At 49.0% G+C, this 57,671-nt stretch carries 52 protein-coding genes, 1 tRNA gene and 2 pseudogenes (2 of these 55 cut by a window edge); 38 read left to right on the forward strand and 17 right to left on the reverse strand.

Going from position 1 to position 57,671, the window contains the following annotated elements:
* Positions 1 to 682, reverse strand: partial view of a cation:proton antiporter gene (locus tag EH243_RS10430; protein WP_126158605.1) — the 5' portion only. 488 nt of this gene lie to the left of the window's left edge; 682 of the gene's 1,170 nt are visible here — the first part of the coding sequence; the start codon lies at positions 680 to 682; its stop codon lies beyond the left edge, outside the window.
* 465 nt (positions 683 to 1,147) lie between these two features.
* Here EH243_RS10430 and nfuA point away from each other — a divergent pair, with 465 nt between their 5' ends.
* The 5 genes from nfuA (at position 1,148) to EH243_RS10455 (ending at position 6,983) form a co-directional block, all read left to right on the forward strand.
* On the forward strand, positions 1,148 to 1,741 hold the full coding sequence (gene nfuA, locus EH243_RS10435) for a Fe-S biogenesis protein NfuA (RefSeq protein WP_126158606.1): 594 nt from the start codon (positions 1,148 to 1,150) through the stop codon (positions 1,739 to 1,741).
* A gap of 259 nt (positions 1,742 to 2,000) precedes the next feature.
* Complete coding sequence (lon, locus tag EH243_RS10440) at positions 2,001 to 4,430, forward strand: endopeptidase La (protein WP_126158607.1); 2,430 nt, start codon at positions 2,001 to 2,003, stop codon at positions 4,428 to 4,430.
* A 127-nt stretch (positions 4,431 to 4,557) separates the two neighbouring features.
* On the forward strand, positions 4,558 to 4,833 hold the full coding sequence (locus EH243_RS10445) for an HU family DNA-binding protein (RefSeq protein WP_126158608.1): 276 nt from the start codon (positions 4,558 to 4,560) through the stop codon (positions 4,831 to 4,833).
* A gap of 39 nt (positions 4,834 to 4,872) precedes the next feature.
* A tRNA-Asp gene (locus EH243_RS10450) sits at positions 4,873 to 4,949 on the forward strand.
* Between the two features lie 153 nt (positions 4,950 to 5,102).
* Positions 5,103 to 6,983: a SurA N-terminal domain-containing protein gene (locus tag EH243_RS10455; RefSeq protein WP_126158609.1), complete on the forward strand. Its 1,881-nt coding sequence runs from the start codon at positions 5,103 to 5,105 to the stop codon at positions 6,981 to 6,983.
* 125 nt (positions 6,984 to 7,108) lie between these two features.
* Here the strand turns inward: EH243_RS10455 and EH243_RS10460 are convergent, their stop codons facing one another.
* From EH243_RS10460 to gloB, 7 genes are all read right to left on the reverse strand, one after another.
* Entirely contained in the window at positions 7,109 to 8,707 is a 1,599-nt protein-coding gene (locus EH243_RS10460; RefSeq protein ID WP_126158610.1) for an ABC transporter ATP-binding protein, read from the reverse strand.
* The gene (locus EH243_RS10465) at positions 8,700 to 9,725 is read right to left on the reverse strand and encodes an ABC transporter permease (RefSeq protein ID WP_164549099.1); all 1,026 of its coding nucleotides are present in this window, start codon (positions 9,723 to 9,725) and stop codon (positions 8,700 to 8,702) included. Before EH243_RS10465 ends, EH243_RS10460 begins: the two co-directional genes overlap by 8 nt.
* A gap of 31 nt (positions 9,726 to 9,756) precedes the next feature.
* Entirely contained in the window at positions 9,757 to 10,857 is a 1,101-nt protein-coding gene (locus EH243_RS10470) for a microcin C ABC transporter permease YejB (protein ID WP_126158611.1), read from the reverse strand.
* Positions 10,858 to 10,862: 5 nt separating this feature from the next.
* Positions 10,863 to 12,683 carry an extracellular solute-binding protein gene (locus EH243_RS10475; protein WP_126158612.1) on the reverse strand — a complete coding sequence of 607 codons (1,821 nt, stop codon included), beginning with the start codon at positions 12,681 to 12,683 and terminating at the stop codon, positions 10,863 to 10,865.
* Between the two features lie 79 nt (positions 12,684 to 12,762).
* On the reverse strand, positions 12,763 to 13,011 hold the full coding sequence (locus tag EH243_RS10480) for a hypothetical protein (RefSeq protein ID WP_126158613.1): 249 nt from the start codon (positions 13,009 to 13,011) through the stop codon (positions 12,763 to 12,765).
* Between the two features lie 33 nt (positions 13,012 to 13,044).
* Complete coding sequence (locus tag EH243_RS10485; protein WP_126158614.1) at positions 13,045 to 14,637, reverse strand: lytic transglycosylase; 1,593 nt, start codon at positions 14,635 to 14,637, stop codon at positions 13,045 to 13,047.
* Between the two features lie 122 nt (positions 14,638 to 14,759).
* Positions 14,760 to 15,533 (reverse strand): hydroxyacylglutathione hydrolase, encoded by a 774-nt coding sequence (gene gloB / locus EH243_RS10490; protein WP_126158615.1) that lies wholly within the window; start codon positions 15,531 to 15,533, stop codon positions 14,760 to 14,762.
* A 123-nt stretch (positions 15,534 to 15,656) separates the two neighbouring features.
* Between gloB and EH243_RS10495 the strand changes: the two genes are divergently transcribed.
* The 3 genes from EH243_RS10495 to dnaQ are packed head-to-tail and all read left to right on the forward strand — an operon-like array spanning position 15,657 to position 17,609.
* The gene (locus EH243_RS10495) at positions 15,657 to 16,442 is read left to right on the forward strand and encodes a class I SAM-dependent methyltransferase (RefSeq protein ID WP_126158616.1); all 786 of its coding nucleotides are present in this window, start codon (positions 15,657 to 15,659) and stop codon (positions 16,440 to 16,442) included.
* Positions 16,426 to 16,872: a ribonuclease HI gene (gene rnhA / locus EH243_RS10500; protein WP_126158617.1), complete on the forward strand. Its 447-nt coding sequence runs from the start codon at positions 16,426 to 16,428 to the stop codon at positions 16,870 to 16,872. Before EH243_RS10495 ends, rnhA begins: the two co-directional genes overlap by 17 nt.
* 14 nt (positions 16,873 to 16,886) lie before the next feature.
* Positions 16,887 to 17,609: a DNA polymerase III subunit epsilon gene (dnaQ, locus tag EH243_RS10505; RefSeq protein WP_126158618.1), complete on the forward strand. Its 723-nt coding sequence runs from the start codon at positions 16,887 to 16,889 to the stop codon at positions 17,607 to 17,609.
* A 144-nt stretch (positions 17,610 to 17,753) separates the two neighbouring features.
* Here the strand turns inward: dnaQ and nhaB are convergent, their stop codons facing one another.
* Complete coding sequence (nhaB, locus tag EH243_RS10510) at positions 17,754 to 19,253, reverse strand: sodium/proton antiporter NhaB (RefSeq protein WP_126158619.1); 1,500 nt, start codon at positions 19,251 to 19,253, stop codon at positions 17,754 to 17,756.
* 245 nt (positions 19,254 to 19,498) lie between these two features.
* Here nhaB and nudC point away from each other — a divergent pair, with 245 nt between their 5' ends.
* Positions 19,499 to 20,272, forward strand: a complete 774-nt coding sequence (gene nudC, locus EH243_RS10515; protein WP_126158620.1) for an NAD(+) diphosphatase — start codon at positions 19,499 to 19,501, stop codon at positions 20,270 to 20,272.
* Here the strand turns inward: nudC and EH243_RS10520 are convergent.
* Positions 20,269 to 20,604 (reverse strand): SCP2 sterol-binding domain-containing protein, encoded by a 336-nt coding sequence (locus tag EH243_RS10520; RefSeq protein ID WP_126158621.1) that lies wholly within the window; start codon positions 20,602 to 20,604, stop codon positions 20,269 to 20,271. The two genes, nudC and EH243_RS10520, sit on opposite strands and share 4 nt — an antisense overlap.
* A gap of 124 nt (positions 20,605 to 20,728) precedes the next feature.
* On the opposite strand from EH243_RS10520, the gene sohB reads away from it, so the two are divergent.
* The 7 genes and pseudogenes from sohB (at position 20,729) to EH243_RS10550 (ending at position 25,695) form a co-directional block, all read left to right on the forward strand.
* On the forward strand, positions 20,729 to 21,799 hold the full coding sequence (gene sohB, locus EH243_RS10525; RefSeq protein WP_126158622.1) for a protease SohB: 1,071 nt from the start codon (positions 20,729 to 20,731) through the stop codon (positions 21,797 to 21,799).
* Between the two features lie 158 nt (positions 21,800 to 21,957).
* Positions 21,958 to 22,083, forward strand: a pseudogene (locus EH243_RS18900) (helix-turn-helix domain-containing protein); the annotation flags it as partial.
* A gap of 177 nt (positions 22,084 to 22,260) precedes the next feature.
* Positions 22,261 to 22,587 (forward strand): annotated as a pseudogene (locus EH243_RS18905) (TetR/AcrR family transcriptional regulator); the annotation flags it as partial.
* A 19-nt stretch (positions 22,588 to 22,606) separates the two neighbouring features.
* Positions 22,607 to 23,083, forward strand: a complete 477-nt coding sequence (locus tag EH243_RS10535) for a L,D-transpeptidase (RefSeq protein ID WP_126158624.1) — start codon at positions 22,607 to 22,609, stop codon at positions 23,081 to 23,083.
* A gap of 7 nt (positions 23,084 to 23,090) precedes the next feature.
* Positions 23,091 to 24,110 carry a beta-N-acetylhexosaminidase gene (nagZ, locus tag EH243_RS10540; protein WP_241235055.1) on the forward strand — a complete coding sequence of 340 codons (1,020 nt, stop codon included), beginning with the start codon at positions 23,091 to 23,093 and terminating at the stop codon, positions 24,108 to 24,110.
* Positions 24,111 to 24,126: 16 nt separating this feature from the next.
* Positions 24,127 to 25,242 carry a mechanosensitive ion channel family protein gene (locus EH243_RS10545; RefSeq protein ID WP_126158625.1) on the forward strand — a complete coding sequence of 372 codons (1,116 nt, stop codon included), beginning with the start codon at positions 24,127 to 24,129 and terminating at the stop codon, positions 25,240 to 25,242.
* Between the two features lie 48 nt (positions 25,243 to 25,290).
* The gene (locus EH243_RS10550) at positions 25,291 to 25,695 is read left to right on the forward strand and encodes a DUF2750 domain-containing protein (RefSeq protein WP_126158626.1); all 405 of its coding nucleotides are present in this window, start codon (positions 25,291 to 25,293) and stop codon (positions 25,693 to 25,695) included.
* A gap of 90 nt (positions 25,696 to 25,785) precedes the next feature.
* Here EH243_RS10550 and EH243_RS10555 read toward each other — a convergent pair whose 3' ends face one another.
* Positions 25,786 to 26,511 (reverse strand): CsiV family protein, encoded by a 726-nt coding sequence (locus EH243_RS10555; RefSeq protein ID WP_164549100.1) that lies wholly within the window; start codon positions 26,509 to 26,511, stop codon positions 25,786 to 25,788.
* 29 nt (positions 26,512 to 26,540) lie between these two features.
* A complete protein-coding gene (gene mfd / locus EH243_RS10560) occupies positions 26,541 to 29,987 on the reverse strand; it encodes a transcription-repair coupling factor (protein ID WP_126158628.1) in 3,447 nt (1,148 codons plus the stop codon).
* A 301-nt stretch (positions 29,988 to 30,288) separates the two neighbouring features.
* On the opposite strand from mfd, the gene EH243_RS10565 reads away from it, so the two are divergent.
* From EH243_RS10565 to sthA, 10 genes are all read left to right on the forward strand, one after another.
* Entirely contained in the window at positions 30,289 to 31,725 is a 1,437-nt protein-coding gene (locus EH243_RS10565; protein WP_126158629.1) for a glyceraldehyde-3-phosphate dehydrogenase, read from the forward strand.
* A gap of 326 nt (positions 31,726 to 32,051) precedes the next feature.
* A complete protein-coding gene (locus EH243_RS10570) occupies positions 32,052 to 33,389 on the forward strand; it encodes a Na(+)-translocating NADH-quinone reductase subunit A (protein WP_126158630.1) in 1,338 nt (445 codons plus the stop codon).
* Between the two features lie 2 nt (positions 33,390 to 33,391).
* Positions 33,392 to 34,603, forward strand: coding sequence for an NADH:ubiquinone reductase (Na(+)-transporting) subunit B (locus tag EH243_RS10575; RefSeq protein ID WP_126158631.1), 1,212 nt, complete (start codon positions 33,392 to 33,394; stop codon positions 34,601 to 34,603).
* Entirely contained in the window at positions 34,590 to 35,378 is a 789-nt protein-coding gene (locus EH243_RS10580) for a Na(+)-translocating NADH-quinone reductase subunit C (RefSeq protein ID WP_126158632.1), read from the forward strand. The genes EH243_RS10575 and EH243_RS10580 overlap by 14 nt, the downstream gene beginning before the upstream one ends.
* A 3-nt stretch (positions 35,379 to 35,381) precedes the next feature.
* The gene (locus EH243_RS10585) at positions 35,382 to 36,041 is read left to right on the forward strand and encodes an NADH:ubiquinone reductase (Na(+)-transporting) subunit D (RefSeq protein WP_126158633.1); all 660 of its coding nucleotides are present in this window, start codon (positions 35,382 to 35,384) and stop codon (positions 36,039 to 36,041) included.
* A complete protein-coding gene (gene nqrE / locus EH243_RS10590; protein ID WP_126158634.1) occupies positions 36,041 to 36,649 on the forward strand; it encodes an NADH:ubiquinone reductase (Na(+)-transporting) subunit E in 609 nt (202 codons plus the stop codon). The genes EH243_RS10585 and nqrE overlap by 1 nt, the downstream gene beginning before the upstream one ends.
* A 37-nt stretch (positions 36,650 to 36,686) precedes the next feature.
* A complete protein-coding gene (nqrF, locus tag EH243_RS10595) occupies positions 36,687 to 37,913 on the forward strand; it encodes an NADH:ubiquinone reductase (Na(+)-transporting) subunit F (protein WP_126158635.1) in 1,227 nt (408 codons plus the stop codon).
* Between the two features lie 16 nt (positions 37,914 to 37,929).
* A complete protein-coding gene (locus EH243_RS10600; protein WP_241235056.1) occupies positions 37,930 to 38,955 on the forward strand; it encodes an FAD:protein FMN transferase in 1,026 nt (341 codons plus the stop codon).
* A gap of 9 nt (positions 38,956 to 38,964) precedes the next feature.
* Positions 38,965 to 39,204, forward strand: a complete 240-nt coding sequence (nqrM, locus tag EH243_RS10605; RefSeq protein ID WP_126158636.1) for a (Na+)-NQR maturation NqrM — start codon at positions 38,965 to 38,967, stop codon at positions 39,202 to 39,204.
* A gap of 138 nt (positions 39,205 to 39,342) precedes the next feature.
* The gene (sthA, locus tag EH243_RS10610; protein WP_126158637.1) at positions 39,343 to 40,743 is read left to right on the forward strand and encodes a Si-specific NAD(P)(+) transhydrogenase; all 1,401 of its coding nucleotides are present in this window, start codon (positions 39,343 to 39,345) and stop codon (positions 40,741 to 40,743) included.
* A 70-nt stretch (positions 40,744 to 40,813) separates the two neighbouring features.
* Here sthA and EH243_RS10615 read toward each other — a convergent pair whose 3' ends face one another.
* From EH243_RS10615 to EH243_RS10625, 3 genes are all read right to left on the reverse strand, one after another.
* On the reverse strand, positions 40,814 to 41,041 hold the full coding sequence (locus tag EH243_RS10615) for a hypothetical protein (protein ID WP_241235057.1): 228 nt from the start codon (positions 41,039 to 41,041) through the stop codon (positions 40,814 to 40,816).
* Positions 41,042 to 41,154: 113 nt separating this feature from the next.
* On the reverse strand, positions 41,155 to 42,000 hold the full coding sequence (locus tag EH243_RS10620; RefSeq protein WP_126158639.1) for a DNA replication terminus site-binding protein: 846 nt from the start codon (positions 41,998 to 42,000) through the stop codon (positions 41,155 to 41,157).
* Complete coding sequence (locus tag EH243_RS10625) at positions 41,987 to 42,559, reverse strand: PilZ domain-containing protein (RefSeq protein WP_126158640.1); 573 nt, start codon at positions 42,557 to 42,559, stop codon at positions 41,987 to 41,989. Before EH243_RS10625 ends, EH243_RS10620 begins: the two co-directional genes overlap by 14 nt.
* Positions 42,560 to 42,658: 99 nt before the next feature.
* Here EH243_RS10625 and EH243_RS10630 point away from each other — a divergent pair, with 99 nt between their 5' ends.
* Together EH243_RS10630 and lolD are read left to right on the forward strand one after the other, a co-directional pair.
* Positions 42,659 to 43,903, forward strand: a complete 1,245-nt coding sequence (locus EH243_RS10630) for a lipoprotein-releasing ABC transporter permease subunit (protein WP_126158641.1) — start codon at positions 42,659 to 42,661, stop codon at positions 43,901 to 43,903.
* Positions 43,896 to 44,585: a lipoprotein-releasing ABC transporter ATP-binding protein LolD gene (lolD, locus tag EH243_RS10635; protein WP_126158642.1), complete on the forward strand. Its 690-nt coding sequence runs from the start codon at positions 43,896 to 43,898 to the stop codon at positions 44,583 to 44,585. Before EH243_RS10630 ends, lolD begins: the two co-directional genes overlap by 8 nt.
* Positions 44,586 to 44,625: 40 nt before the next feature.
* Here the strand turns inward: lolD and EH243_RS10640 are convergent, their stop codons facing one another.
* The gene (locus EH243_RS10640) at positions 44,626 to 45,279 is read right to left on the reverse strand and encodes a DUF2062 domain-containing protein (protein WP_126158643.1); all 654 of its coding nucleotides are present in this window, start codon (positions 45,277 to 45,279) and stop codon (positions 44,626 to 44,628) included.
* 78 nt (positions 45,280 to 45,357) lie between these two features.
* Here EH243_RS10640 and EH243_RS10645 point away from each other — a divergent pair, with 78 nt between their 5' ends.
* From EH243_RS10645 to murB, 8 genes are read left to right on the forward strand one after another with little or no spacing between them, the layout of a single operon-like run.
* Positions 45,358 to 47,646 (forward strand): DNA internalization-related competence protein ComEC/Rec2, encoded by a 2,289-nt coding sequence (locus EH243_RS10645; RefSeq protein ID WP_126158644.1) that lies wholly within the window; start codon positions 45,358 to 45,360, stop codon positions 47,644 to 47,646.
* Between the two features lie 60 nt (positions 47,647 to 47,706).
* Positions 47,707 to 48,327, forward strand: a complete 621-nt coding sequence (locus EH243_RS10650; protein ID WP_126158645.1) for a MotA/TolQ/ExbB proton channel family protein — start codon at positions 47,707 to 47,709, stop codon at positions 48,325 to 48,327.
* Positions 48,328 to 48,339: 12 nt separating this feature from the next.
* Positions 48,340 to 48,759 (forward strand): ExbD/TolR family protein, encoded by a 420-nt coding sequence (locus EH243_RS10655; RefSeq protein ID WP_126158742.1) that lies wholly within the window; start codon positions 48,340 to 48,342, stop codon positions 48,757 to 48,759.
* Between the two features lie 2 nt (positions 48,760 to 48,761).
* The gene (lpxK, locus tag EH243_RS10660) at positions 48,762 to 49,793 is read left to right on the forward strand and encodes a tetraacyldisaccharide 4'-kinase (protein WP_126158646.1); all 1,032 of its coding nucleotides are present in this window, start codon (positions 48,762 to 48,764) and stop codon (positions 49,791 to 49,793) included.
* A gap of 25 nt (positions 49,794 to 49,818) precedes the next feature.
* Positions 49,819 to 50,004 carry a Trm112 family protein gene (locus EH243_RS10665; protein ID WP_126158647.1) on the forward strand — a complete coding sequence of 62 codons (186 nt, stop codon included), beginning with the start codon at positions 49,819 to 49,821 and terminating at the stop codon, positions 50,002 to 50,004.
* A gap of 5 nt (positions 50,005 to 50,009) precedes the next feature.
* Positions 50,010 to 50,768 (forward strand): 3-deoxy-manno-octulosonate cytidylyltransferase, encoded by a 759-nt coding sequence (kdsB, locus tag EH243_RS10670; RefSeq protein ID WP_126158648.1) that lies wholly within the window; start codon positions 50,010 to 50,012, stop codon positions 50,766 to 50,768.
* 25 nt (positions 50,769 to 50,793) lie between these two features.
* Entirely contained in the window at positions 50,794 to 51,267 is a 474-nt protein-coding gene (locus EH243_RS10675) for a low molecular weight protein-tyrosine-phosphatase (RefSeq protein WP_126158649.1), read from the forward strand.
* Positions 51,264 to 52,289 (forward strand): UDP-N-acetylmuramate dehydrogenase, encoded by a 1,026-nt coding sequence (murB, locus tag EH243_RS10680; protein WP_126158650.1) that lies wholly within the window; start codon positions 51,264 to 51,266, stop codon positions 52,287 to 52,289. The genes EH243_RS10675 and murB overlap by 4 nt, the downstream gene beginning before the upstream one ends.
* 299 nt (positions 52,290 to 52,588) lie before the next feature.
* Here murB and rne read toward each other — a convergent pair whose 3' ends face one another.
* On the reverse strand, positions 52,589 to 55,768 hold the full coding sequence (gene rne, locus EH243_RS10685; RefSeq protein ID WP_420897536.1) for a ribonuclease E: 3,180 nt from the start codon (positions 55,766 to 55,768) through the stop codon (positions 52,589 to 52,591).
* 503 nt (positions 55,769 to 56,271) lie between these two features.
* On the opposite strand from rne, the gene rluC reads away from it, so the two are divergent.
* Entirely contained in the window at positions 56,272 to 57,252 is a 981-nt protein-coding gene (rluC, locus tag EH243_RS10690) for a 23S rRNA pseudouridine(955/2504/2580) synthase RluC (protein WP_126158652.1), read from the forward strand.
* Between the two features lie 9 nt (positions 57,253 to 57,261).
* Positions 57,262 to 57,671: the 5' end (the start) of a DNA-binding protein gene (locus tag EH243_RS10695; RefSeq protein ID WP_126158653.1), read on the forward strand. It continues 697 nt past the right edge of the window; only the first 410 of its 1,107 coding nucleotides appear in the window; it begins with the start codon at positions 57,262 to 57,264; its stop codon lies beyond the right edge, outside the window.

Consider the following 57,671-nt stretch of genomic DNA (forward strand, 5'->3'; position numbering starts at 1 on the left):
CTAGGCCGAGGCACCAGCCAATGGCAAGTAGAAAGATATACTCATGGAAGCGGTCAAACTTGTGAATCAATGGCAACAAAATATAACGGACGAAAGCTAGCGAACCGCCAATGATCAAGGGTAACGCGATCAATGTTTTCAGGAAGGTGAAAAACTGGTTCGCTTCGCCATCGCCGCTGTTGAGTAGTAGTAGCACCAGAATAGCGATGACATCCTGCAGTAGTAACAGACCAACCACCAGTTCGCCGGTGTACTTGTGGTGCAGCACGGTGGTAGGGAGAAGTTTGATGCCAATAATGGTGCTGGAAAACATCAAGGCTACACCAATAATAATGGCTTCAGTGCGCGTGAATCCGAAAGCTATCCCCACACCATAGCCAATCACCATAAAGATAATCGCGCTAAATACCGCCACTAAGGTCGCTTTTTTGAGCATATGTACGAGGTGGCTAGGTTGCATATCGAGCCCTAGCAAGAAGAGTAAGAAAATAATGCCGACGTGCGAAATGTCTGAGAGTAGGGCGGTATCTTGAATATAGCTGTAACCATAGGGCCCCAAAATGGCACCCAAAACAATATAGGCAACGAGTAACGGTTGTCGAGTATAAAGGGCGATAGAGGCCAGCACAGCGGCACCGGTAAAAATCAGGAAAAAAGAGAAAACCAGGCTCTGTTGCATCATAGCTAAAGTGATATCCAATCGATTCAGGGCGGGAGCTCAGGCGCTGAGCACCCCTTAGTTTAACGAATCTATAGCCGGATATGAAGGTGGTGGGGGATTCAGCTATAAATAAAATAGCAACGGTTGGAGCGCGCTCGATAGATAGGCTTGATAGATCGACTCAATAGATAGTTCCGCTGACCAAAATAGAATGTGGTTTAACGCGAATGGGCGTTCTGTGGGGGGGCTAAATAGCCTTTTTGTCGATTTAACGACGCCTATCTCGTTATGAATCAGTATTTGCAGGTAGTTAAAATACCGATCAAAATAGACGAAAATGAGTATTGAAAGGGTTAATAAAGATTGCCAAGTCGTTTGATGAAAAGGTAAAAACGTCGGTTTTACTAATAACTGAGTATTTTACTCGGGATTAGAAAGGGTGTATCCTAATGCCCATATTGAGTGAGTGATTTAACAGGAATTTTGATGAATATTACTGTAACCGAATCAGCTGAAATTTACCTTGCTGAGTTGCTAGAAAAGCAAAATGTAGAAGGTATTGCTGTGCGGATGTTCGTTACCCAGCCGGGGACGCCTTACGCAGAAACCTGTCTGGCTTACTGTCGTCCAGAAGAGATCGTCGAAGACGATGCTGTGATGCCGATGGATAAGGTAACGTTTTACTTTGAAAAAAACAGTCTGCCTTACCTCGAGGAAGCAACCGTTGACTTTGCGACCGACCGCATGGGTGGGCAGCTGACGATTAAAGCACCGAACGCTAAAGTGCCAAATGTATCGGATGATAGTCCGATAGAAGAGCAGATAAACTATATTCTCTACTCGGATATCAATCCGGGCCTTTCATCCCATGGTGGTGAAGTGAAGCTGATTGAGCTGGTTGAAGAGTCGAACGGCCAGATTGCTATCCTACAGTTTGGTGGTGGGTGTCAGGGGTGTAGTGCTGTTGATATGACGTTAAAAGATGGCGTTGAGAAAACCCTCGTTGAGCGTGTTAGTGGCTTAGTGGGTGTGCGTGATGTGACAGATCATACTGTTACTGATAACGCGTATTACAAGTAACAACCAATGCTCTGAAAAAAGCCCGGACTTTCCGGGCTTTTTTAATTGTAAAGAGACTATCCACCATTTTGGTACGTTGTTACTCATTGAACTTACTGATAAAACATTATTCGTTGTTGTTACTTTTTTCTGTAACTTTTATTGTGATGTGGTTGATTTTTATAGTCTAAGCCCCATTTATCAGTAAGAGCGATATATCGTACAGCCCGTAACTGCTGTATCTCCCGCAGTTTCTTTCGACAAAGGAGTAAGGTCCATTATGGCACCACTCGAGAATGATAAAGAGATCACCACCACCCTGATGCCGGTTTTGCCGTTGCGTGATGTTGTTATATATCCACATATGGTGATCCCGCTGTTTGTAGGTCGGGAAAAATCAATTCAGGCCCTAGAAGCGGCGATGTTGCAGGATAAAGAGATTCTGCTGATTGCCCAGAAAAATGCTTCCGATGATGAGCCGGACGGTAAAGACCTGTTTGCCATTGGTACTGTTGCCAGTGTGTTGCAGATGTTGAAGTTACCTGACGGTACGGTCAAAGTACTCGTCGAAGGCGACTACCGTGCACGGATCGAAAAACTGCACACCACGGAAGCTCATTTTACCGCTGATATTACTGTGTTGCCGATTGATGAAGTCAGTGCAAACGAAGCGGAAATCTATAAGCGTACCGCGTTGGATCAGTTCGAGCGTTTTGTACAGGTCAACAAGAAGATTCCGGCCGAGGTGTTAACCTCATTAGGGTCGATCGATGAAATTGGCCGTTTAGCGGATACCATTGCTGCACATATGTCTCTCAAGCTAGAAGAGAAGCAGCAAATTCTAGAAATTCTAGACGATAAGCTTCGTCTGGAGCATCTAATGGCGTTGATGGAGACCGAGATTGACTTGGTTGAAGTTGAAAAGCGCATCCGTGGTCGCGTTAAAAAACAGATGGAAAAGAGCCAGCGCGAGTACTATCTGAATGAGCAAATGAAGGCGATTCAGAAAGAGCTGGGTGATTTAGATGAAAACGGTACCACGGATATCGAAGAGCTGAAAAAGCGGATCGATGAAGCCGGTATGCCGAAAGAAGCACTCGATAAAACCCTCAACGAGTTCAATAAGTTGAAGATGATGTCGCCAATGTCTGCGGAAGCGACGGTGGTGCGGGGTTATATCGACTGGATGTTACAGATTCCTTGGTCGAAGCGCTCTAAGCTGCGTCACGATATGAAGCGTGCCGAAGCGATTCTGAATGAAGACCACTATGGGCTCGAAGAGGTTAAAGACCGAATTCTTGAGTATTTAGCGGTTCAGCGTCGAGTCCGTAAGCTGAAAGGCCCAATCCTTTGTTTAGTCGGGCCTCCAGGTGTGGGTAAAACCTCCTTGGGGCAGTCGATTGCGCGAGCAACCAACCGTCAGTATGTGCGTATGGCGTTGGGTGGTGTACGTGATGAAGCCGAAATCCGCGGTCATCGACGTACCTACATCGGTTCGATGCCGGGTAAACTGATTCAGAAAATGTCTAAAGTTGGCGTGAAGAACCCACTGTTCTTGTTAGACGAAATCGATAAGATGGGTATGGATCAGCGCGGCGATCCCGCTTCTGCATTGCTAGAAGTGCTGGATCCAGAGCAAAACAGTACGTTCAATGATCACTATTTGGAAGTCGATTACGATCTGTCGGACGTAATGTTTGTGTGTACCTCAAACTCGATGAATATCCCGGGTCCGCTATTGGATCGAATGGAGATTATTCGGATTCCGGGTTACACCGAAGATGAGAAATTAAACATTGCACGTAAGTATCTGATTCCTAAGCAGATGAAGACCAATGGTCTGAAGGATAAAGAGCTTACGATCGAAGATGAAGCCGTTACCGATCTGATTCGTTACTACACTCGGGAAGCCGGTGTTCGTGGCCTTGAGCGTGAGATCGCTAAAATTTGTCGTAAGGTGATTAAAGAGGTTGCCCTAGGGGGTGATAAGAAGGCCTCTATTGTGGCGAATAGCGAAAACCTTGAGAAGTACTCTGGGGTACGTAAGTGCAGCTTCGGGGTGGCAGAAGAGGAAGATCGTATCGGTCAGGTAACCGGTCTGGCTTGGACATCGGTCGGTGGTGATATCTTGACCATTGAATCTGCGGTAGTCCCTGGTAAGGGGCGTCAGATTCGCACAGGCTCCTTGGGTGATGTGATGCAGGAATCCATCCAAGCGGCGATGACGGTTGTGCGTAGTCGAGCAGAGTCCTTGGGTATTAACCCTGATTTCCATGAAGAAAACGATATTCATATCCATGTTCCTGAAGGTGCGACACCAAAAGATGGACCAAGTGCTGGTATCGGGATGTGTACTGCATTAGTATCTGTGCTCACGAGTATTCCTGTCCGCTCTGATGTAGCGATGACTGGGGAGATTACGTTGCGTGGGCAGGTTCTGCCTATCGGTGGTTTGAAAGAGAAATTACTGGCGGCGCACAGGGGTGGCATTAAAACCGTCATTATTCCAGATGAGAACAAACGTGATCTGAAGGAAATTCCTGACAATATCAAAGCAGACCTTAAAATTTGTCCGGTTAAATGGATCGATGAGGTGTTGCAAATTGCTTTAAAATACAGTCCGGAACCATTGACTGAAGAGCAAAAAGCAAACTTTTCTGAAAAGAAAAAGCAAGCAAAAAGTGAGCGCGGGCAAATAAAACCGCATTAACTGAAAATAGTGACGTATCAAGCTGCAACCCGCTTGACACCTGAATTGTACGCTTGGTATAAGTTGTTCGTTAACTTACTGGGCTTGAGCTACAGAATATAAAAATGATTCATATAAGGGGAACAATGTGAATAAATCTGAACTAATCGACGCAATCGCCGCTTCTGCGGATATTCCAAAAGCAGCAGCTGGCCGTGCGCTGGATGCTACACTGGAATCTATCTCAGACGCTCTGCAAAAGGGTGATTCTGTTGCTCTCGTGGGCTTCGGAACCTTTGGTGTAAAAGAGCGTGCTGCGCGTACGGGTCGTAACCCTCAGACTGGTCAGCCTATTCAGATCGCTGCGGCAACGTTGCCGACTTTCAAGCCGGGTAAGGCTCTGAAAGACGCTGTAAATAAGTAATAAAAGTTAGCGCCTGATCCGTAAGGATCATTGGCACCCGGAGCGGTAGTTCAGTTGGTTAGAATACCTGCCTGTCACGCAGGGGGTCGCGGGTTCGAGTCCCGTCCGTTCCGCCAAATGTGAGATCATTAGCCGTAACAGTTAGTGTTTCTCTGGGTGACGGTAACCGGCATTAGCCGCTCCGTATTGCCAATCATATAAAAGGCGCATCCGGTTATGGGTGCGCCTTTTTTTCTATTTGTACACTAGCTTAGAGGCCCAGAGGCATCATGCTTCAGAATATCCGAGATAACTCCCAGGGAATAGTTGCTAAGATCATCGTTGGTCTGATCATCGTTACCTTTGCACTGTTTGGGGTGGAGTCCCTGGTCAGCCTGACCTCAGGCTCAAATGCTCCGGCCACCGTTAACGGTGTTGAAATCAGTGAGCAAGAATTACTCCAGGGTGCAGACCTGCAGCGGCGACAATTGTTGGCCCAGATGGGTGAAAATGCAGATCCTACCCTGTTAGATGATAATCTAATCAATAAGGCAACCCTGGATAACCTGATACAACGGGAAGTGCTGGTTCAGTCTGCGGTTAACCAAGATATGGCGATTTCAGACCATATGTTGGATCAGATGATTATCAACACCCAGGACTTCAAAGTGGATGGGGTGTTTAATCCCGATCAATATCAGGCGGTGTTACGTAATGCCGGTCTGACGCCGATGATGTACAAGGATCTGCTGCGTAAAGAAAGTTTGGTCGACTACGAGCGTTCCGGTTATATGCTGTCAGCCTTTGTGTTGGATAGTGATGTCGACAACATTTTAAAACTCGATCGTGAAACCCGCGATATGGCTTACGTTAAAGTTGGCTTGAGTGATTACATGGCCGGCGTCTCTGTTTCTGCTGACGAGATGAATGCTTACTACGATGCGCATCTGCAGGATTTCATGACCGAAGAACAGGTTGCCATTCAATACCTGCTGATTAATAAAGCGGATCTATTGAAAGAGGTGACGGTTGATGAGGCTGAGTTGCAATCCCAGTTTGATCAACTTCAAGCGGTATACAATGCAGAAGAGCAGCGCACCGTTTCCCATATCATGATTGAAGTGTCAGATGATGTTGATGATGCGACAGCACTTGCGAAAGCTGAAGCACTGCAGCAACGGTTGGCGGCGGGTGAAGATTTTGCCGCGTTAGCCGAGTCTGAATCCGATGATCCTGGTTCTGCTGCTGTTGGCGGTGATCTAGGTGTTTATCAGGACGGTATGCTAGATGGCCCGTTTGAACAGGCAGTCTATGCGCTGAAAAAGGGTGAAGTGTCAGCGCCGGTCCGTACCGCGTTTGGTTATCATTTGATTAAACTCACCGATTTGTCTGAGTCTGAGCCGCCAGTATTTGCTGATGTTAAAGATCAGTTGATTGCGGAGCAGATGGAAAACAAGGTTGAGCAGCTATATGTTGAACGTGTTGGCCAATTGACCGACCTGTCGTTCTCCTCCGGTGATCTGCAAGAACCTGCCGATGAGTTAGCGCTGAAGATTGTTGAGGTTAAGCCCTTTGGTCGTCAAGGTGGCGATGATGATATCACCACTAATCCACGGGTGATTCGTGCTGCCTTTGACGAAGAGCTGATTCGTGATGGTTTGAATAGTGATCCTATTGAATTAGATTCGGGTCGTACGCTGGTATTGCGTATCAAAGAGCACATCCGTCCACGTCAGTTGAGCGAGGATGAAGTTAAACCACAAATCACCGAAATTCTAACCTTTAAGAAAGCCGGTGAAGCGTTAGAGGCTTCTTTGAGTACCGAATTAGAGAAGCTACAGCAGGGTGCTGAGCGGACTACGATTAATGGTGCTGAATGGTTAGTGGAAGATGCGGTGAGCCGTACCAACCGTACACAGCCTGCTGAGATCCTGTCTGCGGCCTTTAAACTGCCTAAGCCTGATCAAGTGGCATCATATAACTTGATTGCGCTACAAGACGGCTCTAGAGCGATTGTGGCGGTTACGGCGGTCAATGAACCTGATCTGTCTGAAGTAAGCGCAGAAGAGCGTCAAGCGATGCGTAATGTGTTGGGTCAGCGTACTGGTCAGTTTGATTACCAGGCGATGATTGAAGCACGGACAAGTGCTGCTGAGGTTGAGCGTCTCTAATGGCTCTCTAATCGTCAGACGTCATAAAAAAGGCCGATACATAATGTATCGGCCTTTTTTTTAATTGTTTTTTTTGTGCTTTGGATTCAGAAAGGGAGCTTTATGACCCGGCCATGCTTGTATGTTTATCGGTCACTGAAAGCGGCATTGAGCAGGCGGCGGGTATAGGCTTCGGTTGGTTTGCTGAACAGTTCTGCTGCTGCGCCTTGTTCAACTACGTCGCCATGTTGTAAGACGAGTAGATCATGGCTGAGGGCTTTAACGACCGCTAGGTCGTGGCTGATAAAGATGTAGCTCAGCTGGTAGCGCTGCTGTAGCTCGCGAAGCAGTTCGATAATCTGAGCCTGCACCGTTCGGTCTAAGGCGGAGGTCGGTTCATCGAGAATAATCAGCTCAGGTTTTAAGATCACCGCTCGGGCGATCGCGATACGCTGACGTTGTCCTCCGGAAAATTCATGGGGGTAGCGATGACGGTCTTCGGGATCGAGACCCACTTCACGCAGCACATCAATAATCATCTGCTGTCGCTCAGCGGCCATGCCGATGTTATGAATCTCTAAGCCTTCGTTGATCGAGTCGGCAACGGACATACGAGGACTGAGGCTGCCATAAGGGTCTTGAAACACAATCTGCATGCGACGGCGCAACGGCTTTATTTCCCGCTGGTTGAGTGTGTCGATCGCGGTACCAGCAAACTGTATCCCGCCTTCTGATCTGATCAGTCGTAGGATGGCCAGCCCTAGGGTTGTTTTACCCGAGCCGCTTTCGCCGACGACACCGAGTGTGCGCCCGCGGTACAGTTTAATGTTGCAGGGGTTCACCGCTTTGATGTGATCAACGGTTTTCTTCAGCAAGCCTTTTTTAATCGGGAACCATACTTTAAGGTTCTGGGTTTGTAGTATGGGTGTACCACTGGGTGCGACTGCCGGCGGCTGACCACTGGGTTCGGCATTCAGCAGCTTTAGGGTGTAGGGGTGTTGAGGTTGAGCAAAAAGCTGCGCGGTGCTATTGCGCTCAACGATGGAGCCTTGGTACATGACACAAACATCATCGCTATAGCGTCGCACGATATTAAGATCATGGGTGATCAGCAGTACAGACATGCCTAACTTTTGCTGTAACGACTGCAGTAGTTCGAGTATCTGTTCTTGAATCGTGACATCCAGCGCGGTGGTCGGCTCATCGGCGATCAGTAGTTCTGGATCATTAGCCAGTGCCATGGCAATCATAACCCGTTGGCGTTGGCCTCCTGATAGCTCATGAGGGTAGCTGGTAAGACGTTTCTCGGCTTCCTGTATGCCCACCAGTTGTAACAGTTCTAAGGTTCGCTCTCGGGCTTGTGGCCCCGTGAGGCCTTTATGTAACAGTAGCGTCTCGCCTATTTGTCGGGCGATGTTGTGTAGCGGGTTGAGCGAGGTCATGGGCTCTTGAAAGATGACGCTGATCCGGTCACCTCGAAGGGCGCGCATCTGCGCTTCGCTGTTTTGTAGCAGGTCTTTGCCTCGGTAAAAAATTTCACCGTTTGGATGACTGGCTTTGGGGTAGGGCAGTAGCTTCAGGATCGACATCGCGGTAACGGATTTTCCCGAACCTGATTCACCCACTAACGCCATAATCTTACCGGTTTTAATATCAAAGCTAACCTGCTTGACGGCATCAACGGCCTGGCTATCTTGGCCAAAGCGTACCGATAGATTGCGGATGGAGAGCAGAGCATCAGTCATTGAAGGTCTTCCTTGGATCAAAGGCATCACGGACGGCTTCGCCGATAAAGATTAGCAGGGTCAACATAATAGAGAGTGACACAAAGGCGGTGAGTCCGAGCCAAGGGGCGTGAAGGTTGGCTTTACCCTGCGCCACTAACTCCCCTAGCGATGCCGACCCTGGCGGTAAGCCAAAGCCAAGAAAGTCCAAAGCTGTCAGCGTGACTAGGGAGCCGTTAAAGATAAAAGGCATGAAGGTGAGTGTCGCCACCATGGCGTTTGGCAATATATGTCTAAACATGATTAAGCGATTGCCCAAACCGAGGGCGCGAGCCGCACGAACATATTCTAAATTGCGCCCGCGGAGAAACTCTGCCCTGACCACATCCACCAGTTGCATCCAGGAAAATAGCAGCATGATGCCCAGTAGCCACCAAAAGTTAGGTTGTACGATACTGGCGAGGATGATCAATAGAAAAAGTACGGGCATGCCGGACCAGATCTCTATGAAACGCTGGAAAAATAGATCGACTTTACCGCCGTAGTACCCCTGTACCGCACCGGCGGCCACGCCAATAATAGAGCTAATGATTGTCAGGGTGAGGGCAAATAATACCGACACGCGAAAACCATAGATGACCCGCGCGAGGACATCACGCCCCTGATCGTCAGTCCCCAGTAAGTTATCACTGCTGGGTGGCGAGGGGGCGGGTACTGGGAGATCCTGATTGATGGTGCGGTAGCTGAAACGGATAGGGGGCCAGATGATCCAGCCGCCCTGATCCGTGATCAGGTCTTGGATGTAGGGGTCTTTATAGTCGGCAAAGGTATCGAATTCACCACCAAATACCAGCTCTGAATAATCCACGACCACCGGATAGTAAAAGCTATTCTCATAACGGATGAGTAACGGTTTATCGTTGGCGATCAGTTCGGCAAAGAGGCTACTGATAAATAATGCCAAAAACAGCCACAGTGCCCAGTAACCACGACGGTTGTTACAGAAATTCTGCAGCCGACGTTGGTTTATGGGGCTCATTTTTTTATGTTTCAACAGTGACAGCATGTGCTCAGTTTTCTCTGCTTTCAAAGTCTATTCGAGGGTCGACCGCCACATAGGTCAGGTCGCTAACCAGTTTCAGTAGTAGGCCGATCAGGGTGAAGATATAGAGGGTGCCGAAGATGACCGGATAGTCGCGTTTAATAACGGCTTCATAGCCGAGCAGACCGATACCATCGAGTGAAAAGATCACCTCAATCAACATCGAACCGGTAAAGAAAATGCCGATCAGTGCGGCAGGCATGCCGGCGATAATCAGTAGCATTGCGTTGCGAAATACATGGCCATAGAGTACTTGGTTCTCTGATAAGCCTTTGGCGCGAGCGGTGATGACATACTGCTTGTTGATCTCATCGAGAAAGGAGTTTTTGGTTAGCATGGAGAGGGTCGCAAAGCTTCCAATCACCGACACTAATACCGGCAGGGTGATATGCCAGAAGTAGTCTTTAACCTGTCCCCATGCGCTAAGCTGATCAAAATCGGGGGAGGTGAGCCCCCTAAGCGGAAACCAGCTAAAATAGGTTCCTCCAGCAAAGAGTACAATCAGCAGAATGGCAAAGAGAAAGTTTGGAATAGCGTAGCCAATGATGATGATTGAACTGCTCCAGACATCGAATGGCGTACCGTCACGGACGGCCTTTTTGATCCCTAAGGGAACGGCGACCAAATAGGTAATCAGCGTCGTCCAGAGACCTAAAGAGATCGATACTGGGAGCTTTTCAATAATAAGGTCGGTAACTTTTTTTCCACTGAACAGGCTTTCACCAAAATCGAACACCAAGTAGTTTTTCAGCATCTGTAAAAAACGTTCATGGGCGGGTTTATCGAAGCCGAACTGCGCCTCAATCTGTTTGACCAACTGTGGGTCAAGCCCGCGACCACCGCGATAAGTACTGCTGTTTTCAGTGGCCGAGGGTGAGCCGCCACTGAGGTCCGATTGCGCCGACCCATCAAAACGGGCGGTGGCGCTAGTGTTTAGTCCTTGAAGGTTGGCAATGGTTTGCTCAACAGGGCCACCCGGTGCAGCTTGCACAATCAAAAAATTGATCGTCAGAATACCCAACAAGGTCGGAATAATCAGCAGCAGCCGCCGCAGGATATAAGCCGCCATAGTGGTTATTGCTCCGCTTGATTAGGTTTGACCCACCAGGTATCGAAACCCAGTGAATACTTTGGATGGATAGCGGGGAAAGCAAATTTATCCCAATAAGCGACCCGATAACTGTTGATATGGTATTGCGGGATTACATAATGGTTCCATTGCAATACCCGATCCAGAGCACGGGTTCGCAGGACGAGTTGTTCACGATTGGGTGCTTGAATCAGTTGCTCGACTAGGTAATCAACCGCAGGGTTTTTGATGCCAATCATATTGCGACTGCCGGGTTGATCGGCGGTGCTCGAGTGCCAGTACTCCCGTTGTTCGTTACCCGGTGAGTTAGACTGACCGAATCCGCTGACGATGACATCGAAATCAAAATTACGCACGCGGTTGATGTATTGCGACGCATCGATCACCCGTACCGTGGGTTTGATGCCCATGCGTTCGAGGTTGCGACTAAAGGGTGCGACAATCCGTTCAAAGGCGGGTTGTACCAACAAGATCTCAAAGGTCATCTGTTTGCCATCAGGCCCTAAGAGAAGGCCATCTTTTAGCGCCCAGCCGGCACTTTTCAATAGGCGCAGGGCAGAGCGCAGCTGTCCCCGTGTTTTGCCATCGCCTTTGGTTGTAGGGGCCTTATAAACCTGGGTAAATACTTCAGGTGGCACCTGATCACGCACGGGTTCAAGAATTTTCAACTCTTCAGCGGTAGGCAGTTCTGTCGCGGCCATCTCTGAGTTGGAAAAGAAGCTGTGGGTACGGGTGTAGGCGTTATAGAAAATATTTTTATTGGTCCATTCAAAATCAAAGGCGTAGGCCAGCGCTTGTCTTACTCGGCTGTCTGCGAAGTAGGGCTTGCGGGTATTTAATATAAAGGCCTGCATCCCTGTTGGATTCTCATGGGTAATATTGCGGGTGATGATTTTACCGTCATCAAACACTGAGCCCTTATAGCCGGTGGCCCACTCTTTGGATGAGGTTTCTTGGCGGAAGTCGTATTCTCCGCCCTTGAAGGCCTCAAGGGCTACATTGCCATCTTTATAATAATCGTAACGGATATTGGCAAAATTAAAGCGCCCTCGGTTGACCGGAAGATCGGCGCCCCAGTAATCTGGGTTGCGTTTATAGTTAATGGTGCGGCCGGCATCAAAGCTATCGACAACATAGGGGCCAGAGCCGATAGGTACATCGAGGCTTGGCTTACTGAAGTCGCGTTGTTGCCAATAGTGTTTCGGCAGAATACTGACTTCGCCGACAATGAGCGGTAACTCGCGGTTTTCGCTTTCGCTGAAGCTAAATTTCACCCGCCGCTCTGAGAGCGCTTCGATAGAGGAGATCTCACGGTAATAAGACTGATAAAAAGGTGAGCCCTGTTCGCGCAGTAGTTTAAAGCTATAGATCACATCTTCAGCGGTCACTGGCTGTCCATCGCTGAAGCGGGCTTTCGGGTTGAGGTTAAAGATTATCCAGCTGCGATCGTCGGCGACTTCGAGGGATTCTGCTAACAGGCCGTAGAGGGAAAATGCTTCATCCTGAGAGCGCGTGAGAAGTGAGTCATAGATAAGGCCGATACCATCGGCGGCAGCCCCTTTGATGATAAAGGGATTGAAGCTATCGAAAGTGCCGATGGCATCTTGAGACACAGAGCCGCCTTTCGGGGCATCAGGGTTGACGTAATCGAAGTGCTTAAAGTCCGCAGGGTATTTTAGATCGCCATACATAGAGATAGCGTGCTGTGGAGTGGCTGCTTGTAAGGGTGCCGCAAGAGAGCCGATCAGTGTTGCAGATAACAGGCAAAGCGTTGATATCTGCTTAGATAACTGTTTGAAATTCATCCGTAATTATCCAGCCAGATTGATAATCTGTTAATTTATAACAGGGGGATTGGGTTATAGCTAGTTATATGAGTACGGATTAGCGGTTTTGTTCAAATTCAGTGGCCAGATCAGTTAGGCGTTGGTGTTGTAACTTACGTTTGACCTTGGCTGCTTTCATATCATTCAGGTGCTGGGTGAGAAAGCGATGCTTATGATCATCGCCCTCTGCCAGTCCTTTGATGAGATCCTGATCCATCCAGTGACTAATCTTATGGTACAGCACAAACTTAAATAACAGTGCGGTGACCGTGGCGAAGACGATAATGCCGATACTGAGTGCGTCCATGATTAAGCCCTATGATAGGTGGATTGAGTTGATCTAGTTCACTTCGGTGATATCAACATACAGTGTAAGGTTTTGTCCAGGTTGTAAATAGCGGCTTTGCTCCAGTTTATTCCAGCGTTTGATATCGCTGACGGTCACGCTGAAACGATTGGCAATGGTTGATAATGAGTCGCCGTTGCGAACAGAATAACCAATGCGTTTGATCATCTGTTCGTCGCTGCGGCTAAGGACTGCTTGTTGACCGTTTTTCCATAGGGTGAGTGTATGGCCTATGGGTAGCAGATCTCCTGGCGCGATCTGATTCCAAGCAGTGAGTTCGCGGACGCTGACCTTGTGCTGTTGGGCGATGCTCCATAAATTATCGCCAGACTTAACTCGGTAGCTTATTTTGGTGCGGTTGCTGGATGCTAATTGGTTTTGTTTGCGGTTAAAACGTTGAGACTGGCTCAGTGAATATTCGCTCGACTCATGTTTGGCACTGGGAATCAGTAGGTAGCGTCCGGCGCGAATCGTGTTGCTGCTGAGTTTGTTGGCTTGGCGAATCACCGCTGAGGTTGTTTTGTATTGCTTGGCAATCGTACTGATGGTGTCGCCCTGACGTATTTTATGGCGGCTCCAGTTGACCCGTTGATCCGCTGGCAGAGTGGCCAGCTGCTGGCGAAATTGTTCGGCTGTCGCTGTAGGAATAAGCAGTCGGTGAGGGCCGTCAGGGTCGGTAGCCCAGCGATTGAAGCCCGGGTTTAGTTGATATAATTCCTGGGTTGAAATATCACTCAGTTCAGCCGCCTGCGCCAAATCGATTTGGCTATCGAGTTCAACCTGTTCGAACACCGGTTTATTCGCTAATGGCGTCAGCGTTAGGTTGGATTGTTCTGCATCCCGGATAAGGCGAGAGACGGCCAAGAGTTTAGGCACATAGGCGCGTGTTTCTTTGGGTAGGTCAAGTGACCAGAAGTCGGTCTCGAGCCCTTTGGCTTTGTTGCGACGGATCGCTTTTGACACCGTGCCGCCGCCACAATTATAGGCTGCTAAGGCTAACTCCCAGTCATCAAAGCGGCGGTGTAGCTGTTGTAGGTAGGTCAAGGCTGCATCGGTAGAGGCGATAATGTCGCGGCGCCCGTCATACCACCAGCTGGACTTTAGACCAAAATGTTTAGCTGTCCCTGGAATAAACTGCCATGGACCCGCGGCTCGGCCATAGGAGTAGGCAAACGGATCGTAAGCGCTTTCCACAATCGGCAGTAGGGCGATCTCGGCCGGCATATCACGGGCGATCACTTCGTTGAGAATATAGTAGTAATAACGGCCGGCACGATTGGTGACCCGTTGCATATATTCAGGATGCTTTTTATACCAGTCAAACTGCTTTTGCAGTCGAGGGTAGGCGCTATCGAGATGAAGCTGCATGTGGTCGCGGGTCAGCTGCCAAAGGTCGTCGTTCGCGACGGACTGTCGATCAGTTTCGAGGCTTTCAGCTTCGTCCACTGTCGCATGCGCGGTGTGACTGATCTGACGTGGTGCCTGCGTGGCTGCAGGGGCTGGTTCATTGATAACCAGATTATTCTGACAGCCAGTCAGGACGAATCCGACAGCGGTGAGTACGACTAATTTTCTGACCAACTGCATTGAACAAGCTGCCTATAATAAAGTGAAGGCAGCATTTTAGGGGGGCATTATCGGTGGGTCAACCGTTAATGCTCCTTGGGTGTGTCATATCAATAGTCATTGATTTAACAGTAGATTCACCGTCAAAATTGATTCTTCCATTCGCGTATGGCGGCAAAAACGGCCACGTCGGTGGATAGGGGGTTATGGCTAAACTGTTCGGCGGATTGTTTGACAGATGTTTCGTTATAGCGGAGAAAGGGGTTGATCTGTTTTTCCGTTGCGATCGTGGTGGGGAGTGTCGGTAGGCCCGCCTGCCGTTGTTGGGTGCACTGCTTAATGGCGGCGGTTATCTGAGGGTTTGTCGGTTCAACCGCGGCGGCAAAGGCGAGATTGGCGAGAGAGTATTCGTGGGTGCAGTAAACCTCGGTGGTATCGGGTAGGCCTTTATAGTATGCCATCGCCTGGATCATCTGCTCAGGATTGCCTTCAAAGAGTCTGCCGCAACCGGCAAGAAATAGGGTGTCACCACAAAAAACCTGTGGGGTGGTATCGGCTAAATAATAGCTGATGTGGTCGAGGGTATGCCCCGGCACTTCATGGATTGTCAGTTGCTGTCCCAATAGTTCGATTTGGTCGTCGTTGCTCAGTTTATGGTTGATGCCCTCGAAAGGGGAGTTGGCGGGCCCGTATACGTCGGCGGAGTGCTCAAGGCTGAGTTGGTTGACGCCGCCGGTATGGTCTGCGTGGTGATGGGTGACGAGAATAGCGGTGAGTTGAAGGTTGTTGTCTTTCAGGTAGCGGTTAACAACATCGGCATCACCGGGGTCGACAACGGCCACTGCTTGAGAACCGGGCACTGTCAGCGCCCAAATATAGTTATCATCAAAAGCAGGAATCGGGGTGACATTAAACATTTTAGGCCTCGGCTGAATCAGATTTGTCAGATATAGTAGTAAAGGATAAAGCGTAAAGGCAGATGTATTTGCCTTATTGCAAGATTAACCTATTCACAGCGGAGCGTTAAGCGCTAATACTATATGGTTTTTAAACGACAGCCCCCTCTCGATGAATGGTTACCCGAGTTACGTCAGTGGTTTGCGACAGATCTTGGTCAGCAACTATTAGCGTCTGAGCGGGCATTACTGGATCGCTTGTTACCCACGATGTTTGGTTATCATCTGTTGCAGATCAGTATTGATAACCGCTTAGATCTCGTGCATGAAAGCCCTGTTCGGCATCAGGTTAAGGTCAATCCACTGACTGAGTTGGGATTGCCCGACAATGCCGTTATTGCGCGTAATGAAGAGTTACCCTTTGAGAACAACAGTATCGATGTGGTGGTGCTGCACCACGCACTAGACTTTACACAAAGCCCGCATCAGGTGTTGCGTGAAGCGTCTCGAGTATTGAGGCCTGGGGGGTATTTGCTGAATCTAGGGTTTAACCCTATTAGTTGGTGGGGCGTTTATCGGCGGCTTAAATTTAATAAAAACACGGTGCCGTGGCAGGGGCATTTTATTAGCCCTCAGCGGATGCATGATTGGCTTGCCCTGTTGGAGCTGACGGTGGTAAAAGAGCTGTCAGATTATTATCCTTTACCCTTTGAAAAAGAATCTTGGCGTCACCGCTCTCGTTTGATCGAAGCGATGACGCGGCGTTGTTCGTCCCATTGCGGGGCATTTATGTTACAGGTTGCGCGTAAAGATGTGGGGGGCATGACGCCCATAGAACCCGTTAAGAAACAGCGTAAGCTAATTAATATGCCGTTGGTTGAGCCCTCAACCCGCGGCGCCCGAGGAAGTGTGAGTGAAGAAAAAAATTAAGATTTATACCGATGGTGCCTGTAAGGGGAATCCCGGTCCTGGTGGTTGGGGAGCGGTACTGCAGTATGGCGAACATGCCAAAGAGTTGTTTGGTGGTGAGTTGACGACGACGAATAACCGGATGGAGTTGATGGCTGCGATTGAAGCCCTATTGGTGTTGAAAGAGCCTTGCGATATTGTGTTAACCACTGACTCCCAATACGTGCGTAAAGGTATCACCGAATGGCTTGCTGGCTGGAAGCGTAATGGCTGGAAAACAGCAGCTAAGAAACCTGTTAAAAATGCCGATCTCTGGCAGCGTCTTGATGAGCAGAACGCACGGCATCAGATTGAATGGAAATGGGTGAAGGGCCATAGCGGTCATCCCGGCAATGAGTTGGCCGATCAGCTAGCGAACCGAGGGGTCGAGCAGGCCCTGCAACAGGCATAAGTGATAGAAAGTTAATGAGACAAATTATACTGGATACCGAAACCACGGGTATCGACCCCAAAGAGGGGCATCGAATTATCGAGATTGGTTGTGTTGAGATGATGAACCGTCGTTTGACGGGGCGGACCTATCATCGTTATTTGAACCCTGATCGGGCCATTGATGAGGAAGCTATTCAGGTGCACGGTATCACCAATGAATCATTGGTGGATGAACCTCGCTTTCCCGATATTCAGGATGAGTTTCTGCACTTTATTCGTGGGGCCGACCTCGTTATTCATAACGCGCCCTTCGATTTGGGCTTCATGGATAATGAATTGCGGCTCAATAATCACAATGAGCGAATCAAGGATTTTTGTCAGATAACGGATACCTTGGCGCTGGCACGTAAGAAGCATCCCGGGCAGAAAAATAACCTAGATGCTCTGTGTCGTCGCTACGGCATAGATAACAGTCATCGTGAATTGCACGGCGCCTTGCTTGACTCAGAGATTCTGGCTGACGTGTATCTCATGCTTACCGGTGGGCAGAAAAACCTGCTATTGGCCGGTGAGGAGGATGGTTTTGATGGCGTTGATCAAATTCGACGGCTCAATAATAGCAGTGAGCTGAACTTAACCGTACGCTCAGCAGGTGCCGCAGAGCTTGAGGCGCACAATGCTTATATTAGTCGGTTGGATGGCAAGACAGGAAGCATCTGGAGCCAGATAGGGGTGATTCCAAGCGACACCGAGTAATGGTTGCGTCGACATGGGTTGTGATCTTAAATGTTTTTGTAATAGATAGCGTTTAAGACAGAGTATTTAAACAAGAAAAAGGCTGATGTCATGACATCAGCCTTTTTTTGTTACCGAGCCATTCCTGATGGCAACGTCGGTCGCTTATAGGAAGTGGGTTACGGCAAAGTAACCGGTTAGGCTCATGACGATGGTGTAGGGCAGGGCCATCCATACCATGGTGCCATAGGATAAGCGGATAAGCGGTGCGAGCGCAGAGGTTAGCAGGAAGAGAAACGCTGCTTGTCCGTTGGGTGTGGCTACGCTGGGGATGTTGGTGCCGGTATTGATCGCAATGGCGAGCAGATCAAAGTGCTCACGGGTAATCGAGCCTTCATGGAGCGCTTCGAGAACTTCATTGATATACACGGTGGCAACAAAGACGTTATCGGAAATAGCGGATAATACGCCGTTCGCGACGAAGAATATCCCCGGTTGAACCTGGGTATCCATCGCCAGTACGGAGGCGATGATCGGCTGGAATAGATGTTGCTCATGAATAACGGAGACGATGGAGAAGAAGACGACCAGCAATGCTGTAAAGGGCAGGGCTTCTTCAAAGGCCTTGCCGATCTGGTGCTCTTCGACGATTCCGTTAAAGGCGGTCAGGAGAATAATAACGGTTAGGCCGATTAAACCTACAGCCGCGAGGTGGAAGGCTAAGGCGAGTACGAGGAAAAACGCCACTAGAATCTGAACAAAGAGTGCTAGCTTGTCGGATTTAGTGAGTTTTCTGTCCTGTTCTGCGGCGTAGTCTTCTAAGATGGCGCGGACGGAATCGGGGATATCGGCGCCATAGCCAAACCATTTAAGTTTTTCCAACAGCATGCAGGTTGCAAGACCGGCAAAGAGTACGGGCATAGTGACCGGCGCCATGAGGGTGAAAAACTCGACGAAATCCCAGCCTGCTTTTTGGGCGATCAGTAGGTTTTGTGGTTCGCCTACCAGTGTGCATACCCCACCCAACGCAGTACCAACGGCACCATGCATCAGTAGGCTGCGTAAGAAGGCGCGAAATTGATTCAGGGTTTCGTGGTGGTCTTGGTGTACATGTTCATCATCGCCGTGGTCATGGGCTTCTTGCTGAGACTGTTTACCTGAAGCGACTTTATGGTAAACCGCATAGAAGCCAACCCCGACGCTGATTAATACCGCGGTAACGGTCAGCGCATCGAGAAACGCCGAAAGCAGTGCGGCAAATAGCGAAAACATCAGTGATAAGATGATTTTAGAGCGAATTTTTAGCAGTAATTTGGTGAATACCCATAAAAGCATATCCTTCATGAAGTAGATGCCTGCTACCATAAACATCAGTAGTAGGATGACTTCTAGGTTGGCTGCGACTTCATGGTAAACCGAATCTGGGCTCGCCAGTCCGATGATGATCGCTTCTAGAGCAAGTAAGCCCCCAGGTTGCAGTGGGTAGCATTTTAGCGCTAGGGCGAGGGTGAAGATGAATTCAAAAATCAGCATCCAGCCGGTGATAACGGGGCCGACCGTGTAGAGAAGAATCGGGTTGAGAATCAAAAAAAGTACAATGGCTTGCTTATACCATATGGGGGAGTTGCCAAGAAAGTTCTTAATAAGAGCCTGCGTAGTGGTCATCGATACGGGGTCCTGTGCCAATTCGGGCTTATGGAAAGTTGCTGTAGATCAGGTTAATAATAGTGATTACAGTCTTTCCAACGTATGTTAAGTAGTTAAAGCTATTATAATTTTGCGGTAGATTAGCAGGAGTTGCGCTAAATCAAAAGCCTGCTTAACCTGTTAAGAATACTCTAGTCTTCAGGTTGTCTGTATGCCTGAATCCACCATTTAGTGATCTGTTTTTGTTTAGGTTCCATTATATTATGAAAATTGAATATATTTATGCCACTGGAGACCGGGTCTGGTCAGACCCTCAAGGTCGTTGGTTATTTGCGCAACCCTGCTGTGATCATGGGCTTGCAATAGAGGAATATGATCTCACATTGCTACCTGAGCAGCCGATTAGGCTGGTTGTTATGCCGGAAGCTGAGTTGCGGGATCAAGCCTCGGGGTTGCAGCTACGACAACTGTTGTCGCGGACCGATGAAGCGCAGTTCCCGCTACTCTCTCGAGCGGCTCAGGTGGTTACCTGGAGTGGTCATCATCGTTTTTGCTCTCGCTGTGGCGATGCCTTAGTGCATCACGACCATGACTTGGCTAAGCAGTGTAACGGTTGCGGTTTAACCCAGTATCCTCGTTTATCGCCCTGTATTATTACCTTAGTAACGCGGGGCGAATATTGTCTACTCGCCCATGGGATTAGGTTTAACGAAGTACGTTACAGTACGTTGGCCGGATTTATTGAGGCGGGGGAAAGTGCGGAAGATGCCTTATCACGAGAGGTGCGTGAAGAGGTGGGGGTTGAGGTTAACAATATTCGTTACCACTGCAGTCAGTCTTGGCCTTTTCCGCATTCTTTGATGTTTGGTTTTTTTGCGGATTATGTGTCTGGCGAGATTGTGCCAGAGCCTGAAGAGATCGTTGATGCGCGTTGGTTCCATTACACTGAATTGGATGAGGCGCCGATTCCGCCGCCCTTTACCATTGCCCGGCAGCTGATCGATGCCTTTCATGCCCGTTGTGTTAAAGCAGATTAACGCTGCTTTTGTTTGCTGAAAAACTTACTTAAGCGCGTCGCTAACATGACGTTGCCCTCGGCTCTGAGTTTGCCGCTTAGGTAAGCGCTCATGCCATCTTTTTGCCCCGTGACAACGCTAATAAAGGTTTTGCTGTTGGTTATTAACGTGATATCGGGGTCCTGATGTTCGCCCCGTTCAACCCTGAGCTGCTGTTCGGCGATGCTGAAATAAAAATCATCGGCATCGTCTAATACGAATTGGTATGTGGCCGTGATGCCCTGTGTATTTTCAGGGATAAAGCGGCTGGAAAGCTTTTCGATAACCTGAGTGACGGTGATAGTATCGGACATGTTAATTCAGCTCTCCAATTTTATGTAACAGTGATATTGCCTACGAGGGTTGTATGTTACATTACCCAACTATAAATCAATATATTGAATTGCCCTGAAAGGGCGTATTTATCTGGAGTGTTAGGTGGTCGATTTTCTGGCAAATTACGGATTGTTTCTGGCAAAAGCGTTGACGGTAGTCGGTGCTTTGGTTCTCGTCTTGATCGCGGTGGCGGCCGTCGCCTCACGGAATAAAAAAGACAATAAAGATGGCTATCTCAGTGTTCATAGTATGAACGAGACACTGGAAGATATGGAACATGCATTGAAAGAGGTGGTGCTAGACCCTGAGGTGTATAAGCATCAACTTAAAGCTGAAGAAAAGCAGGACAAAGCGGATGCTAAAGCACGCAAGAAAGCGCTGAAAAAAGCGGAGCCGGTACCTGAAGCTGACCGTAAGCGTGTATACGTGCTGGATTTCGATGGTGATATTAAAGCCTCAGAGCTTGAGCCTCTACGTGAAGAAATCACCGCAGTGCTGACCATGGCAACAGACAAGGATGAAGTGGTTGTGCGCTTGGAAAGCCCCGGCGGCATGGTGCATAGCTACGGCTTGGCATCCTCGCAACTTGAGCGTATTAAACGTCAAGGCATTCCGTTGACGGTCTGTGTCGATAAAGTGGCCGCCAGTGGTGGTTATATGATGGCTTGTCTAGCCGATAAAATCGTCGCAGCCCCTTTTTCGGTGTTAGGGTCGATCGGTGTCGTTGCACAGATACCTAACTTTCACCGTTTGCTGAAAAAGCATGATATTGATTATGAAATTCTAACCGCGGGTGAATATAAACGCACCATGACGGTGATGGGTGAAAACACTGAAAAAGGCCGGCAGAAGTTTATTGAGGAGCTGGAAGATACACATAGCCTCTTCAAAGAGTTTGTTGGTGAGTTTCGCCCGCAGGTTGATTTAGAAAAAGTAGCCACCGGTGAAGTCTGGTTTGGCCGTCGTGCGTTGGATGTTAACTTGGTTGATGAAATCTCAACCAGTGATGAATATCTGACAAAAGCCTGCGATGAAGCCGATGTCTACCTGGTACGTTTTGAATACAAGAAAACCCTTCAGGATCGTATTTCAGAGATGTCAGTTAAAACAACCGATACGTTATTCACCAAGTGGGCGGGCCGTATTTTAAACCCCCGTTTACTGGCTAAGTAACCAAAATGGTAGGAGAAATCACCTTATTATGACATTTTCGCTTATAATCCTTATCTCTGTGTTTTAAACATGGTAGTACTGCCTTGTCTAAAACGATAAAGGATTATAAGCCGATTACGGGGGCGTTGATGCAACAGTCTGCAACCGCAAAGAAAATTATGTCATCTGCCGAAGCTCTGTTCGCTGAACAGGGCTTTGCTGAAACCACCATGCGTGAAATTACCAGTGCGGCTAAGGTTAACCTTGCCGCCGTTAATTACCATTTTGGTTCCAAAAAAGGGTTAATTACCGCGGTGGCGGAAAAATACCTCACGCCATTAGTTGCTAATCTTAATGAGGCACTCAGCGAAAGGTTGACGTTAGACTCAGATAAAACCATTACCGCTGAAGAGCTGTTAGAGATTCTTATGCGAACCCTGTTGCGGGTGGGTAAGGTTAAGCGGTTTGCGTTGCCGGTTTGCATGCGTCTGCTCGAGCTCATCTATATGAAAAATCAGGCAGAGCTGCGAGATGAGATGATCAGCCGGTATCGTAGCTCCTTCAGCTGTTTTGTCGATTTGATACGTAAAGATTCTGCCATCATGAGTGATGAGGAGTTTTTCTGGCGGCTGCATTTTCTGATGGGATCGATTGTTTTTACTCTGTCTAATTTTCAAACGCTGGTGGCGCTCGAAATGCGCGAGTATGAGCGTTCGGCTGAGGTAGAGCGTACGCTGCATCGTCTCATTCCCGTCTTGGTGGCGGGTTTACATGCCCGCGCCGACAGTACTCCCTTTACCCGTCTGTGACGGGTTATCCTCTTTCTTTATGCATATACATATCTCGTTAGCCCGCCAAACCCTTGAGTTACGGCGGGACTTCGTCTGTCTTGAGTGTTATTCGGTTTCAACCGCCTTGAATGGCCCAGGTGAGCAAAAAAACAGTGGTTGTACGCCGCGAGGCGAACATCTGATTCGCGCTAAAATTGGCGCGGGTAAACCCTTGAATACTGTGTTTATTGGGCGTCGAGACACGGGTGAAATCTATACGCCGATGCTCGCAAAGCGCTATCCAGCACGAGACTGGATTCTCAGTCGTATAATCTGGCTCTCTGGTTGTGAAATAGGTCGCAATCGCCTCTCTTGCGTTGATACAATGCAGCGCTATATATACATTCACGGCACGCCGGACACTGAGCCGATGGGGCAGCCGTTATCCCATGGCTGCATCCGGATGCGCAATATTGATATTGTGTCTTTGTTTGAGCATGTGAATGTCGGAACCCGAGTTTTCATAGAAGAGTAAATTACGAATGTCTGGAGCATTGATGCTGGACATCGCCGGCCTAAGTCTGACAGCTGAAGATAAACTGCTGCTACAGAACCCTCAGGTCGGTGGTCTTATTCTGTTTAGTCGTAACTATCAGTCACCCCAACAACTTTCTGATCTGATTCGTGAGATTCGTGCCTGCGCGCCCCGAATCTTGATTGCTGTCGATCAGGAAGGTGGTCGTGTTCAACGTTTTCGTGAAGGTTTTACGCGATTGCCGCCCATGGCGGTGTTGGGTGAGCTTTATCGAAAGAGTTCGGTTGAAGCTTGCGAGGCGGCCTGTCAGTTAGGTTGGTTGATGGCCGCAGAGTTGATCAGCTATGGTGTTGATATTAGCTTTGCGCCGGTATTGGATCTGGATTTTGGTGTCAGTGCTGTCATCGGCGACCGAGCGTTCTCGGCCCAGCCGGAAGCGGTGGCTGCGTTAGCGGGGGCTTTTATTCGCGGAATGCGAGAGGCCGGTATGGCGGCAACCGGTAAACATTTTCCTGGGCATGGTTGGGTGGTGGCTGATTCGCACTTAGCTATCCCAGTTGATGAGAGGCCACTTGCCGAGATCGAAGCGCAAGACTTGATACCTTTTGCACGTTTGATGGCACAAGGATTAGATGCGGTGATGCCTGCACATGTTATCTATCAGCAGGTTGATGATCGGCCGGCGGGCTTTTCGCCTTATTGGATAGGTCAGCGGCTACGTCAGGAGATGGGGTTCGATGGCGTCGTCTTTAGTGATGATCTAACGATGGAGGGGGCCAGTGTCGCAGGTGGTTTTGAATCCCGTGCAGCGCAAGCACTCGAGGCGGGATGTGACATGCTGGTGGTGTGTAATGACCGTGCGGCAGCGTTGCAGGTTTTGCATCACCTAGAGGCCGTCAATCATCCCGGTTCGGTACGTATTGCGCGGATGAATGCCGCTCAGCATTATGATATTGATACTATTCGTAGTACTGAGCGCTGGCATCAGGCCGTGACATTAGCTAATCAGTTAATCGATATTAAATAAGCGTTGGAGTGACACCATGCAGGAGCAGCTTGCACAGGTTTTTACCGAGTTAGGCTTGGACGGCTATAAAGATGCTTGGATTTTCCAGGTGTTTTTGGTGGTTTTTATAACCATGTTGGTCAACTTTATCTCAAATAGAGTGTTTGGCCGGTTAGAAGAGCAATTAGCTAAAACGCGAAATGTTTGGGATGACCTTTTGCTGCATGCCGCTCGTCGACCGATTGCGATGTTAATCTGGGTGTTGGGTTTGAGTCTGGCGTTTGAGTTAACCGACCCTGAAACCGGTTCGGTATTGGTTAAATTGGTGGAACCGTTACGCCGAGGATTGGTGATTGTAATGATCGCCTGGTTTATGATCCGCTTTATCCGACAGGCTGAAGGCGTGTTGGTGAGTGAAGAGAAAGTTAAAAATCCGATGGATGAAACCACGGTGGGGGCGCTGGGTAAATTGCTGCGTCTGTCGATTATTATCACCACGGTGCTCGTTGTACTGCAAACCTTTGGTTACAGTATTTCTGGGGTATTGGCGTTCGGTGGTATTGGTGGTCTTGCGGTTGGTTTTGCCGCGAAAGATCTCCTAGCAAACTTTTTTGGCGGCTTGATGATCTATCTCGATCGCCCCTTTAAGGTGGGCGACTGGGTACGCTCGCCGGATAAAGAGATTGAAGGCACCGTCGAAGATATTGGTTGGCGTTTAACCTGTATCCGTACGTTCGATAAACGGCCTCTCTATGTGCCTAACGCAACCTTTGCGAGCATCTCATTAGAGAACCCTTCGCGTATGACCAATCGGCGTATTTATGAAAAGATCGGTCTGCGTTATGAGGATTCCGCATTGGTGAGCGGTGTGATTGATGATGTTAGGACGATGCTGATGAACCATCCTGAAATCGACAATCGCCAAACATTGATCGTTAATCTCAATAGTTTTGCGCCCTATTCGTTGGAGTTTTTTATCTACACCTTCACTAAAACGACTAACTGGGTGCGTTTTCATGAAATCAAACAGGATGTAATGGGCAAAATTATCGATATCGTGCATGAGCATGGTGCTGATTTCGCCTTTCCTACCCAAACGATCCATCTTGAGGGTGGTGACACTCATCCGTTGGTGGATCAGCCTGGATCGTGAAATTAGACCTCTTATTTAATATTTGCCCGTTGGGCGCTGGAGATATGTGTGACTGCTGAGCAGAATGAACGAGAAAAAATAGCGTCCTCCGATGCGGAGCAGCGCTTCGATTACCTGATTAGTCGGGTCGTCGAAACCGATGAGTTATGGATCCTGACCGATGAGCAGGGTAGCGTGATGCTCAATACCGATGATGAAGACTGTGTGCCGGTATGGCCCGATCAAGCATTTGCTGAGCAGTGGGCTACCGGCGAGTGGTCTGAGTGTGAGGCGATGCCCATCACCTTAAAGCAGTGGAATTTTCGTTGGACACCGGGGCTAGAAGAGGATGGTTTTGCGGTGATCGTCTTTCCGTTGGCGGGCGAGGACGGAGATGAAAATGGCCTCGTGGTATGGCCTGAAGAGCTGGATATGATGCTAACCCGTGAGGTTAAGCGCGCTCGTAAGAAGTGAATGAATAGCTAGTCTGTTCTATCTATGAAAAAAAACGGAGCCTCGGCTCCGTTTTTGTTATCTGTTTCTTGATGTGCCGCTATTATCGGTTTATTGCCCCGCGCGGGTGATTCTGACCAGCATGCCAAAGAGTGGGTGGTCAATATAGTGCAGATCATTGCGGCGCATTCGGCGGGCAGACTTCATTTCCACCGTAAGAAAATCAGGCACGGTAGTTTGAGTTAAGTAGCGGTTGCCGTTACTGCTGTCGCTGCCATCAATACCATCGTTATTAGCCGGTGTTAGGCTGTCAGCGCCGTCAGTTAGGCCTGCTGTGTTAGCGTTGCTATGGGTAACCGGCGTTAAGAGCATATTGCTTTCAGTCGGTGTTAATCGACGGCTGTGAAACAGGTCGCTGCGAAAGTGCAGGTAACGGCCCTTATCGACAGAGATATAACCATCGAGTTCGTATAAGCCGTTATCAAGAATATCGCCGCCATTGATATGGACGACATTTCGATCTTTGGTGCTGCCGATCGGTTGTATCCATGCTTCATGAAAGAGTACATGATAGCCTGCGCTGCGTCTTAGGCTTGCTTGCTTGGCGTTAAGTGATAGGGATGATTTAGGTAGGCGAGTGAAATAGCCATTACGCTGGCCGGCCTGATAGTAATTCAGTGAGCGGCTAGGGCGGGGTGGAATGCTGTCGATGGTTGGCCAGATTTCATCGTCCAGTGTGTCGGACGCTAATCGGCTAAATATAAGCAACTCGACCTTATAGTTGCTGGTAGCGGCCTGTACTGTTGTGCTGCTTAACAGTATCAGGGTCAGAGTCATTACGATCCCTGAAGCGAGCTTGGTCATTATCAATTCCCGGTCAATTGCTGGAGGAGCTGTTCTACCGCTTGAAAGCGTTGCTCTATTTTATCCATCTTCATGGTGAACTTCAGCTGACTTGAGCCACCAAACTGAAATTTTTGTGGTTGTTGCTGTACCAGTTGTACTAGTTTGAAAGGATCGATGGCGGTATCGGCTTCAAAATCGATGCGGCCGCCTTTCTCCCCTGCGTCAATTTTGCAGATTCCGAGCTGTTCGGCTTGAAGCTTGAGCGATGTTTGCCGGAACAGATTTTTGGTTTGTTCTGGCAGAATACCGAAGCGGTCGATCATTTCGATCTGTAGCTCTTTTAGATCGGTTTCGTTCTTACCATTGGCAATCCGTTTGTACATGATGAGGCGGTTATGGACATCCGGTAGATATTCATCAGGAATCAATGCGGGCACCCGTAAGTTAATTTCGACACCGATTTTAAGCGGGGCATCAAGATTAGGTGTTTTGCCTTCGCGAATGGCATCGACCGCCTGTTCTAGCATCTCCATATAAAGCGAAAAGCCGATGTTTTGAATCTGGCCGCTTTGCCCTTCACCTAGCAGTTCTCCGGTACCTCTGATCTCCATATCGTGGGTGGCGAGCGTGAAGCCGGCGCCGAGCTCGTCGGCGCTGGTGATCGCTTCAAGGCGTTTTGCTGCATCGGTGGTCATCGCTTTAGGGTGGGGCGTCATCAGGTAAGCGTAGGCTTGGTGATGTGAGCGACCCACGCGGCCACGTAGCTGGTGCAATTGAGCGAGGCCAAACTTATCGGCGCGATCGATGATAATGGTGTTGGCGTTAGGTAGATCGATACCGGTTTCGATGATCGTCGTGCAGACGAGTACATTAAAGCGCTTGTGGTAGAAATCGGACATGACCTGTTCGAGCTCGCGCTCGCGCATCTGCCCGTGACCGATGCCAACCCGAGCTTCCGGGATGAGTTCGCTGATCTCGGCGGCGGTCTGTTCAATATCTTTGACTTCATTATGTAGATAGTAAACCTGTCCACCTCGAAGAAGCTCTCGCAGAATCGCTTCTTTTTTTAGCGCTTTGTCGGTCTGGCGAACAAAGGTTTTGACCGATAAGCGGCGGGCAGGTGGTGTAGCTATGATGGAAAGATCACGGATACCCGACATCGCCATATTAAGTGTGCGAGGGATCGGCGTGGCGGTCAGCGTAAGAATGTCGACTTCTGAGCGCAGTGATTTTAAGCGCTCCTTCTGCTGTACCCCGAAGCGGTGTTCTTCATCGATGATCAATAAGCCTAGATCGCTAAACTTAATATCGCCCTGCAGTAATTTGTGGGTGCCGATCACAATATCGGTTTTACCCTGTTCTAAGGATTCGATCACGGCGTTGCTTTGTTTGCCTGAGCGGAAACGGGAGATTAGTTCAACATTGACGGGCCAATCGGCAAAGCGGTCGCGGAAATTTTCATAATGTTGCTGTGCCAGCAGGGTGGTGGGCACCAGTATCGCAACCTGTTTGTTGCTTTGAATCGCCATAAAGGCAGCGCGCATCGCTACTTCTGTTTTACCGAAACCTACGTCGCCGCAGACTAAGCGGTCCATCGGCTGCGGGGATTTCATGTCGTTGATAACGGCCTGAATAGCGTTCGCTTGGTCAACGGTTTCTTCAAACGGAAAGGCGGCGCTAAAGCTGGCGTAGTGTTCGTCAGGCGAATTAAACTGATGGCCTCGGCGTGCCGCGCGCCGGGCATAGATATCAAGCAGTTCGGCAGCGGTATCGCGGACCTTCTCGGCGGCTTTGCGGCGCGCTTTGCTCCACTGCTCGGTGCCTAGCCGGTGTAGTGGTGCGAGTTCGTCACCCGCGCCGGAATAACGGCTGATCAGGTGTAGTGACGTGACCGGTACATAGAGGTTGGCGTCGTTAGCGTACTCGAGTTTCAGGAATTCAGAGGTTTGTGAATCGAGATCGAGGGTAACCAAGCCGCGATAACGACCCACGCCGTGATCTATATGTACCACGGGAGCGCCTAGGTTGAGTTCGGTCAGATTTTTGATGATCTGATCTGACTGCTCCTGTTGTTTGGAGCGGCGACGACGCTGAAAAACTTGATGGCCGAATAGTTGTGTTTCGGTGATTAGGTGAAACTTACCGGGGGCGCTGAGGCCGTGTTCCAGCGGGAAAATACAGATGCTGATCGGATAGCCATCATCAAAAAACTGCTGCAGGTTATCAACCTGATGAGGTTTGATGTTGATGCGTGCTAGCAGCTCCATCAGGGCTTCACGTCGGCCAGCCGATTCCGCGCACAGTAGGACTTTATCTTGAGTCTTAGCGAGAAAGGCGTCGATCGCCGCTAGGGGCTTGGCTGCCTGAGCATGAACGGTGAGTTCCGGCGGTTCTATTAACGAGAGGTTGTAGCGGCCGGAAGCGGCTTTCGCTTGGGTTTTAGCTTGCTGTAGCTGAATACGTTGTCTTTGTTTAAGAATCGTAAATAGCTCTGTCGCCGGCACAAAGAGTTGATCTGGGGCGAGAATAGGGCGTTCAATATCGTAACGACGCTCTTCATAGCGTTCTTGTACATCTTGCCAAAATTGTTGGCAGTGATTCTCTAGATCTGTTTCTGCCAGAATCATGACATTTTCTGGTAGATAGTCGAATATGGTCGCACATTGGTCGAAGAATAGCGGGAGATAGTATTCAATGCCCGGTGGCGTCATGCCATCGTTAATATCCTGATAAACAGAGCAGCGTTTATAGTCGACATCAAAGGTTTCGCGCCAGCGCTGTTTGAAATGACTGATGGCGGCTTTATCAAAAGGAAACTCTTTGGCGGGCAGAACACGAATATTGTCGACTTTATCAATCGAACGCTGAGACTCTGGGTCAAAGCTGCGTAGGGTGTCGACCTCGTTATCAAAAAGCTCGATGCGATAAGGAACGGCGCTGCCCATGGGAAAGATATCAATAATGGAGCCGCGAATGGCAAACTCGCCGTGTTCAAAGACGGATTCGCTAAGCTGATAGCCCGCATCCGTGAGCTTGTGGCGCATCTCGTCTAGATCAAACGCCTGGCCTTGATCCACTATGAGTGCGTTACCATCAAGAAACGACTGTGGAGCCACACGATGCATCAAAGTGCTGGCGGGGATGATAAGCACGCCCCGTTGTAATTGCGGCAGTTTGAATAGGGTATTGATGCGCTCGGAGATAATATCTTGATGTGGCGAAAAATTATCGTAGGGCAGCGTCTCCCAGTCGGAGAAAACCATGCATTCAAGGCTGTTGTTACTATAAAAACGGATCTCAGACTGAAGTCGGGTGGCGCTGTCGCTATCGTTGGTGATGCAGAGTATCAATCCCGAGTGTTGCTGGGCAATGTCGGTCGTTAATAAGCCGCGGCCGCTGCCTAAAAGGTTGCCTATTCTTCGGATATCGCCTGGAGATTGGGGTAATTGATACTCTTCTTTAAACACTGACGTTGAGCTCCGTTAAACTGATGAAAGGCTTCATCGAACAATTATACTGAAGAAAGCGACAATACTGCTCTGGCCGCATATCTTACGTCCCACGGGGCAAAAGTACAGCCCGTTCAGTGCAATAACTTGCTGTCCTGAGGGGGTAAATTTTTGTCTGAAAGGGTCTATTGTGGCACATAGGTTATCTATCTAAGTCTAAAGTGTAGCGTTTCCGATTTGCTCATGTTGTTTTAAAAGTGGATAATGCGCGCAGCAAAATTGACTGCTATTTAGACTACTACCTTCTATGGAGTGAGCCGTGAGCCAAGATAAAGTGTTAGCTGACTGGAAAGGTCGCGAAGCATTAGCTGAAGAGATGATTCCACTTATTGGACGTCTGTTTCGTGATAAGCATGTTGAGACGTCTGTTTATGGCCGTCTTATTAACAAGCGTTCAGTTGTCGATGTGATGAAAGCGCATCGCTTTGTACGTCAGCTTGAAGATCAGGAACTGTCAGTACATGATACTTATCCCGTGTTGAAAGCATTGGATACGATTGATGTCAAAGGGGCTCATGTCGATGTGGGTAAGCTGGCGGTTAAATTCCGGGAGCAGGCCGATGGCGTTTCCATGGAAGATTTCCTAGCGGCTGAATTAGCGCCAGTGGTTGGCGGTGCTGAATCAGAATCTACCGATGTCGTGCTATATGGCTTTGGTCGTATCGGGCGCTTGTTGGCTCGCTTGTTGATCGAACGTACTGGCGGTGGTCACTCTCTGCGCTTACGTGCCATCGTTGTTCGCAAAGGTAAAGCGACTAACGATTTGGAAAAACGGGCTAGCTTGCTGCGTCGTGATTCAGTTCATGGTTCATTCCATGGAACGATTCAGGTCGATGAAGAGAACCAGGCCATTATCGCTAACGGTAATCTGATTAAAGTCATCTATTCCGATGGTCCTGATCAGGTAGATTACACCGCGTACGGTATCGATAACGCATTAGTGTTGGATAATACGGGTATTTGGCGTGATGAGGCCGGCCTCTCTCTACACTTGAAGTCTAAAGGCGTGGCTAAAGTAGCGCTAACAGCGCCAGGTAAAGGGATTAAGAATATCGTTATGGGTGTTAACCATGGTGATATCGAAGACAGTGATAGAATTCTGTCAGCGGCCTCTTGTACCACGAATGCGATTTCGCCGGTCTTGAAAGCGATGGATGCTAAGTACGGTGTGACCAATGGTCATGTTGAAACGGTGCATGCCTATACCAATGACCAAAACCTGATTGATAACTATCATAAAGGTGATCGTCGTGGTCGTGCGGCGGGTCTGAACATGGTTATTACCGAAACAGGTGCGGCTAAAGCGGTATCTAAAGCGCTACCTCAGTTAGAAGGTAAGCTGACCGGTAATGCGATTCGTGTACCTACACCCAACGTCTCGATGGCTATCCTGAATCTGAATCTTGATTCTGCAACCAACAAAGAAGAGCTAAACACCTATCTGCGTGATATGGCGTTGCATTCACCGTTACAGAAGCAGATCGATTACAGTAACTCGCCTGAAGCGGTTTCATCTGACTTTGTCGGTTCGCGTGCGGCTGGTGTTGTCGATGCTTTGGCGACGATTGCCGAAGGTAATCGTTGTGTGCTCTATGTTTGGTATGACAACGAGTTCGGTTATAGCAGCCAGGTAATCCGTATGGCTCAGCGTATGGCTAAATGTACTTTACCTGCGTTCCCTAAAGCCAAGGTTTAATACGACTTTAGATGTATAAAAACCGCCCTAAGAGGCGGTTTTTTATTGGCTTTTTTAATATATGCTAAAAAAACACCCTCTTAGAACTTAAAGTTCTATCTCTGATTTGCTAATAATGGCCTAAAAGCCCCCTTTAGTGGTCGCTCTTGTAGAAAAATTACCTTCTGATCTTTATACTTAACCGGTTTTTGGGTTGGGGTAATCCCGTCCATTGTAGGGTTATTGCTTTGGTTTGCGACATCAGGGGACAGTGTTGCAGAGTCGGAGGCATAGTGCTCTGCAGGAAGGGATCCTAAGAAAATTATAATAGAGATTGGGTGAGGCGGATGATCAAGATCAAACAGGGTCTGGATCTACCTATAGCAGGCGCACCAGAACAGACTGTTTCGACAGCTGTTGAGGTTAAGTCTGTTGCCGTGATCGGCTTCGATTATCAAGGCATGAAGCCTACGATGCGGGTCAAGGTGGGGGATCGAGTAAAACTCGGTCAAGTGATCTTTTCCGATAAGAAAACGGAAGGTGTTGATTTTACAGCACCAGCGGCGGGTGTGATCAAAGAGATCAACCGCGGTGACAGACGTGTTCTACAATCGGTTGTTGTTGAAATAGATGGTAATGAAGCGGAGCAGTTCGCGAAATATGATGTGGCTCAGCTGTCGTCACTGACGGTTGAACAAGTACAGGATAACCTGGTTAAGTCAGGTGCCTGGACTGCATTGCGGACACGCCCGTTTAGCAAAATTCCACAGCCAGGCTCGCAGCCTGCATCGATTTTTGTCACGGCTATCGATACGAATCCTCTGGCAGCAAATCCAGAGGTTGTTATTGCTGAGCAGAAAGACGCTTTCGTTAACGGTTTAACCGTGTTGACACGGTTAACTGAAGGTAAGGTCTTCTTGTGTAAAGCTGCCGGTGCCGATGTGCCGACAACAGACGGCGTGACGGTTGAAGAGTTTGCTGGAATACATCCGGCTGGCAATGCGGGAACGCATATTCATTTCCTAGACCCAGTGTCTGCGTCTAAGACGGTTTGGACCGTGGGTTATCAGGATGTGATCGCTTTTGGCCAGTTGTTTACCACGGGTGAGCTTTATACTGATCGTGTGATTGCGATCGGTGGGCCTCAGGTCACTAAGCCGACGCTTGTGCGTACTCGTTTAGGTGCAAACCTTGATGAATTGCTGGCTGGCCGTACTGAAGGTACACATAATCGTGTGATCAGCGGATCGGTGTGGAACGGTCGTCGTGCGCAAGGGCCTCTGGCTTATCTGACACGTTACGCCAATCAAGTATCCGTGCTGGAAGAGGGTGATCAGCGTGAATTCCTAGGCTGGATTAAACCTGGTGCTAATAAATTCTCTGTACTGAACATGTTTGCCTCTGCGCTGAACTCGTCTAAGAAGTTTAACTTCACCACGACGACTAACGGTTCTGAGCGGGCCATGGTGCCTGTGGGTCAGTTTGAACGACTGATGCCATTGGATATTCTTCCTACGCAGCTATTGCGTGCTCTGGTCACCGGTGATGTCGTTCATGCGATGGAATTAGGTTGTCTCGAGCTTGACGAAGAAGACCTCGCGCTATGCACATTTGCCTGTCCGGGCAAGTATGAGTATGGCCAGATCCTTCGCTCCAACTTGGCGCGTATAGAGAAAGAGGCCTGATCATGAGCTTACGAAATATTCTCGATAAAATGGAGCCGCATTTCCATAAAGGCGGCAAATATGAAAATTGGTATGCGCTGTATGAAGCAGCCGATACCATTTTTTATACTCCGGGTCATGTGACTAAGACGGCGGCACACGTACGTGATGCTGTTGATTTGAAGCGCATCATGATTCTGGTTTGGATGTGTACATTCCCAGCAGTCTTCTTTGGTCTGTACAACGTCGGTTTTCAGGCTAATACAGCCATGGCTGCGATGAACATTACTGAGCCATCAACGTGGCAGGGTAGTATCGCAGGGGCGCTGACTAGCTTTGACCCTGATAGCCTGTGGGATAACATCATCCACGGGGCATCTTACTGGTTGCCGATCTACCTAGTGACTTTCGTCGTGGGTGGTTTCTGGGAAGTGTTGTTCGCTATGAAGCGTGGCCATGAGGTTAACGAAGGTTTCTTTGTGACCTCTATCCTGTTTGCGCTGATTCTGCCGCCAACGATTCCTTTGTGGCAAGTCGCACTGGGTATCAGCTTTGGTGTGGTTATCGGTAAAGAAGTCTTTGGTGGAACCGGTAAAAACTTCCTTAACCCTGCTCTGACGGGCCGTGCCTTCCTGTTCTTCGCATATCCTGCGCAGATGTCAGGTGATGCGATCTGGACAGCGGTTGATGGTTTCTCTGGCGCGACCCCTCTGGGTCTAGCGGCTGCCGGTGGTGTTGACGCTATTCTGGCGCAGAACATTACTTGGTTTGATGCCTTTATCGGTAACATTCAGGGTTCTGTTGGTGAGGTATCTACCTTCGCGATTGCCTTGGGTGGTTTGGTCTTGCTGTTTGCGAAAGTAGCCGCCTGGCGTATTGTGGCCGGGGTGTTCTTGGGTATGACCGTGATGGCAACCCTGTTGAACTTAATTGGTTCTGAAACCAATGCAATGTTCTCGCTGCCGTTCTACTGGCATATGGTGTTAGGTGGTTTTGCGTTCGGTATGTTCTTTATGGCAACCGATCCTATCTCTGCATCGATGACCAATACGGGTAAGTGGTACTTCGGTGCTCTGATCGGGGTGATGGTTGTTCTGATCCGCGTAGTTAACCCAGCGTTCCCTGAAGGAATGATGCTGGCGATTCTGTTCGGTAACCTGTTTGCACCGCTCATCGATAACTTTGTCGTGCAAGCAAACATCAAACGGAGGGCGATGCGACATGTCAGCGAGTAAAGATTCTATCGGTAGAACACTTACCGTAGCTGTTCTGTTGTGCGTAGTCTGTTCTGTGGTTGTTTCTGCAGCCGCTGTGCTGTTAAAGCCAAAACAGATTGCAAATAAGAACCTTGACCGTCAAACCAATATACTGGCAGCTGCTGGTATTGCGACGGATGGCAAGGATGTTCAGGCATTGTTTGATGAGCTTATCGAAAAGCGTTTTGTTGATCTGCGTACCGGTAAATACACGACCGTTGCCGATCCAGCGCGTTACGATGCTAGTAAAGCAGCCAAAGAAGCGGATACAGGTATCAAGCTAAGCCGTGAAGATGATATTGCTTCGATCAAGGTGCAGGCTAAAGTTATGCCTGTGTATCTTGTGAAAAGTGATGCACCACAGGGCTTTGATAAGATGATCCTGCCGGTTCATGGTTACGGCCTCTGGTCGACTCTTTACGGCTTTTTAGCGTTAGAGTCTGATCTGAACACCGTTGTTGGTCTGGGCTTTTATTCCCATGCGGAGACGCCGGGGCTTGGTGGTGAAGTTGATAACCCTAATTGGAAGGCGCTATGGCCTGGCAAGCAGGTTTATCATGAAGGTTCTATGGAGCCTTCTCTGAGCCTGATAAAAGGCAGTGTTGATAATGCATCAGCAAATGCTAAATATCAGGTTGATGGGCTTTCCGGTGCAACACTGACCAGTCGCGGTGTGACTAACCTGGTTCACTTCTGGATGGGTGAAAATGGTTATGCACCATTTCTATCAAATCTGAAAGCAGGGGGGGCGTAAATTATGTCTCAAGTTAAAGATGTCCTGATTGGGCCGATTTTTAACAACAACCCGATCGGCCTGCAGATCCTCGGTATCTGTTCCGCACTAGCGGTAACATCTAATCTGGGTACTGCCTGTGTTATGGCGTTGGCGGTAACGGTAGTTACGGCCTTTTCCAACATGTTCATCTCGATTATCCGTAATCAGATTCCCGGTAGTATTCGGATTATCTGTCAGATGGCGATTATCGCCTCGCTGGTTATTGTGGTGGATCAGATTCTGAAAGCCTATGCCTATGAGATTTCTAAGCAGCTTTCAGTCTTTGTTGGTTTGATCATTACTAACTGTATCGTAATGGGCCGTGCGGAAGCATTTGCGATGAAAAACCCTCCTGGTATCTCCTTTTTGGATGGTATCGGTAACGGTCTGGGCTACGGTGTAGTGCTGCTGTTTGTTGGTTTTATTCGTGAACTGTTTGGTGCTGGTAAACTGTTTGGTGTTGAAGTTCTGCCGTTGATCACTGATGGCGGTTGGTATCAAGCGAATGGTTTGTTGCTACTACCACCAAGCGCGTTCTTTATTATTGGCATGTTCATCTGGTTGATTCGTACCTTTAAGAAAGATCAGGTCGAAGCACCAGAATTTGAGCTGGCGAAGAACTCTCAGAAGGAGGCTGCGTAATGGAACAGTATATCAGCCTTGCTGTTAAGGCGATCTTTGTTGAAAACATGGCGTTGGCATTCTTCTTGGGAATGTGTACCTTTTTGGCGATTTCCAAAAAGGTAAAAACAGCTGTGGGTCTGGGTATTGCGGTTATCGTCGTGTTGGCGATTACGACACCGATCAATAACCTGATCTATAACCTATTGCTGCGTGAAGGTGCGTTGGCATGGGCCGGTTATCCTGATGTTGATCTAAGCTTCTTAGGTTATATCTCCTATATCGGTGTTATCGCGGCGATTGTGCAGATCTTGGAAATGTTCCTCGATAAGTATGTTCCTGCGTTGTACAACGCTTTGGGCGTATTTCTACCGTTGATCACCGTAAACTGTGCCATCATGGGTGCTGCACTGTTCATGGTTGAACGTGACTATACCTTTGGTGAGTCCGTTGTCTATGGTACGGGTGCGGGTGTTGGTTGGGCGTTGGCAATTGCTACTCTGGCCGGTATTCGTGAGAAACTTAAATACAGCGACGTACCGGAAGGTTTACGTGGCCTAGGCATTACCTTCATCACTGTTGGTTTGATGTCTCTGGGTTTCATGTCTTTTTCCGGCGTGCAGCTGTAATTGCTGTCGCATGATCAACTAAAGAAGGATTAAGCTAATGAATGCAGAAATCGTTCTCGGCGTTGTCATGTTTACCGCGGTAGTGCTTGCACTGGTCGCGGTAATTTTGGCAGCCCGTTCGAAACTGGTAAGCAGTGGTGATGTTACTATCACCATTAACGATGATCCGGACAAGAGCGTTACCGTTCCTGCCGGTGATAAGTTGCTGCAAACGCTGTCAAGCGTCGGCATCTTTGTACCCTCTGCCTGTGGTGGCGGTGGTACCTGTGCACAGTGTAAATGTCAGGTGTTGGATGGTGGTGGTTCTATGCTGCCAACTGAAGAGTCCCACTTCACTATGCGTGAAGCGAAAGAGGGCTGGCGTTTATCCTGTCAGGTTGCTGTTAAGCAGGACATGAAAATTGAACTCGAAGAAGAGATCTTTGGGGTCAAGAAATGGGAATGTACTGTTGAGTCAAACCCTAATGTTGCGACTTTCATCAAAGAGCTGACGTTGCGTCTGCCTGAAGGTGAAAATGTCGACTTCCGTGCCGGTGGCTATGTACAGTTGGAATGTCCTCCTCATGAAGTCTTTTACAAGGATTTCGATATTGAAGAGGAATATCGCGGCGATTGGGATAAGTTTGATCAATGGCGTTTTGTGTCGAAAGTGGATGAAACCACTATTCGGGCTTACTCCATGGCTAACTATCCTGAAGAACGCGGTGTCGTGAAGTTTAATATTCGTATTGCTTCACCACCACCGGGTACTGATGTGCCTCCAGGTAAAATGTCGTCCTATGTCTTTAGTCTGAAGCCAGGCGATAAGATCACTGTTTACGGGCCATTTGGTGAGTTCTTCGCTAAAGATACCGATAACGAAATGGTCTTTATCGGTGGTGGTGCAGGTATGGCGCCGATGCGTTCTCATATCTTCGATCAGCTAAAACGTTTGAACTCGAAGCGTAAGATCTCTTTCTGGTATGGTGCCCGCTCTCTGCGTGAGTGCTTCTACAATGAAGAGTACGACAAGCTTCAGGAAGAAAACGATAACTTTAGCTGGCATTTAGCACTGTCTGATCCGCAACCAGAAGATAACTGGGAAGGTAAAACAGGCTTCATTCACAATGTGTTGTATGATAACTATCTTAAGGATCACGAAGCGCCTGAAGATTGTGAATACTACATGTGTGGACCTCCGATGATGAATGCGGCGGTTATCCAGATGTTGGTTGATCTGGGTGTTGAGCGTGAAAATATCTTCCTTGATGACTTCGGTGGCTGATTAACAGATGTCTGATATGTCCAGGCGTAATATTAAACGGCCGGCAGCTTTGCTGCTGGCCGCTTCGTTTATGTTGCTTGCCCTGTTGGGCTGCAGTAAACAACCTCAGATTGTTAGCCATCAAGGGCCAACAATGGGGACTTCTTTCTCGGTAAAATGGGTCTCTACTGATACCGCAGTGGATGCCATATTACCCGCAAAAATCGATCAGCTTTTGGTCGATATCAATCACAGCATGTCTACCTATCAAGATGATTCAGAACTCAGTCGCATCAATCAGATGCCGGCCGGTGAGTCTGTTATGTTATCGGTTGGTTTGACACAGGTTTTAAAACAAGCTTTAGAGATTAGCCACTCATCTGGCGGCGCATTTGATGTCACTGTTGGGCCATTGGTTAATCTGTGGGGCTTTGGTCCAGATGGTCGCATTATTCGCGCGCCCGCTGATGCCGACATTGAGGCATTACGTCAGCGGGTGGGTTATCACTATCTGACGCTCTCGGGTGAGCAGCTGACTCGTGAGCGTAATGTCTATATCGATCTATCCGCCATCGCCAAGGGTTATGGTGTTGATCAGGTCGCTGAGCTTCTTGAGTCGGCAGGGGTTAGTGCCTATCTGGTGGAAGTGGGTGGTGAGTTACGCGCTAAAGGTGTGAAACCTGATGGGAGTCATTGGAAGATCGCGATTGAAGCGCCGGTGTCTGGCGAGCGTATCGTTCAGCGCATCATTAAGGTTCACAATATCGGTATCGCCACCTCTGGTGATTACCGTAACTATTTTGAGGAAAACGGGATCCGTTTTTCTCATACGATTAACCCAGTGACCGGCAAGCCGATTAATCATAAGTTGGCGTCGGTAACCGTGTTGGCTAAGGATTGTGCCACTGCTGATGGACTGGCAACGGCGATGATGGTGTTGGGTCCTGATAAAGCGGAAGCCTATGCTGAACAGCAGGGGGTTGAAGCATTAATGATTGTAAAGTCTGATGAAGGCTTTGTAGAAATAATGACACCGGGATTTAAAGATTACTTGGTGGAGTGAGGAAATAGTATGAGTACGATGATTTTAACCTTTGTAGTGTTGTTGTTAGTGGTTGCGGCTATGTCGGTTGGCGTGATGATGGGGCGTAAACCGATAGCGGGTTCCTGTGGTGGTCTTGCTGCGGTAGGCATTGATGAAGAGTGTTCTATCTGTGGTGGTAACCCTAGTAAATGTGAAGAAGAGCAAGATAAGCAAGGCCGCAAGGAAGAGTTAGCTGCGCTGGCCTATGATGCTAAATCTGGGCGTTAATCAGCCCGCTAGTCATTCTGAGTATTTAGCCGGTATCTTGTGTGTATCGGTTGTCTGACGTTATCGCACCGATACAGAGGGTGTTTCGTTTTTCAACTTAAAACAATATAGAAATTTATCAGATAACAGGGGAAAGTGATGGCTGTATATGACTATGATGTCATTGTGATTGGATCGGGACCGGCCGGTGAAGGCGCAGCGATGAATGCTGCGAAGAAAGGACGCCGTGTTGCCGTGATCGAAACGCAGAACTCTGTTGGGGGTAACTGTACCCATAAAGGGACTATCCCATCAAAGGCCCTGCGTCATTCGGTTAAGCAGATCATAGAGTTCAACACCAACCCCATGTTCCGTGATATCGGCGAGCCTCGCTGGTTTTCCTTTCCTAAAGTACTTAAGCGGGCAGAAAAGGTTATCTCCAATCAGGTCATGATGCGGACTAACTTTTATGCGCGCAACCGTATCGATCTGTTTTTTGGCCAAGCAGAGTTCGTTGATAAGACGACGGTATTGGTTACCGGTACGGTGAAAGGCGATGAAACTTTACGCGCCAAGAACGTGATTATTGCTACCGGCTCACGTCCCTATAAGCCGGATAATATCGACTTCACCCATCCCCGTATTTATAACAGCGATACCATTCTAACCTTGAGCCACACGCCGCGCACACTGATTATCTATGGTGCGGGTGTTATTGGTTCTGAATACGCATCCATTTTCAGTGGGTTAGGTGTCAAGGTCGATCTGATCGACTCAATGGATCGACTGCTATCCTTTTTGGACGCTGAAATATCAGATTCATTGAGTTACCACCTACGGAATAACGCCGTTAAAATTCGTCATAACGAAGTGTATGACAAGGTGGTAGCGGACGAACGCGGCGTCACGTTATCGCTTAAATCCGGTAAAATGATCCGTGCCGATGCTTTCCTTTGGTGTAATGGTCGTAGTGGTAATACGGACATGCTGAAGCTTGATAATATCGGGCTTGAGGCGAACGGTCGTGGTCAGATTGAAGTGGATGAGCACTACCGTACCAAGGCTGAAGGGATCTATGCCTGTGGTGACGTGATTGGCTGGCCTGCATTGGCGTCCGCTGCACTCGACCAAGGTCGGGCGGCTTCGTCTGATATGTTGAAGGCGGAGGATTTCCGTTACATCAATGATGTGCCGACGGGTATTTATACCATCCCAGAGATCAGTTCGATCGGTAAAACGGAAGAGCAGTTGACCGAAGAGTGCGTGCCTTATGAAGTGGGCCAGGCTTTTTTCAAAGATACGGCGCGGGCGCAGATCTCAGGTGAGCCTGTCGGTATGCTGAAAATTCTGTTTAACCGCGATACTTTGGCTATTCTCGGCATCCATTGTTTCGGAGATCAGGCGTCAGAGATCGTGCATATCGGTCAGGCGATCATGAACCAAAAGGGTGAGGCTAACAGTATTAATTATTTTGTTAATACCACCTTTAACTATCCAACTATGGCTGAGGCCTATCGGGTAGCGGCGATTGCCGGACTGAACCGTATCTCTAATCTCTGATTATTCTCGGTATTAAAAAACCGCCTCATTGGGCGGTTTTTTGTTATTAGCTTTTGGCTTTTAGCTCGGATTAGTCAGACGAGCTCTCATCTTTTGGTTTTTTTTCTGGTTGTTTGTAAAAACCATCTTCGTAATACTTGCCGGTTACATTGAGTTTCTTTTCGACCCAGCGGTTGTAGTGCTTCCAAGCAAAGAAACCTGGAGTCATGGCGATCATGATGCCGAGCATTAAGCCGGAGCCGGCGTATTCTTGCGGCAATAGCGCTGTTACCCAGTCATAAAATCCGGTTTTATCCATTAGCAGATAGTATCCGAGTAAAAAAAGTAACCCAATAGCGGTCGCGATGTGATGAAGGGTTTTGTTATGTGGCTGGGCTTGAGGGTTTTGCTTCGGGTCAGACATGCAATGGATTATCCCAAATATCGGTGGGCTCTGAGGCTAGGTAAAAAAGGCTGTGGATCTATTTTAAGATCGCTGCGCTCTAATCGACTACGTGCCTCAGGGGGTGTCAGTGGAGGCTCATTATACTCAGGCAGTCTTGGATTATCACTGTTCAGCGCGATAATAATCGGCAATGACGTGTTTTGTGCTTTACGCATTACAAGGTCTTGTTCTTTCCATGTCATATTGGCGCGCATAACCGGCACCTGTGACTGAATCTGTGCCAGCCTATCGCTGGGGCGTAGATTACCAACCGCTTGTAGTTGTTGCTGTATATGTCGTTGGCTGGTATCCATTTTAAGAAGCTTTTGTTCGGCCTCTGCCGGTGTTAGCTTGCGAATACTGCGGCCACTGGTGTACCAACTGAAACCGATTTTAGAGGGGCAGTGCTCTAGCAGGGGAATTTGTCGATAACATTGTTTGAGATGAATTCTAGCGGCGCCATGCCGTTGCAGTATCTCGGCTATCTTTTCGCTACGGTGGTGGAGTTCTTTGAGGGTGTCCGTTGATCGGCTCAGGCGATAATGAAGTGCAAGCGTCTGAAAGTTGGCCTTAGCTTCATTTAGCTGAAGGGTGGCGGCGATGAGTTGAGGGTCGGCACCAATGATGCCATGTTGGCTGAGGGTAGTTCGTCCATCTTGGCCGTCCTGATACCAAATATCGGTATACAGGGCAGCCGCTTGTTGTAAGTTTTGTGCGGGCCCAGGCAGCCAAAAAGGTAAAGTACTTTGTTGTAATTGTTGCGAAAAGTGAATGAGTGCCTGATTGAGTTGGTTCAGGCTATCAATTAACTCAACAGCACTAGTATTGTTCATCTATCTTCTGGCGATCATGGGTCTGGCGGTTAAGGATGTAGCGGGCAACAATCATGCGACTACTTTCCGGCATCTCAGTAAACTCGATCCCTATTTTGTACTGACCATCTTTCTGCTTTTCGCTGCAATAGAGGGTTTGTCCATAGAGTAGAAGCCCGCTATGGGTTTCTTCGAAAACCACCTTGAGTGCTAGGAAGCTTTTCAGTTCGACCGGCTCTGGGCTATAAAATGACATGCCGCCTTCACTGAGGTTAATCTCTTGCGCGGAAAGATGTTCAAAATCGACATCACTTTTAGCGATGGCATGGGCGATAGCGTCTATTTTATTATTCATCAGTTCAAGATAGGTGGCGATCATCGGCTCTTTTTGAGCAATCTTGCGCAGGTGGTAGCTGCTATCGCGACTATATTCTTGAAGTTGATTGAGGAGCAAAAAGAAAGGGGAGACCTGAAATTGACTCGGAAGACGTCCGTGCCGCATTTCATCTTTAGTGATGATTTTATAGTCGACTGCTACTTTGCCATTGATGCGGAAATATTGACGTCGTTCCTGATTCAAAATTACTACCCTCGAGATTTTGTCACTTTCATTGAGTATAACGAATATTATTATGATTTTGTTAGAGAAATTTATCCGTCTGTGATTTAATCCTCAGCCATGTTTAGACCATTCTCTCTGTACGTTGGCCTGCGATATACCGCCGCCAAACGGAACAATAATTTTATCTCCTTTATCTCGCTAGTCTCGATGCTGGGGCTGATGTTGGGTGTTGCCGCGCTGATTGTCGTCCTGTCGGTTATGAACGGTTTTGACCGTGAACTGAAGGATAGAATCTTAGGTATGGTGCCCCATGGTACGATTTCGGATTACGGCCAGCCCCTTGAAGATTGGCAGGCGGTGTCTGAAAAGGTCAACCAGCAGGCGGGTATCATTGGTACTGCTCCCTATATCCAAGCGCAGGGTATGCTCACTAATCGTGGTGTCGTGCGTGGCGTGTTGATCAACGGTATTGAGCCCGAGCTAGAAACCAAAGTATCCATATTAGGTGATCATATCAAAGCGGGTAGCCTCGGTGCGTTAAAGCCGAAGTCGTATGGTATCGTGCTTGGGTCTCTGTTGGCCCGCTCAATGGGGGTTAATATTGGTGATAAAATCACATTAGTATTACCTGAAGCGTCGATTAGTGTGGCGGGGGTGATACCTCGGCTCAAGCGGTTTACCGTGGTTGGTTTATTTGAGGTTGGCGCAGAATTGGATGCTAACCTAGCTTATATTCATATTGCCGATGCGGCGCGCATTAAACGTATGGATAGCGGGGTGGATGGTATCCGTTTGCAGTTTAATGATCTGTTCGAAGCACCGTCGCGCATTAAGCAGATTGTTGCCGACTTGGGCGGTTTCTACCGCGCTAGTGATTGGACGCGTACCCACGGTAACCTGTTTCAAGCGATTCAGTTGGAAAAGAAAATGATTGGCTTGCTGCTGTTTCTTATCGTCTTTGTCGCCGCGTTTAATATTGTTTCAACCTTGGTCATGGTGGTAACGGATAAGAAGGGCGATATCGCTATTCTTCGCACATTAGGCGCGACACCCGGCTGTATCATGCGGATCTTTATGGTGCAGGGGACGGTGATCGGGGTGATGGGAACGTTACTCGGTTCCATCCTAGGGATTGTACTGGCGTTGACGGTGACCGATCTTATTGCCTGGATTGAACATACCTTTGGTATTCAGTTTCTCAGCGCCGATGTTTACTTTATTAGCTATCTGCCATCTCAGTTAAAGTTAGAAGATGTCGTTGTGATCATCTGTGTGGCGTTGAGTATTAGCTTTTTGGCCACTATTTATCCGGCTTGGCGGGCTTCTCGTACACAACCGGCTGAGGCATTGCGTTATGAATGATCTGGTGTTGGAGTGTATCGATCTCAAAAAACACTACGGTGAGGGTGATATTACTGTAGAGGTTTTGCAAGGGGTTCAGCTGCAGGTTAGGCGGGGTGAAACTCTCGCGATTGTGGGGAGTTCTGGCTCGGGTAAAAGTACCTTGCTTAATATGTTGGGTGGCCTCGATCTGCCGAGTTCAGGCGATGTGCGAGTGGATGACCGATCACTGTTTGAGATCAGCGAGCAAGCCCGTGCCAAGCTGCGTAACCGTTCTTTGGGTTTTGTTTATCAGTTTCATCATTTGTTGCCTGAGTTTACCGCACTGGAAAATGTTGCCATGCCGCTGTTAATTCGTGGCGAAGATATCAGTGTCGTACGTAAGCAGTCGGCTGCAATATTGGATTCAGTAGGATTGTCCCATCGGCTTGAGCACAAGCCGTCGATGCTTAGTGGTGGTGAACGGCAGCGGGTGGCCATTGCTCGTGCGCTGGTGACTAATCCTGCCTGTGTGTTGATGGATGAACCGACGGGTAACCTTGATCGTCATACTGGGCAGGAAGTGCAAGCGTTGATGAACGGGCTCAATAGCGAGTTTGGTATCTCTTTTGTGGTGGTCACCCATGACCTTGAGTTAGCGCAGAAGCAGGGGCGTGTGGTTGAGTTGAAGGATGGGCTGTTACAGCCGATAACCCTCTCATAATCTGGATATATTAAACTGATGATATTAAAAAGCCGGAATCCTATTCCGGCTTTTTGCTATCTGAGTGGTCTGTTTCTGTGCCAGAGTCGGGCGACTTCTGCTGTGGGTCCTCGGCTTGATTTACCTCTGGGCTATCCGGATTATCCGACGAGGTCTTTGCCGCTTTTTGTTTGCGTAGCGTAAATTTACGTCCTTGACGGTTACGCCAGCTTTTATTGACATGCCATACCCAAAAGCGCTGCATCAACAGATAACCCAGCGAACCGCTGACAAGGCCGCAGACCAATGAGCCGACAACTAGCGGCAACCAGATATGGTCTAGTTCCGCTTTAATCCACTGAAGGCTGACTTCGAAATCGATCGCGACCACATCGACGCCAATAATGAGTGTGCCTATCCAGTAAGCGAAATAGAACATCGGCGGGATGGTCAGTGGGTTTGTCAGCCACACAAGGCTGACAGAGATCGGTAGGTTGCTGCGCACGAACAGCGCCGCCACCGCCGCAATCAACATCTGCGAGGGAAGAGGGATGAATGCACAGAATAGCCCCACGAAAAACGCTCGGCTGACTGACTTGCGGGTCAGGTGCCAGAGGTTTGGATCATGTATATGACTACCCAACCAGCTTAGATAGCGGTTGGATTTGAGCTTTCGCTCATCGGGCATAAATTTTTTAATAAGTTTGCGCGGCATCAGGGAGGAACTTATAGTTAGCTGATGGGGGAGCTAATTATGCCTCCTTCAATCCATTAAGCCAACCGGTAATCAAGGATGATTGGTATAGCATTGGGGATGCTGTTGGTCGCTTGGCTGCCACAGCTACTGCCATCTTGGGTTCTTGTCGCGCTATTGGTGTTTTTGTTGGTTGATTGTCTGCCGCCGTTTAGGCGATGGCTTGGCTTGAGGCCTCTATATAACACTGGGTTGCGCATTCAATTTGCGGGTTTTCTGCTGGGCATTTTGTATGCCTCAGGCTGGGGATATGTCAATCTCAGCCAGCGAATGCCGCTGTCGATGACGGCGCAAACATTAACCGTTGTTGGGGTGGTTAGTGACTTGCCGGACTCCTTTTCGGATATGCGTCGATTTCGGTTTGACGTTGATCAGCTATCTGATACATCCACGAACATCGACTTACAGCATCTGTTACTGAGTTGGTATAAAACCGATGAGCGAATCGTGCCGGGTCAGCAATGGCAATTTGTCGTACGGATTAAACCCCCGAGGGGGTTAAGGAACCCCGGCAGCAGTGATTATCAAACCCGTTTATTTGCAGACCGAATCAATGCTAAGGGCTATGTGCGCAGCGCGAAGCTTCTCGCTGAGCCTCAGCAAACGGGGCGAAGTCAGGTTGCGTATCAGCGTTATCAATTGCGGGAGTGGTTGGTAGGGCTGCCATTAAATGAGCGAGCGCAAGCAACGGTGCGGGCGCTTGTGTTGGGTGATAAACAGGGGTTGCAGGACCCTCAGTGGCAAATCTTAAGGCAGAGCGGTACGGTGCATCTTATCGTGATCAGTGGTCTGCATATCGGTATCGCTTGTCTCTTTGGCTATGGCATCGGCTGGTTGCTGCAGTTAGGGCTGCGGCGATTGACAGTCAAGGCCGATGATCTTCGTGCGTATCGCATTGTACCGGCGCTCATAATGGCTTCGGGTTATGCCTTGTTGGCCGGCTTTAGTATTCCGACTCAGCGTGCCTTAATTATGTCGCTGGCGATGTTGTTGCCGCTGCTGTTTAATCGGTCTATCAGTGTGTGGTTACGCTATCAGTTGGCGTTAGTGCTGGTGTTGTTCCTGCAGCCGTTAAGTTTTTATCAGCCGGGATTCTGGTTGTCCTTTGCGGCGGTTGCTGCCCTGTTGCTAATCGTTAAAGGGGAGGCCAGTAAAGGTATCGTCACGGTACTACGAACTCAATGGGCGGTTTTTCTGGGGTTGATGCCGCTGTTATTGCTTTGGATAGGTCAGGTTACCTTGATCGCTCCGTTAGTAAATCTAGTGGCTATCCCGCTATTAACCTTTGTTGTCTTGCCAGGGGTGATATTGGGGTTGTTGCTGTGCCTCATTGAGCCGGCTTTCGGTGCCTCTCTCTTAAATGGCTTATTGGATTATTTCTGGCAGATACTTGAGTTTTGTTCTCCTGCCGGTGGGGTGCTGAGTGGCTATCCAAGTACCCTGGCCGTTGTGTTGGGGTTGTTGGCGGCGGTATTGTTAATTTTGCCTCGCTGGACGGGTGTCGGATATTTTGGTCTCTTTCTGTTGCTGGCGTTAGTTTTTCCGGCGCGCGACTCTATCGATTCGGGTGATTTTCGCGCCACGGTAGTGGATGTGGGGCAGGGCTTAGCGTTGTTGATTGAAACCGCTAACAAAACCTTAGTCTTTGATACGGGCGCTGCGTTTAAAGGACGTAGTATTGCGCGATTTACGTTAATTCCCTTGTTGCAAAGCCGCCATATTGAGCATATTGATCGGCTTGTATTAAGCCATAAAGATAATGATCATGCGGGTGGCTATCCTGAGTTAAACTCGCAGTTCGAGATCAAACAGGTGCTTTCGGGCAGTCCGACACTCTACCGCCAACCATCAATACAACCCTGTGTGGCGGATGATGCTTGGGAGTGGGAGGGCATCCGGTTTCGTTTTCTTCAGCCCGCTCGGTTGTCTGTGGTGAATGAGAATAATCGTTCCTGCGTGCTACTGGTAGAGTCTGAGCAGTGTTCGCTTGTTATTCCCGGTGATATTGAGGCGGGTATTGAACAGCAAATATTGGCTAAATATCCCGATCTAACAACCAACTGGTTAGTGGCCGCGCACCATGGTAGTCGGTATTCGAGTTCAATCGGGTGGTTGCAAGCGTTGCATCCTGATTGGGTGCTATTTAGTGCGGGTTTTGATAATCCATATGGGCATCCTGCACAGGCGGTGATTGATCGATTAAATCGGTTACAGCTGCCCTGGTTGAATACTGCGGAGCAAGGCGCACTAATGTTGGAGAGCAGGGCCAACGGTTGTTTGACTAAAACCTATCGAGATCAGAAAAAGCGTTATTGGACAGCAGGTTAATCACTACACTGGCGTCGGACTCTATGCTAGAGTATGGGCCGGTCTGAAGGAGAAAATCTGGTGTTTGAGTTGATACAATCCGGTGGTTGGCTAATGCTGCCAATTATCGCCTGTTCTATTTTGTCTCTGGCTATCTGTCTAGAGCGATTTTGGGTGCTGCAGAAAAAAAGAGTAGCGCCGGCAAACCTCTTATCCGAGGTCTGGACGATGGTACGCAATGGTGAAATGACGCCTGAGCGGCTGTTGCAGATCCGTAATCAAAGTTTTCTTGGCCAGATTATGGTGGCGGGTTTAAATAACTCGACCCATGGCCGCGAGATCATGAAGGAAAGTATTCAGGAGGCGGCTCAGCATGTTATGCATCAGATGGAGCGGTTTCTTAATTCACTAGGCACGATTGCTGCCATCTCCCCGTTATTAGGGTTGCTGGGTACGGTTATCGGTATGATTAAGGTATTCGCCGAGATCATGTTGCAGGGTACCGGTAACGCTAATGTATTAGCGGGCGGTATTTCTGAGGCACTCATCACGACTGCGGCAGGTTTGTCGATTGCGATCCCCGCGTTGGTGTTTCACCGTTATTTTCAGCGTCGGATTGAGACACTGTTAATTGAGATGGAGCAAGAGTGTCAAAAACTGGTTGAAGTGGTTCATGGCGACCGTGAAGTAGATTTCGAGTAACCGATGAGTCGATTGAAATTCAAACGAAAGCAAACAGAAGACGTTTCTGTCAATTTAACGCCCTTGATTGATGTGGTCTTCCTGTTGCTGATATTTTTTATGGTGTCGACCACCTTCACCAACGAAACCCATCTGCAGATCAGCTTGCCTGAAGCGGATGGCGAAGCAGTTGAGGCTAAGGCGGATACCTTAGAAGTGCTGATAGGCGTTGATGGTGGCTATACCGTTAACGGTCAAAGCTTACTGAATAATCAGCCGGAAACCCTACGCCGTGCGATTATTGATCAGGTAGGTGATGATCGCAAACTCCCCTTTATTATCTCTGCCGATGGCAATGCGGCGCATCAATCGGTGGTTACCGTGATGGATGTGGCTGGAAAATTGGGTTTTGCTGGCCTCAGCATTACCACTCAGAAACCGGCTGAGCCTTAGTGATGGGGCTGGAACAGGCCTGGTATAATGGCAGTCGTTGGCCTGCCTTGTTGCGGCCGTTGGAACGACTGTTTCGTTGTTTGGCGACTCGACGTCGGCAGCAATACCTTGATGGTATTAAGGCGCGTTGGACAGCCCCAGTGCCCGTTATTGTGGTGGGTAATATCTCCGTCGGCGGCACCGGTAAATCCCCTTTAGTTATCTGGTTAATTGAGCATCTTCGAACCCAAGGCTATAGCCCAGGCGTCATCAGTCGGGGTTATCGAGCCTCACCGCCGACGACACCCTATTTTGTCACTGCAGCGGCTAAGCCTTCCGAAGCGGGGGATGAGCCATTAATGATCGTGCGCCGCACGGGCGTTCCGTTGGTGATCTCCGCTGATCGGGTCGCCGCAGCCAAGCATCTATTAACTCAGGCGGCCTGTGATCTGATCATCAGTGATGATGGTTTGCAGCATTATGCGCTCGACCGCACGGTTGAGATTGCGGTTATCGATGGGGCAAGAGGTTTCGGTAACCGTCGTTGTCTACCGGAAGGTCCGCTAAGAGAACCCGTAGAGCGACTCAATGATGTTGATCTTATCGTGGTGAATGGCAACGCTTCGCCGGCGCTACTCGAATCTGCGCATGCGAGTAAAGCGTTTCAGATGACCCTAGAAGCAGGGTCGTTAGTTTCCTTAAGCACGCATCAAGTTGTTGAGCCTAGCGCTTGGCGCGGACCGCGTCAGGTGAATGCGGTCGCCGCCATCGGCAACCCCGTGCGTTTTGCGCAAACATTGGCGAGTCTTGGGTTTACTCCTCAGCTTCATCCCTTTGCCGATCATCACCAATATAGCCGCGCTGATGTTACCTTTGCGCAACCCTTGCCGTTGATAATGACTGAGAAAGATGCGGTTAAGTGCGATCATCTAGGGCTTGATGATGCCTGGTATTTACAGGTTAATGCGATGATGGATAAAAGTTTTTCTGCTTCACTCGAGGCTATACTAAATACTGCGTTGTCTGCCGATACTGAGCAGAATAGCGCTTACTAAAGCATTTCACACAGAGGCACTAACGATGGATAAGAAATTACTCGATATCCTGGTTTGTCCGGTATCTAAAGCACCGGTTGAATGGAACAAAGAGACAAACGAACTGATCTGCCGAACCTCCGGGCTAGCTTATCCTATTCGTGATGATATTCCGGTGATGCTGGAGACCGAAGCTCGCACGCTGACGACCGATGAACGTTTGGAGAAATAGCGGCTATGGCTTTTTCTGTTGTTATTCCTGCGCGTTTTGGTTCTTCCCGCTTTCCCGGTAAGCCGCTGGCGGATATTGCCGGTAAACCGATGATCCAGCACGTGTATGAGCGTGCAATTCAGAGTGAGGCGCAGCGGGTGATCATCGCAACCGACGATCAGCGTATCGCCGATGTTGCAGCAGGCTTTGGCGCCGAGGTCTGTATGACTTCGGCGGAACATCTGTCTGGTACCGACCGCTTGCAGGAAGTGGTTCACTCTTTGGGCTTCTATGCCGATGATATCGTCGTCAATGTGCAGGGTGATGAGCCCTTGATTCCACCTCGGATTATTAATCAGGTGGCGCATAACCTCAGTGCGGTGTCCGACGCGAGCATTGCGACTCTGAGTGAGCCGATTAACGATATCGAGTCTTTATTGAATCCTAATGTGGTTAAAGTGGTGTCAGACCAAAGTGGTCGGGCGCTCTATTTTAGTCGGGCTCCTATTCCTTGGCCGAGAGATGCATTCAACACTGAGCTTGGTCGAAGCGTGATGCCTGCCGGCGTTGATTTTCAACGCCATATTGGTATTTATGCTTATCGGGTTAAGCTGTTGAATAATTTCGTTCTCTGGCCGCCTGCGCCGCTAGAAGAGACGGAGTGTCTCGAGCAGTTACGGGCGATGTGGAACGGGGCAATCATCCATGTTGATGTGGCCGATGAGCTGCCGCCAGCAGGGGTGGACACACCTGAAGATCTTGAGCGGATACGTCATCTTTTTTGAACCTTGATTAACCGGAGGAGATAGCATGAAACGCGTTCTTTTTATTTGCTTGGGTAATATTTGTCGTTCCCCAACGGCCCATGGTGTCTTTCGTGCACTGGTGGAGCGTCGAGGTTTGGCGCATTTAATAGAAATCGACTCAGCGGGTACCGCTGCTTATCATGTGGGGAATCCTCCGGATCATCGAGCAGCGGCCGCTGCATTGAAGCGCGGGGTCGATCTTAGTGATCTACGGGCGCGCCAAGCAGTGACTGCTGATTTTCATCACTATGACTTTATTATGGCGATGGACAAAGAGAATTTATCCGAGTTAAAAAGGATCTGTCCGGCTGATTATAAGGGGCATCTAGGTTTGTTTCTCGAGCTTGCCGATCTATCTGAGCGAGAAGTCCCTGATCCTTACTATGGTGGGCCTGCTGGGTTTGATCATGTGCTAGATTTGGTTGAGGTGGCGTCTGCAGCGCTGTTAGAGCGTATAGCTACCGAGCTTAATCAATGAGTCTTGAGATTCAGGAGAATATCTCTCTCAAGCCCTATAACAGTTTCGGTTTTGACGTCTCTGCACGTTACTTTGCGGTTCTAGAGAGTGCTGGCCAACTTGCCGAGGTGCGCGACTTTATTCAACGCCATGACCTGCCGGTACTCTTTATTGGGGGCGGCAGTAATTTAGTGCTCACGGCCGATCTCAATCAGCTCGTCGTGGTTAATCGCATTCATGGTTTGCAGATGAGTCCTAACCCTGACGGTAGTATTTGCGTGACGGCCGGTGCGGGAGAGGAGTGGCACGGCTTTGTTCGTTGGACGCTGGAGCAGGGCTGCTATGGCCTTGAAAACTTGTCGCTGATTCCAGGCACGGTCGGGGCGGCTCCGATTCAGAATATCGGTGCTTATGGTGTTGAGCTCAAGGACTGTTTGTCGAGTCTAGACGCATTTGATATGGAAACAGGGCAGGCGGTCGTCTTTAGTGCGGATGAATGTGAGTTTGGTTATAGAGACAGTATCTTTAAGCGCCGCTTTCCTGGCCGCTATCTGATTACGGCGGTCACTTTTACCTTAAGTCGAGAGTTCAATCCTAAGCTGCAATATGGCGGGATCGCGGATCAGCTTAAAGCTCGACAGATAGCGACCCCTGAGCCGCTACAGTTAAGTGATCTTATCGGCGACATTCGTAATGCTAAGTTGCCTCAGCCCGCTCAGATTGGCAATGCAGGTAGTTTTTTTAAAAACCCGATTATACCAGTGGATCAAGCTGAAAAATTGAAGCATGACTATCCTGAATTGGTGATGTTCGCTGACCAGCCTGGCTATTGTAAGTTGGCGGCAGGTTGGTTGATTGATCGGCAAGGATGGAAAGGCCATCGGCAAGGTGATGCGGGCGTTTATAGCAAGCAGGCGCTGGTGTTGGTGAATCACGGTACGGCTAGCGGTGCTGATATTCTTGAGCTTGCGGCAGCGATTCAGGCGGATGTCTATCAGCAGTTTGGGGTTATGCTGGAGATTGAGCCGCGTTGTTATCCTTGATGATTTAGCCTTCCTTCGAAAGGCATGAGATACGACATAAAGCCGCGATATGATTCGCGGTTTTTTTATGCCCGGCGAATATTTTTTTAGATATATAGAGCGGTTAGTCGTAGGTTTGGTCATGCTGAGCTGTAAAACAGTTGCGGAAATGAGATGAAATCGCAGGGGCTGGCGTTGTTGGGTGTATCTTGAATGCTGTGGAGCTTACCGTTTTAGCGGCTGCTGAATGACAGGCAAAAAAAAGCACCCCTGTAGGGTGCTTTTATTAATCAGCGTTTATACGCTTATTGCATAGGCAATTAGCTATTGCTGCTTTCTTGGCTCTCGTCCGCAGAAGCTGAAGTAGCGGCTTCAGTGCTTTGTAGACGAGGGTCGTTAGGCGCACGTCGTTGACGACGTTTGCGCGGTGCAGTCTCTTCTGTTGCCACCGGTGGAGGTGTTTCCCGTTTTGGACGAGCGGTCATCACCTCTTCGGGTGCAACGGTTGGCGCGCTTAGATCTGGACGCTTACGGACACGACGACCGGTGGGGCGGGCAGGTTCTTCAACAGGTTGCTCGATTTCAATTTCGATTTCAACGGTGTTGGATTCTTCTGGCGCTTCGGTCGGTGTGGCGACGGCTTCGATCGGCTCAGCTTTAACCGGTTCCTTAGTAGCAACCGGTGCTTCAGCAGGGGTTTCTTCTGCTTTAGGCGCTTCTGGCGCTGTTTCAGCTTTAGCTTCAGGCTCAGGGATGAGTTCAGCTTCAAGTACGAGGGTATCAGAGATTTCCTCGTCAGCGACTGGCGCTGATGTCTCTTCAGTACTGGCAGCTTCGACTTCTACAGCTGCTTCTGTTGCTGCTTTAGTCTCGCTGACCTGCTCTGTCTCAGGGCTAGGCGCATCGGTAACCGGTGCCTCAACAGCTGCTTCAGTGGTCGCAGCTTGAGTCGCGGCTTCCTGAATCGGTGCTTCTTGAGTCGGAGCTTCTTGAGTCGGCACTTCTTGAGTAGGTGCTACCTGAGTTGTCGTTTCTGAGGCTTCTTCCACTTTCGCAGAGGTCGTTTCAGTATTTTTGACAGTCTCTTTGGCTGGCGCAGATGCAGACTCTGCTGTAGCGGCTTTGGCTGCAGTGTTATCTGTTTTTGGTCCGCGACGACGTTGGCGACGTTTACGAGGCGCTTCTTCTGACGATTTATCTGCTTTTACTGGAGCAGCTGTTTCGGCTGGGGCGGTCTCGCTATTGTCACTTGGTAACTGAACGGCATTCTCTGCGGCGTCAACTTTAACGTCGGTAGGGGCGAGCAGTTCGGTGTTTTCAGTGTTGTTGCTGTCAGCGGTACGCTTACCACTGCGTTCACCGCGACGACGACGTCCGCGACGACGTTCACCGCGAGGGCGACCATCTTCGTTTTTCTCGGCAGGTTTATTTTGCTCGCTGCTTTTTTCAGGCTGAGTCGGTTGAGCATTGTTTTGCTCTTCACTCTGCTCTTTTGGTGCAGACTTATCCCGCTCATTGCGACGACGGTTGCGTGAACGACCTCGGCTTGGCTCTTCAGTGGTGTTATCGCGCTCTTTTTGCACGACAGGCTCTGAAGTGTCAGACAGGTTGTCGATTATTTTATCGCTGTCACGACGTTGATTGCGGTTACGATCGCGATCTCGGTCACGACGGTTATTCGTGCGTTTACGGCCACGTTGTTTTTTGTTGCGCTCTTCCCGTTCTTGCTCGAGTTTAGCTTTTTCCTGTTCGAGGCGAGCCTTTTCTTGAGTATCGTCTGAACCGCCAAATAGGCCGCCCAATGCACTGAAGATTCGGCTAGTTAACGATACCGGCGCTGGTTGTGCTGGCGTAGCTGCTTGAGGCGCTGGAATCGGAGCTGATGCTGGCGCAGGGGTCGATGGTGCTACCGTGCTGACGGCGGCGCGCTCTCTGACAGGCGGCGCTTGTGGCGCGGTTTCAACAATCAGTTCCTCTTCAGTTTCTGGCTGAAGGGTATAACTAGCGTCATTGGTGTTAATAACGGTGTGATCATCACGTAAACGAACCACTTCATAATGAGGTGTTTCCATGTTGGGGTTCGGTACAATAACCACCCGAACATGATGACGAACTTCTACTTCGTGTACTTCGCTACGTTTTTCGTTCAGTAGGAAGGTTGCCACGGATACCGGTAGAATGGCGCGAATCTGTGCGGTGCGATCTTTTGATGATTCTTCTTCAATAAGACGCAGGATAGACAGTGCCAGTGATTCTGTATCACGGACGGTGCCTTGACCATTACAGCGAGGGCAGACGGCGCCACGGCTTTCGATCAATGATGGGCGAAGTCGCTGACGTGACATCTCCATCAAACCGAAGCGGGAGATGCGACCTAACTGAACTCTAGCGCGGTCGACCTTAAGTGCGTCGCGCATGCGGTTTTCAACTTCCCGCTGGTTCTTGATGGGGGTCATATCGATAAAGTCGATAACGATGAGTCCACCAATATCTCGTAGGCGTACCTGACGAGAGATCTCATCGGCTGCTTCGAGGTTGGTCTGCAGGGCGGTTTCTTCGATATCGCTACCGCGGGTTGCGCGAGCGGAGTTGATGTCGATAGAGACCAGTGCTTCGGTCGGGTCTATAACAATAGAGCCGCCGGAAGGTAGCTGAACTTCCCGTTGGAAGGCAGTCTCAATCTGACTTTCAATCTGAAAGCGATTGAATAGTGGAATCGCCTCATCATAGAGTTTGATCTTGTTGAGGTAGCTCGGCATTACCTGTTGAACGAAGTTGATCGCTTCCTGATAAACCTCAGGCTTATCGATCAGTACTTCGCCGATATCCTGACGTAGGTAGTCACGAATCGCTCGGATAACCACATTGCTTTCTTGATAAATCAGGAAAGGGGAACGACGTTCTTCGGCGGCGCCGGTGATCGCGTCCCATAGGGTCATGAGATAATCGAGATCCCATTGCAGTTCTTCAGAGGTACGGCCGATACCCGCAGTACGTACGATAGCGCCTGTTTTTGGTGGGATAGTGACCCCATCAAGCGCTTCTTTAAGTTGTTTGCGGTCTTCGCCTTCGATGCGGCGGGAGATACCACCGGCACGAGGGTTATTCGGCATCAATACCAAATAACGGCCAGCGAGACTGATAAAGGTTGTCAGTGCAGCGCCTTTATTGCCGCGCTCTTCCTTATCAACCTGAACAATGACTTCGGTCCCTTCGGCAATAACCTCACGGATATTCGGACGACCGCCTTTATCGGAACCTTTCTTGAAGTATTCTCGGGAGATCTCTTTAAGGGGGAGGAAGCCGTGGCGTTCTGAGCCATATTCGACAAAAGCAGCTTCTAGGCTAGGCTCAACGCGGGTGATTTTACCCTTGTAGATGTTAGCTTTCTTCTGCTCACGGGAGCTGGACTCGATATCCAGATCATAAAGGCGTTGGCCGTCTACCAGCGCAACGCGCAACTCTTCTTGTTGAGTTGCATTAATTAGCATTCTTTTCATTGTTTGTTAGCGTTCTCTTATAACACTAACGCACTTCATCCAGCCGCAAGCCACACAGAGAGGTGCCTGTACTCAATACAACAGGCACGCAAAACAAAGTCTTCGTAACGACTTTTGTGTTTAACTTAATGCCGTGCTACATCGTTATGTAACGCGGTCTTATCGACGGTGAAGGAAACAGTTGCCTCGTATCGACTGTCTTGTCTCAAGTCTGATCGGGCTGGTGCTGCCGGTTATATATTGGCAGGTTCCGGGCAACTGACATCTACACCTCCAACTGGTTTTGCCATATCAGGGCATAGCCAACTGGGTGAAATACGTAGTAATTCTTTTTAAATTGATGCTGTACGAGGGATTCATACCGGTTATTTGCTTGATTTTATGTACTAAATGGCAAAATAACAGGGAATTTCAAATTAGCTAAAGCCAACTGCCCGCAGCAGCGTTAGAATATAGCAGCTTAAATAGATAGCATCAATCGAAAGGTCCGATATCCCATTAATATGTCAGAAGAAACAACAACATCCGCCCCTGCCGTTCAATGGTTTGAAATTGATTCAGAGCTAGCGGGGCAGAGGATAGATAACTTCCTTCGCACACGCTTAAAAGGTGCGCCTAAAACGCTGATTTATCGTATTTTGCGTAAAGGTGAAGTGCGGGTTAACAAAAAGAGAATCAAGCCTGATTACCGTCTGCAGGATGGTGATCTGGTGCGGGTGCCGCCGATTCGTCTCAGTGCCGAGAAGCCCCAGGCCGAGGTGAGTGACAATCTTCGGGAGCTGGTTGAGCGCTCTATTCTGTTTGAAGATAATGATCTTATTGTCATCAATAAGCCTTCAGGGTTAGCAGTGCACGGTGGTAGCGGTATCAGTCTTGGATTGATTGAAACGATTCGTCAGATGCGCCCCGACGCTAAATTTCTTGAGCTGGTTCACCGTCTCGACCGAGATACGTCCGGTTGTATTATGGTGGCTAAGAAACGCAGTGCATTGCGATTTTTGCATGCCGCTATGCAAGCGAAACAGATTACCAAGATCTATCATGCCCTAGTTGAGGGTAAATGGTCGGCAAGAAAGCTTAAAGTCGATGCGCCTCTGCAAAAGAATGAACTTAAGTCGGGCGAGCGCGTCGTAAAAGCGCACCCATTAGGTAAGCTTTCGCTGACTGAATTTAAAGTACTGCAGCGATTTGGTAACTTTGTCACCCTAGTTGAAGCGCGGCCTATCACCGGTCGTACCCATCAGATTCGGGTGCATTGTCAGTTTGCCGGTCATCCTATTATTGGTGATGATAAATATGGAACCGACCCGGTTAACCGTGAGATGAAAAGTTACGGTATTCGTCGCTTGTTTCTCCATGCCGCCGAGCTGCGTGTACCGATGCCCTCCGGTGGGCGAAAGATTTTCCACGCACCCTTGGGTGACGAGTTGGAAAAGAGTTTAAAAAAATTGAAAAAAACTGAAGGGCAATCTACAGCCCGGTAGGCGTTATTAATGAGTCAACAGATCAATACTGAAGAGTTTAATAAAGCAGCGGATGCCATGCTCAAAAGTGGTAAAGCACCCAATGTGGCTGAACTGGCAAGCATGCTTGACGTGGATGCCGATCAAGTGGCTGCATTGCTTGAGCAGTGGTGGAGTGTGTTGCCGGACCGTATGCGAATGTTGGGTGATACCAGCGTTAAAATTCCGGGACTGCCTGAATCCTTAGTGCAAAGTTTCGAGTCCTTATGGCAGCACGCCATACAGGAAGCGCAGTCGGCGATGTCGACCGATAAACAGTTTCAACAGTTGGCCAGCGAAGATGCGCGCCGTCATTCTGAAACTGAGCTGTTTAAAGTGCAAAGTCAGCAAGCGGAAATGGATCAACATTTTCGAGATCTGAAACAGCAGTTAGAGCAAGA

The organism is Amphritea opalescens, assembly GCF_003957515.1.
Taxonomy (GTDB): domain Bacteria; phylum Pseudomonadota; class Gammaproteobacteria; order Pseudomonadales; family Balneatricaceae; genus Amphritea; species Amphritea opalescens.

Excerpts from the sequence above, each read along its gene's own strand:
- nfuA (WP_126158606.1), top strand. The coding sequence starts at position 1,148 with ATGAATATTACTGTAACCGAATCAGCTGAAATTTACCTTGCTGAGTTG.
- lon (WP_126158607.1), top strand. The coding sequence starts at position 2,001 with ATGGCACCACTCGAGAATGATAAAGAGATCACCACCACCCTGATGCCG.
- EH243_RS10455 (WP_126158609.1), top strand. The coding sequence starts at position 5,103 with ATGCTTCAGAATATCCGAGATAACTCCCAGGGAATAGTTGCTAAGATC.
- EH243_RS10460 (WP_126158610.1), bottom strand. The coding sequence starts at position 8,707 with ATGACTGATGCTCTGCTCTCCATCCGCAATCTATCGGTACGCTTTGGC.
- EH243_RS10465 (WP_164549099.1), bottom strand. The coding sequence starts at position 9,725 with ATGAGCCCCATAAACCAACGTCGGCTGCAGAATTTCTGTAACAACCGT.
- EH243_RS10470 (WP_126158611.1), bottom strand. The coding sequence starts at position 10,857 with ATGGCGGCTTATATCCTGCGGCGGCTGCTGCTGATTATTCCGACCTTG.
- EH243_RS10475 (WP_126158612.1), bottom strand. The coding sequence starts at position 12,683 with ATGAATTTCAAACAGTTATCTAAGCAGATATCAACGCTTTGCCTGTTA.
- EH243_RS10480 (WP_126158613.1), bottom strand. The coding sequence starts at position 13,011 with ATGGACGCACTCAGTATCGGCATTATCGTCTTCGCCACGGTCACCGCA.
- EH243_RS10485 (WP_126158614.1), bottom strand. The coding sequence starts at position 14,637 with ATGCAGTTGGTCAGAAAATTAGTCGTACTCACCGCTGTCGGATTCGTC.
- gloB (WP_126158615.1), bottom strand. The coding sequence starts at position 15,533 with ATGTTTAATGTCACCCCGATTCCTGCTTTTGATGATAACTATATTTGG.
- EH243_RS10495 (WP_126158616.1), top strand. The coding sequence starts at position 15,657 with ATGGTTTTTAAACGACAGCCCCCTCTCGATGAATGGTTACCCGAGTTA.
- dnaQ (WP_126158618.1), top strand. The coding sequence starts at position 16,887 with ATGAGACAAATTATACTGGATACCGAAACCACGGGTATCGACCCCAAA.
- nhaB (WP_126158619.1), bottom strand. The coding sequence starts at position 19,253 with ATGACCACTACGCAGGCTCTTATTAAGAACTTTCTTGGCAACTCCCCC.
- nudC (WP_126158620.1), top strand. The coding sequence starts at position 19,499 with ATGAAAATTGAATATATTTATGCCACTGGAGACCGGGTCTGGTCAGAC.
- EH243_RS10520 (WP_126158621.1), bottom strand. The coding sequence starts at position 20,604 with ATGTCCGATACTATCACCGTCACTCAGGTTATCGAAAAGCTTTCCAGC.
- EH243_RS10535 (WP_126158624.1), top strand. The coding sequence starts at position 22,607 with ATGCATATACATATCTCGTTAGCCCGCCAAACCCTTGAGTTACGGCGG.
- nagZ (WP_241235055.1), top strand. The coding sequence starts at position 23,091 with ATGTCTGGAGCATTGATGCTGGACATCGCCGGCCTAAGTCTGACAGCT.
- EH243_RS10545 (WP_126158625.1), top strand. The coding sequence starts at position 24,127 with ATGCAGGAGCAGCTTGCACAGGTTTTTACCGAGTTAGGCTTGGACGGC.
- EH243_RS10555 (WP_164549100.1), bottom strand. The coding sequence starts at position 26,511 with ATGACTCTGACCCTGATACTGTTAAGCAGCACAACAGTACAGGCCGCT.
- EH243_RS10570 (WP_126158630.1), top strand. The coding sequence starts at position 32,052 with ATGATCAAGATCAAACAGGGTCTGGATCTACCTATAGCAGGCGCACCA.
- EH243_RS10575 (WP_126158631.1), top strand. The coding sequence starts at position 33,392 with ATGAGCTTACGAAATATTCTCGATAAAATGGAGCCGCATTTCCATAAA.
- EH243_RS10580 (WP_126158632.1), top strand. The coding sequence starts at position 34,590 with ATGTCAGCGAGTAAAGATTCTATCGGTAGAACACTTACCGTAGCTGTT.
- EH243_RS10585 (WP_126158633.1), top strand. The coding sequence starts at position 35,382 with ATGTCTCAAGTTAAAGATGTCCTGATTGGGCCGATTTTTAACAACAAC.
- nqrE (WP_126158634.1), top strand. The coding sequence starts at position 36,041 with ATGGAACAGTATATCAGCCTTGCTGTTAAGGCGATCTTTGTTGAAAAC.
- nqrF (WP_126158635.1), top strand. The coding sequence starts at position 36,687 with ATGAATGCAGAAATCGTTCTCGGCGTTGTCATGTTTACCGCGGTAGTG.
- EH243_RS10600 (WP_241235056.1), top strand. The coding sequence starts at position 37,930 with ATGTCCAGGCGTAATATTAAACGGCCGGCAGCTTTGCTGCTGGCCGCT.
- nqrM (WP_126158636.1), top strand. The coding sequence starts at position 38,965 with ATGAGTACGATGATTTTAACCTTTGTAGTGTTGTTGTTAGTGGTTGCG.
- sthA (WP_126158637.1), top strand. The coding sequence starts at position 39,343 with ATGGCTGTATATGACTATGATGTCATTGTGATTGGATCGGGACCGGCC.
- EH243_RS10615 (WP_241235057.1), bottom strand. The coding sequence starts at position 41,041 with ATGGATAAAACCGGATTTTATGACTGGGTAACAGCGCTATTGCCGCAA.
- EH243_RS10620 (WP_126158639.1), bottom strand. The coding sequence starts at position 42,000 with ATGAACAATACTAGTGCTGTTGAGTTAATTGATAGCCTGAACCAACTC.
- EH243_RS10630 (WP_126158641.1), top strand. The coding sequence starts at position 42,659 with ATGTTTAGACCATTCTCTCTGTACGTTGGCCTGCGATATACCGCCGCC.
- lolD (WP_126158642.1), top strand. The coding sequence starts at position 43,896 with ATGAATGATCTGGTGTTGGAGTGTATCGATCTCAAAAAACACTACGGT.
- EH243_RS10640 (WP_126158643.1), bottom strand. The coding sequence starts at position 45,279 with ATGCCGCGCAAACTTATTAAAAAATTTATGCCCGATGAGCGAAAGCTC.
- EH243_RS10645 (WP_126158644.1), top strand. The coding sequence starts at position 45,358 with ATGATTGGTATAGCATTGGGGATGCTGTTGGTCGCTTGGCTGCCACAG.
- lpxK (WP_126158646.1), top strand. The coding sequence starts at position 48,762 with ATGGGGCTGGAACAGGCCTGGTATAATGGCAGTCGTTGGCCTGCCTTG.
- EH243_RS10665 (WP_126158647.1), top strand. The coding sequence starts at position 49,819 with ATGGATAAGAAATTACTCGATATCCTGGTTTGTCCGGTATCTAAAGCA.
- kdsB (WP_126158648.1), top strand. The coding sequence starts at position 50,010 with ATGGCTTTTTCTGTTGTTATTCCTGCGCGTTTTGGTTCTTCCCGCTTT.
- EH243_RS10675 (WP_126158649.1), top strand. The coding sequence starts at position 50,794 with ATGAAACGCGTTCTTTTTATTTGCTTGGGTAATATTTGTCGTTCCCCA.
- murB (WP_126158650.1), top strand. The coding sequence starts at position 51,264 with ATGAGTCTTGAGATTCAGGAGAATATCTCTCTCAAGCCCTATAACAGT.
- rne (WP_420897536.1), bottom strand. The coding sequence starts at position 55,768 with ATGAAAAGAATGCTAATTAATGCAACTCAACAAGAAGAGTTGCGCGTT.
- rluC (WP_126158652.1), top strand. The coding sequence starts at position 56,272 with ATGTCAGAAGAAACAACAACATCCGCCCCTGCCGTTCAATGGTTTGAA.